The 57,671-nt window shown below is 71.2% G+C and carries 46 protein-coding genes and 1 riboswitch (2 of these 47 only partly in view); of the genes, 27 read left to right on the top strand and 19 right to left on the bottom strand.

Annotation, left to right across the window (positions count from 1 at the left end; translation table 11 throughout):
- From ACGFIS_RS29655 to metH, 9 genes are all read left to right on the top strand, one after another.
- Positions 1 to 1,234, top strand: the 3' portion of a protein-coding gene (locus ACGFIS_RS29655) for a S8 family serine peptidase (protein ID WP_392906496.1). Its footprint begins 227 nt before the window's first position; only the last 1,234 of its 1,461 coding nucleotides appear in the window; the start codon falls outside the window, past its left edge; the stop codon is at positions 1,232 to 1,234.
- A gap of 35 nt (positions 1,235 to 1,269) precedes the next feature.
- On the top strand, positions 1,270 to 1,578 hold the full coding sequence (locus ACGFIS_RS29650) for an MGMT family protein (RefSeq protein ID WP_392906494.1): 309 nt from the start codon (positions 1,270 to 1,272) through the stop codon (positions 1,576 to 1,578).
- 83 nt (positions 1,579 to 1,661) lie between these two features.
- Complete coding sequence (locus ACGFIS_RS29645) at positions 1,662 to 4,937, top strand: ATP-dependent helicase (RefSeq protein WP_392906493.1); 3,276 nt, start codon at positions 1,662 to 1,664, stop codon at positions 4,935 to 4,937.
- A 29-nt stretch (positions 4,938 to 4,966) separates the two neighbouring features.
- The gene (locus ACGFIS_RS29640; RefSeq protein WP_392906491.1) at positions 4,967 to 8,347 is read left to right on the top strand and encodes an ATP-dependent helicase; all 3,381 of its coding nucleotides are present in this window, start codon (positions 4,967 to 4,969) and stop codon (positions 8,345 to 8,347) included.
- Between the two features lie 94 nt (positions 8,348 to 8,441).
- Positions 8,442 to 9,221: a class I SAM-dependent methyltransferase gene (locus ACGFIS_RS29635; protein ID WP_392906490.1), complete on the top strand. Its 780-nt coding sequence runs from the start codon at positions 8,442 to 8,444 to the stop codon at positions 9,219 to 9,221.
- Between the two features lie 54 nt (positions 9,222 to 9,275).
- Positions 9,276 to 9,578, top strand: a complete 303-nt coding sequence (locus ACGFIS_RS29630; RefSeq protein WP_392906488.1) for a hypothetical protein — start codon at positions 9,276 to 9,278, stop codon at positions 9,576 to 9,578.
- 242 nt (positions 9,579 to 9,820) lie between these two features.
- The gene (locus ACGFIS_RS29625; RefSeq protein ID WP_392906486.1) at positions 9,821 to 11,074 is read left to right on the top strand and encodes a lipase family protein; all 1,254 of its coding nucleotides are present in this window, start codon (positions 9,821 to 9,823) and stop codon (positions 11,072 to 11,074) included.
- Positions 11,075 to 11,152: 78 nt separating this feature from the next.
- A complete protein-coding gene (locus tag ACGFIS_RS29620) occupies positions 11,153 to 11,530 on the top strand; it encodes a DUF6221 family protein (protein ID WP_392906485.1) in 378 nt (125 codons plus the stop codon).
- Between the two features lie 36 nt (positions 11,531 to 11,566).
- A riboswitch (S-adenosyl-L-homocysteine riboswitch) is annotated at positions 11,567 to 11,643 on the top strand.
- Between the two features lie 10 nt (positions 11,644 to 11,653).
- The gene (gene metH, locus ACGFIS_RS29615; RefSeq protein ID WP_392906484.1) at positions 11,654 to 15,265 is read left to right on the top strand and encodes a methionine synthase; all 3,612 of its coding nucleotides are present in this window, start codon (positions 11,654 to 11,656) and stop codon (positions 15,263 to 15,265) included.
- Between the two features lie 72 nt (positions 15,266 to 15,337).
- Here the strand turns inward: metH and ACGFIS_RS29610 are convergent, their stop codons facing one another.
- Positions 15,338 to 16,168 (bottom strand): DUF2249 domain-containing protein, encoded by an 831-nt coding sequence (locus ACGFIS_RS29610; protein WP_392906482.1) that lies wholly within the window; start codon positions 16,166 to 16,168, stop codon positions 15,338 to 15,340.
- 59 nt (positions 16,169 to 16,227) lie between these two features.
- Here ACGFIS_RS29610 and ACGFIS_RS29605 point away from each other — a divergent pair, with 59 nt between their 5' ends.
- Both ACGFIS_RS29605 and ACGFIS_RS29600 read left to right on the top strand, forming a co-directional pair.
- Complete coding sequence (locus ACGFIS_RS29605) at positions 16,228 to 17,346, top strand: hypothetical protein (RefSeq protein ID WP_392973279.1); 1,119 nt, start codon at positions 16,228 to 16,230, stop codon at positions 17,344 to 17,346.
- A complete protein-coding gene (locus tag ACGFIS_RS29600; RefSeq protein WP_392973277.1) occupies positions 17,343 to 19,859 on the top strand; it encodes a multicopper oxidase domain-containing protein in 2,517 nt (838 codons plus the stop codon). The genes ACGFIS_RS29605 and ACGFIS_RS29600 overlap by 4 nt, the downstream gene beginning before the upstream one ends.
- A 44-nt stretch (positions 19,860 to 19,903) precedes the next feature.
- Here ACGFIS_RS29600 and ACGFIS_RS29595 read toward each other — a convergent pair whose 3' ends face one another.
- Genes ACGFIS_RS29595 through ACGFIS_RS29585 form a run of 3 tightly spaced genes read right to left on the bottom strand, consistent with a single transcriptional unit; the run spans position 19,904 to position 24,004 of the window.
- The gene (locus tag ACGFIS_RS29595; protein ID WP_392973275.1) at positions 19,904 to 21,199 is read right to left on the bottom strand and encodes an ABC transporter substrate-binding protein; all 1,296 of its coding nucleotides are present in this window, start codon (positions 21,197 to 21,199) and stop codon (positions 19,904 to 19,906) included.
- Positions 21,180 to 21,611, bottom strand: a complete 432-nt coding sequence (locus ACGFIS_RS29590; RefSeq protein WP_392973273.1) for a DUF742 domain-containing protein — start codon at positions 21,609 to 21,611, stop codon at positions 21,180 to 21,182. Before ACGFIS_RS29590 ends, ACGFIS_RS29595 begins: the two co-directional genes overlap by 20 nt.
- Positions 21,611 to 24,004: a nitrate- and nitrite sensing domain-containing protein gene (locus tag ACGFIS_RS29585; RefSeq protein WP_392973271.1), complete on the bottom strand. Its 2,394-nt coding sequence runs from the start codon at positions 24,002 to 24,004 to the stop codon at positions 21,611 to 21,613. Before ACGFIS_RS29585 ends, ACGFIS_RS29590 begins: the two co-directional genes overlap by 1 nt.
- Before the next feature lie 380 nt (positions 24,005 to 24,384).
- Here ACGFIS_RS29585 and ACGFIS_RS29580 point away from each other — a divergent pair, with 380 nt between their 5' ends.
- The 3 genes from ACGFIS_RS29580 to ACGFIS_RS29570 all read left to right on the top strand — a co-directional run bounded on the left by ACGFIS_RS29580 (position 24,385) and on the right by ACGFIS_RS29570 (position 26,995).
- A complete protein-coding gene (locus ACGFIS_RS29580) occupies positions 24,385 to 25,446 on the top strand; it encodes an SRPBCC family protein (RefSeq protein WP_392906471.1) in 1,062 nt (353 codons plus the stop codon).
- 62 nt (positions 25,447 to 25,508) lie between these two features.
- Positions 25,509 to 26,729 carry a hypothetical protein gene (locus ACGFIS_RS29575; protein ID WP_392973269.1) on the top strand — a complete coding sequence of 407 codons (1,221 nt, stop codon included), beginning with the start codon at positions 25,509 to 25,511 and terminating at the stop codon, positions 26,727 to 26,729.
- A gap of 2 nt (positions 26,730 to 26,731) precedes the next feature.
- On the top strand, positions 26,732 to 26,995 hold the full coding sequence (locus ACGFIS_RS29570; protein ID WP_392906469.1) for a hypothetical protein: 264 nt from the start codon (positions 26,732 to 26,734) through the stop codon (positions 26,993 to 26,995).
- A 64-nt stretch (positions 26,996 to 27,059) separates the two neighbouring features.
- Here the strand turns inward: ACGFIS_RS29570 and ACGFIS_RS29565 are convergent, their stop codons facing one another.
- The gene (locus ACGFIS_RS29565; protein WP_392906468.1) at positions 27,060 to 28,142 is read right to left on the bottom strand and encodes a class I SAM-dependent methyltransferase; all 1,083 of its coding nucleotides are present in this window, start codon (positions 28,140 to 28,142) and stop codon (positions 27,060 to 27,062) included.
- A gap of 92 nt (positions 28,143 to 28,234) precedes the next feature.
- On the opposite strand from ACGFIS_RS29565, the gene ACGFIS_RS29560 reads away from it, so the two are divergent.
- From ACGFIS_RS29560 to ACGFIS_RS29545, 4 genes are all read left to right on the top strand, one after another.
- A complete protein-coding gene (locus ACGFIS_RS29560; RefSeq protein ID WP_392906467.1) occupies positions 28,235 to 31,132 on the top strand; it encodes an ATP-binding protein in 2,898 nt (965 codons plus the stop codon).
- Positions 31,133 to 31,261: 129 nt separating this feature from the next.
- Positions 31,262 to 31,609, top strand: coding sequence for a VOC family protein (locus ACGFIS_RS29555; RefSeq protein WP_392906466.1), 348 nt, complete (start codon positions 31,262 to 31,264; stop codon positions 31,607 to 31,609).
- A gap of 151 nt (positions 31,610 to 31,760) precedes the next feature.
- Positions 31,761 to 32,999 (top strand): PHB depolymerase family esterase, encoded by a 1,239-nt coding sequence (locus ACGFIS_RS29550; protein ID WP_392906464.1) that lies wholly within the window; start codon positions 31,761 to 31,763, stop codon positions 32,997 to 32,999.
- Positions 33,000 to 33,050: 51 nt separating this feature from the next.
- Positions 33,051 to 33,497 (top strand): hypothetical protein, encoded by a 447-nt coding sequence (locus ACGFIS_RS29545; RefSeq protein ID WP_392906463.1) that lies wholly within the window; start codon positions 33,051 to 33,053, stop codon positions 33,495 to 33,497.
- Positions 33,498 to 33,528: 31 nt separating this feature from the next.
- On the opposite strand, the gene ACGFIS_RS29540 is transcribed toward ACGFIS_RS29545, so the two are convergent.
- Positions 33,529 to 33,879, bottom strand: a complete 351-nt coding sequence (locus tag ACGFIS_RS29540) for an ATP-binding protein (protein ID WP_392906461.1) — start codon at positions 33,877 to 33,879, stop codon at positions 33,529 to 33,531.
- Between the two features lie 180 nt (positions 33,880 to 34,059).
- Between ACGFIS_RS29540 and ACGFIS_RS29535 the strand changes: the two genes are divergently transcribed.
- The 3 genes from ACGFIS_RS29535 (at position 34,060) to ACGFIS_RS29525 (ending at position 36,348) form a co-directional block, all read left to right on the top strand.
- Positions 34,060 to 34,875: a helix-turn-helix domain-containing protein gene (locus ACGFIS_RS29535; protein WP_392906460.1), complete on the top strand. Its 816-nt coding sequence runs from the start codon at positions 34,060 to 34,062 to the stop codon at positions 34,873 to 34,875.
- Positions 34,872 to 35,066 carry a DUF397 domain-containing protein gene (locus ACGFIS_RS29530; RefSeq protein ID WP_392906458.1) on the top strand — a complete coding sequence of 65 codons (195 nt, stop codon included), beginning with the start codon at positions 34,872 to 34,874 and terminating at the stop codon, positions 35,064 to 35,066. Before ACGFIS_RS29535 ends, ACGFIS_RS29530 begins: the two co-directional genes overlap by 4 nt.
- Before the next feature lie 190 nt (positions 35,067 to 35,256).
- A complete protein-coding gene (locus ACGFIS_RS29525) occupies positions 35,257 to 36,348 on the top strand; it encodes a hypothetical protein (RefSeq protein ID WP_392906456.1) in 1,092 nt (363 codons plus the stop codon).
- Between the two features lie 105 nt (positions 36,349 to 36,453).
- Here the strand turns inward: ACGFIS_RS29525 and ACGFIS_RS29520 are convergent, their stop codons facing one another.
- Positions 36,454 to 36,750 carry a hypothetical protein gene (locus tag ACGFIS_RS29520; protein ID WP_392906455.1) on the bottom strand — a complete coding sequence of 99 codons (297 nt, stop codon included), beginning with the start codon at positions 36,748 to 36,750 and terminating at the stop codon, positions 36,454 to 36,456.
- 193 nt (positions 36,751 to 36,943) lie between these two features.
- Between ACGFIS_RS29520 and ACGFIS_RS29515 the strand changes: the two genes are divergently transcribed.
- The gene (locus ACGFIS_RS29515; protein WP_392973267.1) at positions 36,944 to 38,341 is read left to right on the top strand and encodes an MFS transporter; all 1,398 of its coding nucleotides are present in this window, start codon (positions 36,944 to 36,946) and stop codon (positions 38,339 to 38,341) included.
- A gap of 83 nt (positions 38,342 to 38,424) precedes the next feature.
- Here the strand turns inward: ACGFIS_RS29515 and ACGFIS_RS29510 are convergent, their stop codons facing one another.
- From ACGFIS_RS29510 to ACGFIS_RS29495, 4 genes are all read right to left on the bottom strand, one after another.
- Entirely contained in the window at positions 38,425 to 38,991 is a 567-nt protein-coding gene (locus tag ACGFIS_RS29510; protein ID WP_392973265.1) for a snapalysin family zinc-dependent metalloprotease, read from the bottom strand.
- A 98-nt stretch (positions 38,992 to 39,089) separates the two neighbouring features.
- Positions 39,090 to 39,824 (bottom strand): S1 family peptidase, encoded by a 735-nt coding sequence (locus tag ACGFIS_RS29505; RefSeq protein WP_392973263.1) that lies wholly within the window; start codon positions 39,822 to 39,824, stop codon positions 39,090 to 39,092.
- Between the two features lie 625 nt (positions 39,825 to 40,449).
- On the bottom strand, positions 40,450 to 42,612 hold the full coding sequence (locus ACGFIS_RS29500) for a hypothetical protein (RefSeq protein ID WP_392973261.1): 2,163 nt from the start codon (positions 42,610 to 42,612) through the stop codon (positions 40,450 to 40,452).
- A gap of 83 nt (positions 42,613 to 42,695) precedes the next feature.
- Complete coding sequence (locus tag ACGFIS_RS29495) at positions 42,696 to 43,967, bottom strand: acyltransferase family protein (RefSeq protein ID WP_392906448.1); 1,272 nt, start codon at positions 43,965 to 43,967, stop codon at positions 42,696 to 42,698.
- A 103-nt stretch (positions 43,968 to 44,070) separates the two neighbouring features.
- Between ACGFIS_RS29495 and ACGFIS_RS29490 the strand changes: the two genes are divergently transcribed.
- Positions 44,071 to 44,688: a TetR/AcrR family transcriptional regulator gene (locus tag ACGFIS_RS29490; protein WP_392973259.1), complete on the top strand. Its 618-nt coding sequence runs from the start codon at positions 44,071 to 44,073 to the stop codon at positions 44,686 to 44,688.
- A gap of 167 nt (positions 44,689 to 44,855) precedes the next feature.
- Here ACGFIS_RS29490 and ACGFIS_RS29485 read toward each other — a convergent pair whose 3' ends face one another.
- Complete coding sequence (locus ACGFIS_RS29485) at positions 44,856 to 45,401, bottom strand: NuoB/complex I 20 kDa subunit family protein (RefSeq protein WP_392906445.1); 546 nt, start codon at positions 45,399 to 45,401, stop codon at positions 44,856 to 44,858.
- Between the two features lie 140 nt (positions 45,402 to 45,541).
- Between ACGFIS_RS29485 and ACGFIS_RS29480 the strand changes: the two genes are divergently transcribed.
- Complete coding sequence (locus ACGFIS_RS29480; protein ID WP_392906443.1) at positions 45,542 to 46,192, top strand: nitroreductase family protein; 651 nt, start codon at positions 45,542 to 45,544, stop codon at positions 46,190 to 46,192.
- On the opposite strand, the gene ACGFIS_RS29475 is transcribed toward ACGFIS_RS29480, so the two are convergent.
- The 5 genes from ACGFIS_RS29475 to ACGFIS_RS29455 form a co-directional block, all read right to left on the bottom strand.
- A complete protein-coding gene (locus ACGFIS_RS29475) occupies positions 46,104 to 46,430 on the bottom strand; it encodes a DUF305 domain-containing protein (protein WP_392906442.1) in 327 nt (108 codons plus the stop codon). The genes ACGFIS_RS29480 and ACGFIS_RS29475 overlap by 89 nt on opposite strands.
- A complete protein-coding gene (locus tag ACGFIS_RS29470) occupies positions 46,427 to 46,615 on the bottom strand; it encodes a hypothetical protein (protein WP_392906441.1) in 189 nt (62 codons plus the stop codon). Before ACGFIS_RS29470 ends, ACGFIS_RS29475 begins: the two co-directional genes overlap by 4 nt.
- A 24-nt stretch (positions 46,616 to 46,639) precedes the next feature.
- Complete coding sequence (locus ACGFIS_RS29465) at positions 46,640 to 47,503, bottom strand: lytic polysaccharide monooxygenase (RefSeq protein WP_392973257.1); 864 nt, start codon at positions 47,501 to 47,503, stop codon at positions 46,640 to 46,642.
- Positions 47,504 to 47,600: 97 nt separating this feature from the next.
- Positions 47,601 to 49,430: a chitinase gene (locus tag ACGFIS_RS29460; RefSeq protein ID WP_392906437.1), complete on the bottom strand. Its 1,830-nt coding sequence runs from the start codon at positions 49,428 to 49,430 to the stop codon at positions 47,601 to 47,603.
- A gap of 267 nt (positions 49,431 to 49,697) precedes the next feature.
- Positions 49,698 to 50,588, bottom strand: coding sequence for a phosphorothioated DNA-binding restriction endonuclease (locus ACGFIS_RS29455; RefSeq protein WP_392973255.1), 891 nt, complete (start codon positions 50,586 to 50,588; stop codon positions 49,698 to 49,700).
- A gap of 993 nt (positions 50,589 to 51,581) precedes the next feature.
- Between ACGFIS_RS29455 and ACGFIS_RS29450 the strand changes: the two genes are divergently transcribed.
- Positions 51,582 to 53,057, top strand: a complete 1,476-nt coding sequence (locus ACGFIS_RS29450; RefSeq protein ID WP_392973253.1) for a DUF222 domain-containing protein — start codon at positions 51,582 to 51,584, stop codon at positions 53,055 to 53,057.
- A gap of 7 nt (positions 53,058 to 53,064) precedes the next feature.
- Here the strand turns inward: ACGFIS_RS29450 and ACGFIS_RS29445 are convergent, their stop codons facing one another.
- Entirely contained in the window at positions 53,065 to 53,895 is an 831-nt protein-coding gene (locus ACGFIS_RS29445; protein ID WP_392906433.1) for a TIGR03620 family F420-dependent LLM class oxidoreductase, read from the bottom strand.
- 142 nt (positions 53,896 to 54,037) lie between these two features.
- A complete protein-coding gene (locus tag ACGFIS_RS29440) occupies positions 54,038 to 55,594 on the bottom strand; it encodes a cellulose binding domain-containing protein (protein ID WP_392906432.1) in 1,557 nt (518 codons plus the stop codon).
- A 198-nt stretch (positions 55,595 to 55,792) separates the two neighbouring features.
- On the opposite strand from ACGFIS_RS29440, the gene ACGFIS_RS29435 reads away from it, so the two are divergent.
- Both ACGFIS_RS29435 and ACGFIS_RS29430 read left to right on the top strand, forming a co-directional pair.
- On the top strand, positions 55,793 to 57,067 hold the full coding sequence (locus ACGFIS_RS29435) for an acetyl-CoA carboxylase biotin carboxylase subunit family protein (protein WP_392973251.1): 1,275 nt from the start codon (positions 55,793 to 55,795) through the stop codon (positions 57,065 to 57,067).
- 36 nt (positions 57,068 to 57,103) lie between these two features.
- A protein-coding gene (locus ACGFIS_RS29430) for a CocE/NonD family hydrolase (RefSeq protein ID WP_392973249.1) crosses the window boundary here: on the top strand, positions 57,104 to 57,671 show its start. Its footprint extends 1,451 nt past the window's final position; 568 of the gene's 2,019 nt are visible here — the first part of the coding sequence; its start codon is at positions 57,104 to 57,106; its stop codon lies beyond the right edge, outside the window.

Genomic DNA, 57,671 nt, shown 5'->3' with positions numbered 1-57,671 from the left:
GGCCGGGTCGGTCACCACCGGCCCCAACATGCTCGAAGAGATCGACGGCGGGACGACCCCGACGCGGGAGCACGGCACCGCGATGGCGTCGCTGATCGCCGGGCACGGCCACGGCCCCGGCCGCCGCGACGGGGTCATCGGCATGGCGCCGGAGGCCCGCGTCCTGTCCGTCCGGGTGATCAGCGAGCCGGAGGACCCGAATTTCCTCCGCTACCGGACGTCCGACGGCGCCGACGACTCGGTGGCCCGCGGCATCCGCTACGCCGCCGACCACGGCGCCGACGTGATCAACCTCTCGCTCGGCAAGGACAACGAGGTCGGCGAGGAGCGCGCCGCCATCGGCTACGCCATGGGCAAGGGCATCGTGGTGGTCTCCGCGGTCGGCAACGAGGGCGACGAGGAGCGCGCCCTCGACGGCGACGGGTTCGCGCCGTACTCCTACCCGGCGTCCTACCCGGGAGTCATCGCGGTCGCCGCGACCGAGGGGGACCACTCCCGCGCGCCGTTCTCCAACCGCAACTTCTCGGTGCTGCTGTCCGCGCCGGGGAAGGGCCTGCCGGTCGCCGGGCCCGGCGGCCAGTACTTCCTGAGCAGCGGCACCAGCGACTCCAGCGCGATCGTCTCCGGGATCGTCGCGCTGATCCGTGCGAAGTACCCCAAGCTGACGCCGGCGCTGATCGCCCAGGCGCTGATCCAGAGCACGAAGCACGGCCCGTCGGGCGGCTACAACGCCGAGGTCGGGTTCGGCGAGGTGCACGCGTCCCGTGCCCTGGCGGCGGCGGGGGAGCTGGCCTCCGCCGGTGCCGGCGGGGCGAAGAGCAAGCCCGACGGGCAGCGGTTCGGGAAGGACGCCCCCGGGCCCGTCGAGGTGATCGAGCGGCCCGCCTGGGTCAGCCCGCTGATCATAGGGATCGTGGTGGCCGGGATCGGCGGGACGATCGCCGCGGTCGCGATCTCGGTGACGTTCCGGCGCCGCCACCCCCGGACGGCGGTAGGCCCTCCGGCGGGCCCGCAGCCCGTCCCGGCTGGGGGCCCGTGGCCCATGGGGGGCCCGCCGCGCGGAGGCCCGCGGCCCCTCCCGGCGCGCGGTGACCCGTACGGCCCGCCTTTCGGGCAGCAGCAGCGCCCGCCTTCCGGGCAGCAGCGGCCGCAGGGCCGTCCGCAGTTCAACCCGCCGGGGCCGCCGCCGCCCAGGCCACCCGGCCCGGCGGGCGGTCCTCCACAGCACGCGTGATCGGCCTACCGGAGCGCGAGGGGCAGAATTGGCGGGTGCATGGAGATCCTGACGAGTACGCCGAGGCGGTCCTGGACGCGGTCGAGCTGATCCCGCCGGGCCGCGTCCTGTCCTATGGCGATGTCGCCGAGCTGGTCGGGCGGGGCGGGCCCCGGCAGGTCGGGCGGGTGATGTCCCTGTACGGGGGCGGGGTCCCGTGGTGGCGGGTCATCCGGGCGGACGGGAGTCCGCCGCAATGCCATGAGGGACGCGCCCACGAGCACTACCGCGCAGAGGGAACGCCCCTGCGCCCCGACGGCCGCCGTGTCGACATGACCCAAGCCCGCTGGCCGGGGCCGTCCTGACGCGGCCAGCGGGCCCGGCCAGCTTCGCCACATGCGTGTGTTCTGGCCAGAACAGTCACGGTGATCTGTTCCAATGAACTGTTGTGCCGTCTGCCTCCTACCGTCTCGTGCGCCGCGCGGGCCCCGCGCGGGCCGTCCCGCCCGTGCTCGACGAGCAGCAGCGGCGGGTGGTGGAGCATGCCGGCGGGCCGATGCTGGTGCTGGCCGGTCCCGGCACCGGGAAGACCACGACGATCGTCGAGGCGGTCGTCGACCGCATCGAGAACCGCGGCGCCGACCCGGAGCGCGTGCTCGTCCTGACGTTCAGCCGTAAGGCGGCGGGGGAGCTGCGGGAGCGGATCACGGGGCGGCTGCACCGCACGACGCGGACGCCGCTGGCCCTCACCTTCCACAGCTACGCCTACGCGCTGCTCAGGCGCGACGCCGTGGTGAACGAAGAGCCGGCCCCGCGGCTGCTGTCCGGGCCGGAGCAGCTCCTGGAAGTGCGGCGCCTGCTGGAGGGGGAGCTGGCGGACGGGGCGCGCGACTGGCCGGACCGGCTGCGGGCCGCGCTGGCGACGCGCGGGTTCGCCGAGGAACTGCGCGACTTCACCTTGCGGGCCGTCGAGCGGCAGTACATCGCCGAAGACCTCATCGCGCTCGGACGCATGCGCGGACGCGACGACTGGCCCGCCATCGGCGCGTTCATGGACCGGTACGCCGACCGGTTCGCGCTGGACCCCGTCCCCACCTACGACTACGGCGAGCTGATCCACATGGCCGCCGGCATGCTCGCGGACGAGGAAGTCCGGATCCGGGAGCAGGACGCCTACGACGTCGTGTTCGTCGACGAGTACCAGGACACCGACCCCGCGCAGGAAGCCCTCCTGCACTACCTCGCCGGAGACGGCCGCGACCTCGTCGTCGTCGGCGACCCCGACCAGTCCATCTACGGGTTCCGGGGCGCAGACGTGCGCGGCATCCAGGAGTTCCCCAACCGCTTCCCCACGCTGGACGGCGACCCCGCGCCCGTCGTGGCGCTGCGGACGTGCCGCCGGATGGGCCCCGAGATCCTCACCGCGTCCCGCCGCATCGCACGCCGCCTCCCCGCGGGCACCGCCGGCGCCGCCGAACACCGCGCGCTGCATCCCGTAGAGGAACTGGACGACGGCGAAGTACGCGCTGCGTCGTTCAGGGGGGGCGACCCCCCTGGACCCCCCGATGAAGTACGCGCTGCGTCTTTCAGGGGGGGCGACCCCCCTGGACCCCCCGATGAAGTACGCGCCGTGATCGCCGACTCCGAAAGCCAGGAGTCGGCCCTGGTCGCGGACGAACTGCGCCGCGCCCACCTGCTGGACGGCGTCCCGTGGTCGCGGATGGCGGTCCTGGTGCGCAGCGCCGTGCGGCAGGTCCCGGTGCTGCGGCGTGCGCTCGCCCAGGCCGGTGTGCCGGTGGTCGTCGCGGGCGACGAGGTCCCCCTGATCAGCGAACCCGCCGTCCGGCCGTTCCTGATCCTGCTGCGCGCGGCGCTGAAGAAGGGATATCTGGACGAGGTCGTCGCGGAAGACCTCCTGACGGGCCCGCTGGGCGGAGCCGACGCCCTCGCCATGCGCCGCCTGAAGCGCGCCCTGCGCGACCTGGAGGAGCTGTCGGGCGGTCAGCGTCCGCTCGGTGAGCTGCTGATCGCGGCGGTCGACGACCCGCGTGAGCTGATACTCGTCCACGAGAAGGTCCGCGCCCCGGCCGAACGGATCGCGCACCTCATCGATGTGGCGCGGCGCAGCGTCCACGAAGGCGGCACCGCCGAGGACGTGCTGTGGGCCGTGTGGCAGGAGAGCGGCCAGGCCGACGTGCTGCTCGGGCAGAGCGTCAAGGGCGGGACGCGCGGCGCGGCGGCCGACCGCGACCTCGACGCCGTCGTGGCGCTGTTCGACCATGCCGCACGGTTCGTCGACCGGCTGCCCCAGGCGGGGCCCGAACTGTTCGTCGACAACATCGCGTCCCAGGAGATCGCCGGTGACACGCTCGCCGAGCAGGCGCCCCAGGGCGAGGCCGTCCGGATCCTCACCGCGCACCGCTCGAAGGGCCTGGAATGGGACGTGGTCGTCGTCGCCGGCGTCCAGGAGGGCGTCTGGCCCGACGTGCGGCTGCGCGGGTCGCTGCTGGGCGTCGAGGAGATGGTCGAGCACGCCGCCGGGTCCGAGCCGGACGGCGAGGCCGCGGCCGGTGCGTCCATGGCGGCGAAGATGCTGGACGAGGAACGCCGCCTGTTCTACGTGGCCGTCACCCGCGCCCGGAGACGGCTGGTCGTCACGGCGGTCGGCGGCGACGACACCGAGGAGCGGCCGTCCCGGTTCCTCAACGAACTGCTCCCAGGCGCGATCGAGCAGTCGCAGCTCGACGAGAAGACCCGGTGGCTTTCGCTGTCCGCGCTGGTCGCGGACCTGCGGTCCGCCGTCGCCGACCCGTCCCGCCCGGAGCCGCTGAGACGCGCCGCCGCCGGGCACCTGGCGCGCCTCGCCCGCGCGGGCGTGCGGGGCGCGAAACCGGAGAACTGGTACGCCATCACCGCGTTGTCCGATCCGGGGCCCGCGTTCGACGAGGACGAGCAGATCACCATCTCGCCGTCCCAGGTCGAGGCGTTCACCACGTGCGGGCTGCGCTGGCTGCTCGCCTCCGCGGTCGGCGCGCAGGACGGCGGGCCCAACGAGTACAGCACGATGGGCAAGGTCATCCACGCGGTCGCCGAGATGGCCGGCGCGGACGACGGCATCAGCGAGGTCCACGTCGCCGAGCGGCTCGACGAGATCTGGAACGATCTGGAGTTTCGCAGCTCGTGGTACTCGGAGAAGCAGCGCGAGCAGGCCACGCGGATGGTCGACAAGTTCCTCACCTGGCACCACGACAACCCCAACGAGGTCGTCGCGCTGGAGGAGTCGTTCAAGGTCGACCTGGGCCGCGTCGTCATCAAGGGCCGCATCGACCGCGCCGAACGCGACGAGCAGGGCCGCGCGGTCATCATCGACGTCAAGACGTCCTCCACCGCCGTCCCCAAGGACGACCTGGCCCGCCACCCGCAGCTCGGCGTCTACCAGTACGCGGTGATGCTGGGCGCGTTCGAGCGGCACGGGCTGATCGAGCCCGGCGGTGCGAAGCTCGTCCAGGTCGGCAAGGCGGCGTTCACCGCCAAGGCGCGCGAGCAGGAGCAGCCGCCGCCCGCCGACGACGAGGACCCCGAGTGGCCGAAGAAGCTCATCGAGGTCGTCGCGACCGGCATGGCCAGCGATGTCTTCCAGGCGCGGGCGAACGACAAGTGTCGCACCTGTCCCGTACGCTCTTGCTGCCCTGTTCATGACGAGGGCGGCCAAGTAGCGGATTAGCTGTCGGGGACTGGCTCGGGGGGAGTGGGGTGATCACGCCGGGAGAGCTGGCCCGGCTGCTGGAGATCCCGGAGCCGACCGAGGAGCAGGCCCGGGTGATCGAGGCGCCGATGGCGCCGATGGCGGTGATCGCGGGCGCCGGGTCCGGTAAGAGCGAGACGATGGCCGCACGGGTGGTGTGGCTGGTCGCGAACGGCTTCGTCCGGCCGGAACGCGTCCTCGGCCTCACCTTCACCCGTAAGGCCGCCGCGGAGCTGGGCGTGCGCGTGCGCAAACGGCTCGACAAGCTGCGCGAGGTTTTGCCGGGCGACGAGCTGGAGCGGCTCGGCGGCGAGTCCCTGTTCGACGGCGAGCCGATGGTGTCGACGTACCACGCGTACGCCGCGCGGCTGTTCGGCGACCACGCGCTGCGCGAGGCCCTCGAACCGACGATGCGGCTGATCTCACCGGCGGTGGCCTGGCAGATCTGCTCACGGGTCGTCGACGCCTACAACGGCCCGATGGACCGCATCGAATGGCAGCCCGACACCGTCACCAAGGCCGTCATGGAGCTGGCCGGAGACCTCTCGGAGCATCTGCGGACGGCCGAGGACGTCCGCAGGGTCGGGACATGGCTGGACGAACGCTTCGCCGCGGTGCGGAAACCGCTCAAGGCCCAGCGCGACATCCTCGCCAAGCACGCCGTCCGCGAGCAGATGATGCCGCTCATCGAGGCGTACGGGCGGGCCAAGGCCGGCCGGGAGGTCATCGACCACGGCGACCAGATGGCCCTCGCCGCGCGGATCGCCCACAAGCATCCCGAGGTCGGGATGATCGAACGGTCGCGGTTCTCCGTCGTCCTGCTCGACGAGTACCAGGACACGAGCCAGGCGCAGCTCGTCCTGCTCACGTCGCTGTTCGCCGGCGGGCACCCGGTGACGGCGGTGGGCGACCCGTGCCAGTCGATCTACGGCTGGCGCGGCGCCAGCGCCGGGAACCTGCTGCGGTTCGCGTACGACTTCCCGTCGCAGCCGGGCGTGGCCGGCGGGCGTCCGGTTCCGGCGCCCGTCGTCCAGCTGAGCCGGTCGTTCCGCAACGGCGAGCAGATCCTGGAGGCGGCGGCCAAGGTCCAGGAGGAGCTGCGGGCCGACACGAAGGCAGTGCCCCGGCTCGTCCCCGGCGCGGGGCGCGAGAACCGCGGGCGTGTCGAGTGCGCGCTGTTCCCCACCGTCGAGGACGAGGCCGACCGCATCGCCGCCCGCATCGCGGGGCTCATGGCAGCCGACCCGGAGACGGCACCCGACGGCGGCCCGCAGGCGGAGCCGCTCCGGTACTCCGACGTCGCCGTCCTCGCCCGGAAACGGTCGCAGTTCCCGCTCATCCGGCGGGCCCTGGAGGCGCGCGGCATCCCGGTCGAGGTGGTCGGCCTCGGCGGGCTCCTCACCGTCCCCGAGGTACAGGACGTCGTCGCCACGCTCCGCGCCATGCACGACCCGACGGCGGGCGCGTCCCTGGCCCGGCTCCTCACCGGCCCGCGCTGGCGCCTGGGCCCGCGCGACCTCGTCGCCCTCGGCCGGCGCGCCCGAACCCTCGCCCAGGAGGCGGCACGGGACATCACACCGCCGGAGACACCGGAGACACCGGAGACACAGGAGGACGAGCCGGAGGGACCCGAGCCCGCACCGCCGGAGGACGGCGAAGACCCGCTGCGCCAGCTCGTCAGCGAGCTGAACCAGGAGACCGGCAGCCTCGTCGACGCGCTCGACGACCTCGGCCCGCCGGAGCTCTACTCCCCGGAGGGCCACGGGCGGCTGCGCCGGCTCCGCGACGAGCTGCGCATGCTGCGCGGCCAGGTCGGGCTGCCGCTGCCCGACCTCGTCAACGAGGTGGAACGCGCCCTCGGGCTCGACATCGAGGTCGCCGCGCGTTCCGGGCTCGACCCCGTCACCGCCCGCGCCGACCTGGACGCGTTCATCGACGCCGCCGCCACGTTCGCCGGCGACGCCGAGGACCCGACGCTCGGCGCGTTCCTCGCCTACCTGAAGGCCGCCGAGACGGAGGAGTTCGGGCTGGAGGCGGGCCGGGTCGGGGAGACCGACAGCGTCAAGCTCCTCACCGTCCACGCGTCGAAGGGGCTCGAATGGCCGGTGGTCGTCGTGCCCGGCCTGTCGTACGTCCCGCAGAAGAACGGCGCCCCCGCCAAGGGCTCGATCTTCCCGTCGCCGCCGCAGAACGCCACCCGCTGGACCGCGAACCCGCGCGTCCTGCCGTTCATGCTGCGCGGCGACCGCGCCGACCTGCCCCCGCTGACCGGCCTGGACAAGGACGACCTCGCCGCGTTCGACCAGGCGTGCCTCGAACGCGACCTGCGGGAGGAGAGGCGGCTGGCCTATGTCGCGGTCACCCGCGCGTCCAGCCTCCTGATCACCACCGGCTACCGGTGGGGGTCGTCCGGCCGCCCGCTCGGCCCGTCCCCGTTCCTCGACGAGGTACGGGCGGTCTGCCTGGCCGGCGCCGGATCCGTGGTGACATGGGCCGACCCGCCGGAGGAGGGCGCCGCCAACCCGCTGCTCACCGACCCCGACGAGGCGCAGTGGCCGGTGGCGCCGGGCGGGCGCGGCCACTCCGACATCTCCGCCCGCGAACGGTACGAGGCGGTCGTCGAGGCCGCCCGCATGGTCGAGGACGAGATGGCCGGGCGGACGCGGCACTGGGCCGGCGACTCCGGCCTGGCCGACGCCGACCGCGCCCGCATGTCCGCGTGGGCGCGCGACGTCGAGCTGCTGCTCGCCGAACGCGACCGCGGACGCGGCGGCGACGGCCTGCTCGTCGACCTGCCCGCGCACCTGTCGGTGTCGTCGCTGGTGTCGCTCGCCCGCGACCCGGCGGCCCTCGCCCGGCAGATCCGCCGCCCGATGCCGCGGCAGCCCGCCCCGTACGCGCGGCGCGGCACCGCGTTCCACGCCTGGCTGGAGAGCCGCTGGGGGCAGCAGCGCCTCCTCGACCCCGACGAGCTGCCCGGCGCCGCCGACGAGGGCGCCGCCGACGACACGCATCTGGAGCGGCTGCGCTCCCGCTTCGAGCAGTCGGAGTGGGCGTCGCGCGAGCCGCTCGACATCGAGGTCCCGTTCGAGACCATCATCGGCGACCGCCTGATCCGGGGCCGCATGGACGCCGTGTTCCGCTCCGCGGACGGCGTGTACGAGGTCGTCGACTGGAAGACCGGCTCGCCCCCGTCCGGTGACGAGGCCCGCTTCGTGTCGGTGCAGCTCGCCGCGTACCGGCTGGCATGGGCGGAGCTGGCCGGCGTGGACGTCGGGGAGGTCAGCGCGGCGTTCCACTACGTCAGCGCGAACGTCACCGTCCGTCCGGCCGACCTGCTCGACGCGGACGGCCTCGCCGCGCTCCTGGACGGCGTACCCGCCGCCTGATCTGTCCAAGAATGTGGAGTGATGAGTCTCACCTCCCTCTGTTCACCGTGCGTGCTTTCGGGGATGATCCGGGCATCAATTCGAGGGAGGCGGCGTGACGGTTACTCATGACGAGAAGGTCGTACGGGAGTTCTCCAAGCAGGCGGCCGGGTTCGCCGACCCGGCGCGGAACGCCGCGTTCACCCGTCATTTGGACCGGCTCGTCCACTTCATGGAGCCCGAACTCGACCTTGAGGACGTCGTCCTCGAAGTCGCGGCCGGCACCGCGCTCGTGTCCCGCGCGATCGCCCGCCGCGTCCGCCATGTGACGGCCCTCGACCTCACACCGGCGATGCTCACCGAAGGCAAACGCGACGCCGACCACGCCGGGCTCATGAACGTCACCTTCACGCACGGCGACGCCACCGCCCTGCCCTACCTCGACCGGTCGTTCACGCTCGTCGTCACCCGCTTCTCCCTGCACCAGGTCGCCGACCCGGAGGCCGTCGTGAAGGAGATGGCCCGGGTCAGCCGCCCCGGCGCCGCGCTGATCATCGCCGACCTCGTCCGCCCGGACGGACTCGACGGCGACCCCGACCGCATCGAACGCCTCCGCGACCCCTCACACGGCACCGCGCTCACCGAATCGCAGATCACGGAACTCGTCACGTCCTCCGGCGCGGAGGTGAAGCGCGCCGACCGGTTCGAGTACACCCGCCCGCTCGACCCCTGGCTCGAGTTCTCCGAGACCCCCGACGACGTCGCCGCGCAGATCAGGCGGGAACTGCAGGACGAACTGGACGGCGGCCCCGCGACGGGAATGCGTCCGAGCGAGACCGACGGCGTCCTGCACTTCACGCACACCTACCTCTTCCAGCAGGCGATCGTCGGATAACGGTTTCGACCAGACGTTCGACGCGAGTCGCTCGCATGTTCTAGATTATCGAACATGGGTTCTAGCAGCGCGCGCTCCCTCGATCGCGAGCCGGCCGCGATGGCGATGCGCATCGGCGTCGTCGCGGCCGAGGCCGCACTCGCCACCTTCGCCCGCAACCTCGACCTGGACGACCTTGAGGACGGCGTCGACTTCCAGGGCGCCATCGGCCCCGCCGAATGGCCCGTCTTCTCCCTGGTCATCGACACCCTCGCCGAAGCGGCCCCGGGCGACCGCCGCTCCCTGGACGAGCGCCGCGCCGACGCCCTCAACGACCTGGCCCGGATCTGCATGGCCGCCAAGAACCGCGTCGCCTGAACCGCGTCGCCTGAACCGCGTCGCGCCGGAACCCCCGGCGTCCGGGACCGTGCGGCCTTGGCCCCGGACGCCAGGTCCACGCCGCGTTTCCTTCGCTGCGCTGATGCCCGGATCTTGTCACGCCGGCACACATCCGGCGCCGCCGGTCTCGTCCCCACCTTCATTGGAGTAAGTGTCCAATTGCGTTAACGTCGGCTCACCGTCACCAGGACGGCAAGGGGGACGACGAAGGGTTACGGGCCATGTCCACCAAAGTCCGCCGTGTCCTGCGCACCGTGCTGGTGTCCTGTATCGGGGTGGCCCTGACGGCGACCGCCCTCCAGGGCCCGGCCAGCGCGGCTCCCCAGGACGCCAAGCCTCCCGCCGAGGATCCGTTCTACAAGCCGCCCTCGCCCCTCCCGCAGGGCGAGCCGGGCGACATCATCCGGTCGCGGCCGGCGGTATTCACGGTCGACCCGTTCGGCAAGTCGCCGTACGAGGGCGTCAAGTCATGGCAGGTCCTGTACCGGTCGGAGACGGTGCACGGCACGCCGACCGCCGTGTCGGGCATCGTGCTCGTCCCGACCAAGGCGTGGACGGGCGAGGGCGAGAGGCCCCTCGTGTCCTACGCCGTCGGCACGCGCGGCCTCGGCGACTCGTGCGCCCCGTCCTACACCCTCACCCAGGGCCTGGACTACGAGGCGCTGATGATCACCGACGCGCTCAGCCACGGATGGGCGGTCGCCGTCACCGACATGGAAGGCCTCGGCACCCCCGGCCAGCACACCTACGAGGTCGGCCGCTCGCAGGGCAAGGCCGTCCTGAACATGGTGCGGGCCGCGCAGCAGCTCCCCGAAGCCGGTCTCGGCGGCGCACCGGTCGGGCTCTGGGGCTACTCGCAGGGCGGGACGTCGACGGGCTGGGCGGCGCAGCTGGCACAGTCCTACGCGCCGGAACTCGACCTCAAGGGCGTCTTCGCCGGGGGAGTCCCGTCCGATCTCCGCGCGGTCGCCGCGAACCTGGACGGGTCGCTGTTCGTCGCGCTGATGTTCATGTCGGCGGTCGGCTACGACGCCGCCTACCCGGAGCTGGACCTGGAGAAGTACCTCAACGACAGGGGCCGCGAGCTGCTGCAGAAGGCCCAGGACATGTGCCTCGCCAGCGTCGACGGCGCCTCCACGCTGATCGACACCGCGTTCAAGAAGATCGGCGACTACTCGACCAGCGACCCGCTGAACACGCCGGAGTGGCAGGCGGCGCTGGACGCCAACAAGCTCGGCGGGACGGCCCCGGGCGTCCCGGTGCTCCAGACGCAGGCCGTCTACGACCAGATCATCCCGTTCGAGCAGGCCGACACGCTCCACAAGGCGTGGTGCGCCAAGGGCGCGAACGTGACGTGGAAGACCTACACGCTCGCCGAGCACGCCACCGGCATGATCTGGAGCTGGCCGGACGCGATGGCGTTCCTCACCGACCGCTTCGCCGGCAAGCCCACCGAGGGCAACTGCGCCGCCTGACCACGCACGGTGCCGCGTGACGGGTTCGCTTTGAATCCGCGGGGTCGTCCTGTCCCACGCACGGGGCAGGATGGCCCCATGGATTTGGTGGAGTTCCTCCGAGCGCGGCTGGCGAGGGACGAGCAGATCGCCCGAGCCTGCTCCGGCACCCCCTGGAAGGCCACGCCCTCCGGCACGGTCCACACCGACGCGGAAGGCGAACCGGGGTTCGTCGCGTCGGCGGAGAACGAGGCGTACGCCGAGCACATCGCCCGCCACGACCCGTCGCGTGCGCTCGCCGAGGTAGCGGCCAGGCGCCGGATCGTCGACGACTACGAGAAACAGGCGTGGATCCTGGACCAGGGCCACCGAACGCCCGGACTCGAGGCCGCGCAGGCCGTTCGGGAGACCGTCCTGCGCTGCCTCGCACTCCCGTACGCGTCCCATCCCGCATACCGAGATGATTGGCGCCCCTGACAGGACATGCCGCGCTCGGTTATGTAATCTCGATGAGAGGCCGAGAGGCGCTGCAACGGGCGAGAGCCCGCCACGCTCGGCCCGGGTTCGTGACGACAAGGGCGCCTCCCACTGCAACGGGAGGTGCTCGAAATCAACGACACAAAACTTCGCGAGCTTCTTGACCAGCGGATCGCCGTCCTCGACGGAGCCTGGGGCACGATGCTCCAGGGCGCGGGCCTGTCCCCGGAGGACTACCGCGGCGACCGCATCGCCGCCGACCATCCGAAGGACGTCACCGGCGACCCCGACCTGCTGAACCTGACCCGCCCCGACGTCATCCTGGACGTCCACCGGCAGTACCTTGAGGCCGGCGCCGACATCACGACGACCAACACGTTCACGGCGACCGGCATCGGCCAGGCCGACTACGGCCTTGAGGGCCTGGTCCACGAGATGAACGTCGAGGGCGCCCGCCTCGCCCGCCGGGCCGCCGACGAGTTCGGCGGGCGGTTCGTCGCCGGCTCCGTCGGCCCCCTGAACGTCACGCTCTCCCTGTCGCCGCGGGTAGAGGACCCGGCCTACCGCGCGTTCACGTTCGACCAGGTCAAGGACTCCTACGCCGCGCAGATCGCCGGGCTGGCCGAGGGCGGCGTCGACCTCCTCCTCATCGAGACGATCTTCGACACGCTGAACGCGAAGGCCGCGATCGCCGCCGCCCGCGAGGTCGCCCCCGAACTGCCGCTGTGGATCTCGGTGACGATCGTCGACCTGAGCGGGCGGACGCTGTCCGGCCAGACCGTCGAGGCGTTCTGGCGGTCCATCGAGCACGCCGAGCCCCTGGTCGTCGGCGTGAACTGCTCGCTGGGCGCCGAGCAGATGCGCCCGCACGTGGAGGACCTGGCCCGGGTCGCCGGCACCTACACCGCCTGCCACCCGAACGCCGGCCTGCCGAACGCGTTCGGCGGCTACGACGAGACGCCGGACGAGACGGGCGCCCACCTCGGCGACTTCGCCGCGTCCGGCATGGTCAACGCGGTCGGCGGCTGCTGCGGGACGGGCCCCGCCCACATCGCCCGCATCGCCGGCGCCGTCCGCGACGCGGCTCCCCGCGACGTCGCGAAGCCCGCCAAGGCGTCCCGCTTCAGCGGCCTGGAGCCGTTCGAGATCGGCCCGGACACCGGCTTCGTCATGATCGGCGAGCGGACGAACGTCACCGGCTCCAAGCGGTTCCGCAGGCTCATCGAGGCCGGCGACCACCAGGGCGCGGTGGCCGTGGCGCTGGACCAGGTGCGCGGCGGCGCGAACCTCCTCGACGTCAACATGGACGCCGACCTGCTCGAAAGCGAGCAGGAGATGACGACGTTCCTGAACCTGATCGCGACCGAGCCCGAGGTGGCCCGCATCCCGATCATGGTGGACAGCTCGCGGTGGAGCGTCCTGGAGGCGGGGCTGAAGACCGTCCAGGGCAAGGGCGTCGTCAACTCCATCAGCCTCAAGGAGGGCGAGGAGCAGTTCCTGGAGCAGGCCCGCCGCGTCCGCGACTTCGGCGCCGGCGTCGTCGTGATGGCGTTCGACGAGACGGGCCAGGCCGACACGGCCGACCGCAAGGTGGAGATCTGCGGGCGCGCCTACGACCTGCTCACGCAGAAGGCCGGGTTCCCCGCCGAGGACATCGTGTTCGACCCGAACGTCCTCGCCGTCGCGACCGGCATCTCCGAGCACAACGGGTACGCGAAGGCGTTCATCGACGCCCTGCCGCGCATCAAGGAGCGCTGCCCCGGCGTCCGGACCAGCGGCGGCATCTCCAACCTGTCGTTCTCGTTCCGCGGCAACGAGATCGTCCGCGAGGCGATGCACTCGGCGTTCCTGTTCCACGCCGTCCGCGCCGGGCTCGACATGGGCATCGTCAACGCCGGGCAGCTCGCCGTCTACGAGGACATCCCCGCCGACCTTCTCGAACTGGTCGAGGACGTCCTGTTCGACCGCCGCCCGGACGCCACCGACCGGCTCGTGTCGTTCGCCGAGAACGTCAAGGGCGAGGGCACCAAGCGCGAGGTCGACCTGTCGTGGCGGGACGCGCCCGTCGCCGATCGCCTGTCGCACGCCCTCGTGCACGGCATCGTCGACTTCATCGAGGAGGACACCGAGGAGGCCCGGCAGCAGGCCGAGCGCCCCCTCGACGTCATCGAGGGCCCGCTGATGGACGGCATGAAGATCGTCGGCGACCTGTTCGGGTCCGGCAAGATGTTCCTGCCGCAGGTGGTCAAGAGCGCCCGCGCGATGAAGAAGTCGGTCGCCTACCTCGAACCGTTCATGGAGGAGGAGAAGGCGGAGGCCCTGCGCGCCGGCCGCGTCCACGAGGACCGCGGCCAGGGCAAGATCGTCCTTGCGACCGTGAAGGGCGACGTGCACGACATCGGCAAGAACATCGTCGGCGTCGTCCTCGGCTGCAACAACTACGACGTCGTGGACCTCGGCGTGATGGTCCCGGCCGCGAAGATCCTCGACACCGCGATCGCGGAGAACGCCGACGCCGTCGGCCTGTCCGGGCTGATCACCCCGTCGCTGGACGAGATGGTCTCCGTCGCCGCCGAGATGGAGCGCCGCGGGATGCGGCTGCCGCTGCTGATCGGCGGCGCCACCACGTCCCGGCAGCACACCGCCGTGAAGATCGCGCCCGTGTACGAGTCGACGACCGTGCACGTCCTGGACGCGTCCCGGGTCGTCGGCGTCGTCTCCGACCTCCTGGACGAGGGCCGCGCCGAGACGCTGGACGCCGCGAACCGCGAGGAGCAGGCCAGGCTCCGCAAGCAGCACGAGACCAAGCAGCGCCGCCCGATGCTCACCTATGAGAAGGCGAGGGCGAACCGCGAGCAGGTCGACTTCGGCGACCTGCCGGCCCCGGCGTTCACGGGCGTCCGGGTCGTCCAGCCCGACCTGACCGCGATCCGCGAGATGATCGACTGGCAGTTCTTCTTCCTGGCCTGGGAGCTGAAGGGCAAGTACCCGGCGATCCTGGACCAGCCGGTCGCGCGGGAGCTCTTCGACGAGGGCAACGAGCTGCTCGACCAGATCATCGCGGACGGCTCGTTCGAGGCCCAGGGCGCCTACGGGTTCTGGCCCGCGCACTCCGACGGCGACGACATCGTCCTGCCCGAGGCCCGGTTCCCGATGCTGCGGCAGCAGACGTCCAAGCCGGAGGGACGCCCGAACCGGTGCCTCGCCGACTACATCGCGCCGTCCGGCGACCACCTCGGCGGCTTCGCCGTGACGATCCTCGGCGCCGAGGACCTCGCCGCCAAGTACGAGGAGCAGCAGGACGACTACAAGGCGATCATGGTGAAGGCGCTCGCGGACCGGCTCGCGGAGGCGTTCGCCGAGTACATCCACCTGGAGGCCCGCCGCGCCTGGTTCGAGCCGGACGCCGACCCCCTCCTGGCGGACCTGCACGCCGAGCGGTTCCGCGGCATCCGGCCCGCCCTCGGCTACCCGGCGAGCCCCGACCACAGCCTGAAGCAGACGCTGTTCAACCTGCTGGACGCGGGGCGGCTCGGCATGAAGCTCACCGAGTCGTACGCGATGTTCCCGGGCTCGAGCGTCAGCGGGCTGATCTTCGCGCACCCGTCGTCCCGCTACTTCACGGTCGGACGCGTCGGCAAGGACCAGGTCGAGGACTACGCCCGCCGCTGCGACCTGCCGCTGGCGGAGGTCGAGCGCTGGCTGGCCCCCAACCTGTCGTACGACCCTTCGTAGGGTCGCCGGACGGCGAAACGCCTGACGGCCGCCGCGCCGCGGCCGTCAGGCGTGTTCTTCGGGGACCGGGGGTTACGGGCGCCCGATGCGGACGCGCCACACCTCGGGCCCGGTCTCCTCGTAGTCCCAGGTGAACTCGCCGGGGTGCTGGGCGGCGAACTGGTAGTACAGCGGCTTCGGGTCGTGGTCGTTGACCAGCACGAACGCCGTCCCCGCCGACAGCGCGCCGAACGCGGCGAAGATCTGCTCGTGCCGCTGCGCCGGGACGAGGACGCGCACGTCCAGTTCCCCGCCCGTGAGCTCGGCGGTCGCGCCGGGCGTGCCCGGGTCGTCGTGCCCGCCGCACGTGCAGTGGTGCCCGCCCGCCTCGGCGGCCTCGGCCTCGGCCTCGCCCTCGTGCCCGTGCCCATGCCCGTGCCCGTGCCCGTGCTCGTCCTCGCCGAGGATCTCGTGCATCCCGGCCAGCAGCGCCCCGAGGTCGACGCCGTGGTCGACGAGGGCGGGGAGGATCAGGTCGTTCTCCTTCTCCAGGTGCGACTGGAAGAGGGCGTTGACCGCCGACGCCGCGGCGACCGTCTCGCCGGGCGTCCGCGCCGCCTCCAGTTCGGTGATCGCGTTCCGCAGGACGACGTGCTCCCGCAGCATCGCGCGGAGCAGGAGCCGGGCCTCGGGCACCTCCTCGGCCGCCTTGTAAAGCGTCGTCTCCTCGGCCGCGGCGTGCGGGACGACCTCCTTGACGCAGAACGCGACGAGCCGGTCGCGCCGCTCGTGGGGTGCGGCGAGCTGGTCGGCGGCGCGCGTGATGGTGAGGACGTGGTCGGCCATGGTCCGGCCGAGCCGCTCGTGGTGGTCGAGGATGGCCCGCACGGTCTCCTGCTGCGGGCTCGCGGTCGATGTGGTCATGAGCACTCCTCGTGCCGGACGGATTTTTTACAACCCTACTTGTATTTATAATAGCGGCTATGGAGAAACTGGAGACCAGGGCGAGCCCCGGGCCCCGCCCCCGCCCCCGGATCGCGGCGCGCCGGCTCCCGCTGCTCGCCGGCGCGCTGCTCGCCCTCATCGCGGGGCTCTGGGGCGCCCTGGGCCTCCTCGACCTGGACGTTCCGCTGCCGCGCACGTCGTTCGCGCAGAACCACGGCGCGCTGATGGCGCTGGGCTTCCTCGGCACGCTGATCTCCCTCGAACGCTCCGTCGCCCTCGGCCGCACCTGGGGCTACGCCGCCCCCGCCCTCGCCGGGCTCGGCGGCATCGCCACCGCCATCGGCCTGACCGTCCCCGGGAAGCTCCTCCTGACCGCCGCCGGCGGCTGGCTCATCGCGATTTACATCACAGTTCTCGGCCGCCGCACCGGACGCGACCTCACCATCCAGATAGCCGGCGCCGTCGCCTGGTACGCCGGCGCGCTGCTGTGGTTGGCCGGCCGGTCCGTCTCCGAGATCGTCCCCTGGCTCGCCGCGTTCCTGATCCTCACGATCGCCGGCGAACGCCTCGAACTCGCCCGCGTCGCGTTCCTGGGCCGTCGCGCGTCCGACGGCCTCCTGGTCGCGGTGGCCGTCCTCGGCGCGGGCGTCGCCGTCTCCGCCGTATGGCCGGACCCGGGCTGGCGCCTCACCGGCCTCGGCATGGTCGCCCTCGCCGGATGCCTCGCCTTCCTCGACGTCGCGCGCCGCACCATCCGCGGGACGGGCCTGCCCCGCTTCGCCGCCGCCTGCCTGCTCACCGGCTACGCCTGGCTGACCGTCGCCGGGACGATCTGGCTCATCGCCGGACGCCCCGCCGACGGCGGGCTCAACGACGCAGCCCTGCACGCGGTGTTCCTCGGCTTCGTCATGTCGATGGTGTTCGGGCACGCCCCGGTGATCCTGCCGGCCGTCCTGCGCGTCCGGCTGCCGTACCACCCGATCCTGTACGCGCCGCTCGCCCTGCTGCACGTCTCCCTCCTCGTCCGCGTCACCGGCGACCTCGGCGGAATCACCGACGCCCGCACGGCCGGCGGCATCCTCGGCGAGGTGTCCCTCCTGCTCTTCGGCGGCTGCGCCGTCGCCGCGTCGCGCCTGCTGCGAAGGGAACCGACATGACCTCCATCGGGCTCAGGACGAAGGCCGCCGGCTCCGGCTCCGACCCCGGCTCCGCTCCGCGCCGGCCGCAGCGCTCCGCCTGGCACGCCATCGCCAACGGCGTCGTGCTCGCCTGGCTGGCGCTGACCGCGGTCGCCGCCCTCGTCCACCACGAGCTGCCCGCGCCGCGCTGGCTGCTCATCCACCTGTTCCTCCTCGGCGCGGTCACCAACGCGATCGTCACCTGGACGGAACACTTCGCCGCCGCGCTGCTGCGCATCCAGCAGCCCCCGCGCTGGTGGCCGATGACGCGGCTGGGGGTCCTGAACGCAGGGATCGCCGCCGTGCTGTGCGGCGTCGCCGAAGGTTTCCCTCTCCTGGCCGTCGGCGGCGCCGCGACCGTCGTGACCGTCGTCGCCGCGCACGTCACCGTCCTCGCCGTGCGCGGCCGCACGGCCCTCGGCGGACGGTTCGCGCACGTCGTCGGCTGGTACGTGTGGTCCGGTGCCGCCCTCGTCGCGGGCGGGACGCTCGGCGGGCTGATGGCGTCGGGCCGCACACCGTCCGGCTGGCATGAGCCGATGGAGGCCGCGCACGCCCACGTCAACATCCTCGGCTGGGTCGGCCTGGCCGTCCTCGGCACGCTGTTCACCCTGTGGCCGACCGTCCTGCGCACCCGGATGGTGGACGGCACCGGCAGGATCGCCCGCTGGTCGCTGCGCGCCGCCGTGCCCGGCCTGGCCGCCACCGTCGGCGGCCTCCTCGCGGACCTGCGCTGGCTCGCCGCCGCCGGGCTGCTCCTCTACGCGGCCGCCGCCGCGCTCGCCCTCGTCCCGTTCGTCCGGACGCTCAAGCAGCGGCGCCCGCACACCCCGGCGTCCTGGATGCTCGCCGCCGGGACGACCTGGTTCGCCGTGACGCTCGTCGCGGACGCGGCCCGCCAGAGCGTCGACGGCCTCCTCCCGCTCGTCCTCGTGGGCTTCGTGGGGCAGACGCTCCTCGGCGCCCTGACGTTCCTGCTCCCCGTCGTGCTGGGCGGCGGACCCGCCGCGCTCAAGGCCAACGCCGCCGTGATCGAACGCGTGTGGACACCCCGCGTGGTCGCCGTGAACGCCGCGGTGCCGCTGCTCGTCCTGCCCGTCCCCGAATGGCTGACCCGCGCCGCCTGGATCGTCACCATCGCCGCCCTGGGCGCGTTCGTCCTGCTGGCCGTGGCGACCGTCACCCGCACCCACCGCCCGTCCCCGGTCGTCGCGGGCATCACCGCCGGCGTCCTGCTCACCGCGCTGGCCGCCGGTGTCGCGGTCGGCGGCGAGACGTCACCGTCCACCGTCGCCGCCTCGGGCACCCGCACCGTGGACGTCACCCTCGCCGACATGCGCATCCGCCCGGGGACGATCGAAGCCGAGCCCGGGACCCGCCTCGTCCTGCGCGTCACCAACAAGGACGCCATGCGCCACGACCTGCGCCTCGCCACCGGTGAGGCCACCCCGATGCTCGACCAGGGCGAGTCCGCCACGCTGACCCTCCCGCCCCTGGAGAAGCCGATCGACGGCTGGTGCACCGTGCCCGGCCACCGCGCCGCCGGCATGACCATGAAGATCGAGACGACCGGGTCCGGGACGCCGCCCCCGGCGAACCACCACCACGCCACCGAGCCGGGGCAGCTCGACCTGGCGGCCCCGATGTCGCCGCAGTGGCGCCCCTACGACGCGGCCCTCGAACCCGCCCCCGGCGCCAAGGAGCACCGCGTCGAGATCCGCGCCACCGAGCAGGAACTAGAGGTCGCCCCAGGCGTCCGCCAGCAGATGTGGACGTTCAACGGAACCGTTCCAGGGCCCGTCCTGCGCGGCAAGGTCGGCGACGTCTTCACGATCACCCTCGTCAATGACGGAACCATGGGGCACGGCATCGACTTCCACGCCGGGTCCCTCGCACCGGACGTCCCGATGCGCACCATCCAGCCCGGTGAGAGCCTCACCTACACCTTCAAGGCCGAGCACGCCGGCGCCTGGCTGTACCACTGCTCGACGATGCCGATGCTCCAGCACATGGGCAACGGCATGTACGGCGCCGTCATCATCGACCCGCCCGACCTGCCCCGCGTGGACCGCGAGTACGTCCTCGTCCAGGGCGAGCTGTACCTGGGGCAGCCGGGATCCACCGGCCAGGTGGCGAAGATGCGTGACGGCCGCCCCGACGCCTGGGCGTTCAACGGCACGGCCGCCGGCTACGACCACGCGCCGCTGACGGCCCGCACGGGCGACCGCGTCCGCGTCTGGGTGGTCGACGCCGGCCCCACCTCCGACACGGCGTTCCATATCGTCGGAGCCCAGTTCGACACCGTCTACAAGGAAGGCGCCTACCTCCTCCGGAAGGGCGACGACGGCGGCGCCCAGATCCTCGACCTGTCGCCCGGCCAGGGCGGTTTCGCGGAGGCGGTCGTCCCCGAAGCCGGTCACTATCCGTTCGTCGACCACGACATGCGGCACGGCGAATCCGGCGCCCACGGAATCCTGCACGTCACCGATTGAACCCGCGGACGGCCGGACTGCTGCGGGCCCGCCCCCGCCGCGCGTCAGCGCGGGTTGTAGCAGGGCGCGCCGAGGCGGTGGGCGGTGGCGGTCGAGCCCGCGGTGAAGTCCGTGACCACCTTGGCGCCGGTGAACTCCGTCTCGTCGGGACGGGCGATCACCGACTCGCGGTACGCCGCCGCGTTCGGTGTGCCCGAGAAGTCGCCCGCCTTCCTGGGCAGAATCCCCTCGTAGTCCACGGTGGTGACCTGCCCGAGCGCCTTGTACACGCCCTCGCGGGTCATGCTCCCGTTCGCCGCGGCCTTCTCCAGCACCGCCTTCAGCGGATACGACAGGACCCAGCCCGAGGTGTACGCGTCGTCCGGCTGCACCCGGCCCAGCGCCAGCCGCATCGCGGTGTGGCCGGGCGAGTCGGAGGCGAACGGCTTCCACGGCGCCACCACCATGTAGCGGGCCTTCATCGGGGCGCCCGCCGGGGTCTCCAGGAGAGCCCGCACCCAGGTCGGGTTGTTGCCCATGAAGCGGCCCTCGAAGCCCGCCGCCACGGTCCCGCCGACGATGGCCGCGGCCTCGGCCGGGCCGACCGTGAGCATGACCATGTCGGGCCTGCGGTCGAGGATGGCCCGGACGGCCTCGTCCTGCTCGCCGGCGCCCTGCGGGGTCTCCAGTTCCGAGAACTCCATGCCGCGCGCCGACGCGGCGATCCGGGCGCCCGCCGCTCCGTCGCCGCCGTAGTCGCCCGCGAAGTGGACGGCCATCACGCTCTCGGCCTCGAACGCGCCGGCGGCGTGGTCGACCGCGTTCATCGCCTCGAAGCAGTACGAGGCGCCCGACTCCAGGATGACGTCCTCGAACTCCCATTTGGACGGGTAGGAGCCGGGCACCGCGATCATCCGGGACGTGCGCAGGTCGTCCAGGATCGCCTCGGTGGTCGGCGACCCCAGGCTCTGCGCCAGCGCCAGCACCTTGTCTTTGATCTCCAGGTACGCGCGGCGGTGCGTCGCCGGGTCGTACTTGTTGTCCCGGACGTAGGTGTGGACGTCGATGTCGTAGTCGCCGATGCCGCCCTGCTGGTTGACCCGGTCCCAGAACGCCTTCTGCGCCGCCACCATCGGCACGCCCAGGCCCTTGAACGGCCCCGTGGTCAGGTCGGAGATGACGCCCAGGTAGATGCAGCCGTGTTCGGGGTTCACGGCCTTGGGGCAGGGCTCGCCGGTGACTCCCGGTCCGGACGCGTCGCCGCCGTCCGGACCGGAGGCGCAGCCCGCCAGCGCCGCCAGCAGCGCGGCCCCGGCGACCAGGGACCTGACCTTGGGACTGTCAAAGCGCACGGAGACCATCGATCACTTCCTTGAGAATGCGCCTATCGGGGCGTCCGGCCGGCGCGGCACGGCTATGCACGTCCATCAGCCCGCGGTTCAGCAGATCGCTCACCAGCACCCGGACCACGCCCACCGGCAGCCGCAGATGGGAGGCCAGCTCGGCCACCGACACCGGGTTGAGGCAGAACTCCAGGATCCGCTCGTCCTCGGGGCCGAGCGTGAACGGATCGGGCATCGGCACCTCGGCGGTCACCACGACCGCGATCAGGTCGAGGTCGCCGCCGCGCCGCCGGGACCGGGTGCGGCCCCGGGTCAGCGCGAAGGGACGGACGACGGGACCGGCCTCCTCGTCCACCCACAGATCGTCGTCCCGCCGCGGCCGGCCGTGCCGGCCGGGATCGGGTCGCCCGCCCGGCAGATCGCGGGACATCACACACCGCCGGCCCCGGGCGCGCGGCCCGTCCCGGACGGGCCGTCCGAGGCGCGCCCGCCGTCCGCCTCGCCGGCCTCCGGGTCCCTGGCCGCGTCCGCACGGGGCGGGACGACCGGCATCCCGAACCAGTCGGGGCTGCGGGACGAAGCCGACTCGGCGGCCCCGTCCTCGGCCGCGGCGGCGCGGCCCCGCTCCCAGCCGCGCTGCATCATCGACACGAGGTCGCGGGCCGCCTCCGGCGACCGCTCCTCCGGGCCCGGCCCGGCCGGTTCCTCCGCGGCTCCGGCCGCGCGTTTCAGCTGCGGCGCGAGATGGGCCTGGCGGCGCCGCACGGGCAGCCGCGCCCACTCGTCGGAGTCCGCCGTCCCGCCGCCGTTTCCGGAACGTTCCGACTCGCCCCGACCCCGGTCGGCCAGCTCGTCGAACGCCGGCGGCCCGGGGGGAGCGACCAGCGCGAGACGCTCCTGCGGCGAGTCGGCGGACGCGGGCAGGGCCCAGTCGCCGCTGTCCGTGACCGCGTACCCGGAGGGCCGTTCCACCACCAGTTCCTTCGGGATCAGCGCGATGGCGACGATCCCCCCGTACGGGGACGGACGCAGCGTCACCGTGATGCCGTGCCGCGCCGCAAGGCGGGCGACGACGAACAGCCCGAGCCGGGCGCTGTCGTCCAGGTCGAGTTCGGGGTCGGTGGCCAGCAGCCGGTTGAGCTCCGCCAGCGCTTCGGGGGTCAGTCCGAGCCCGCGGTCCTCCACCTCCATCGCGAACCCGTGTGCGACCTCCTGCCCGGTCACCCGGATCGGGGTGCTGGGCGGGGAGAACGCGGCCGCGTTCTCGATCAGCTCGGCCATCAGGTGGATGGTGTCGGCGACCGCGGGCCCGAGCAGCGCCGTCCGGCCCATCGGCACCACCTCGACGCGGGCGTAGTCCTCGACCTCCGCCGCCGCCGCGCGCGCCACGTCCACCATCCGGACGGGGTCGCGCCAGGTCCGCCCGGAGGGACGGCCCGAAAGGATCACCAGGCCCTCGGCGTGCCGCCGCATCCGGGTCGCGAGCGCGTCCAGTTCGAACAACCGCTCCAGCTCGTCGGGGTCCTCGGTGCCGCGTTCCATGGTCTCCAGCATCCGCAGCAGCCGCTGCAGAAGGGACTGGTTGCGGCGGGCCAGCGTCACGAACACCTCGTTCAGCCGCCGGTGCGCGCGGGCCTCGCCCTCGGCGGCGCGCACGACCGCCCGCCGGGTCTGCGCGAACGCCCGGTCGATCTGCTCGACCTCCGTCACCCTGAACCGTCCCGCGGGCCCGCCGCCCGGACCGTCGTCGGCCGGCGGTTCCTGGCCGCGCCGCGCCCGCTCGGTGATCTGCGGCAGCCGCCGCTGGGCGAACTCGTTGACGGTCGCGGCCATCTCACGGCTCTCCACGATCAGCCGGCGGCCCGCCCGGACCGCGATCAGGATGGACGCGATCACCGCGAGGAGCCCGAGCCCGCCGGTCAGCCCGAGCCGCAGCAGCACGCCGCCCGCCTCGTCACCGGCCCGCCGCGTGTTCTCCGTGCGGATGCCGGACGACAAGGCGGCCAGCTCCGCGTCCACCGCCTCGGTGGCGGTGTGCCACGCGCCGATGTCCACGGCGGGCCGCCCGTCGGCCGGGCCGCCGCGCATCAGCCGGTTCTGCAGCTCCTCGAACCGGCGGAACTCCGTCCCCGACACGATCCGCGCGTACCGGATCCGGTGCTCCTCCGGCAGGTTGCGCGCCGCGTCGGCGTACAGGAACCGGTGCGTCCCGGCGAACTGCACCAGCTGCAGGTGCTCGTCCTCGCTCAGCCGTCCCGCCGCCAGCGCGCCGGTGACCAGCGCGTCCTCCCGGGACAGGTTCTCCCGGGCGCGTTCGAGCGTGCGCAGGATCCGGCTCCGCCGCACGAGTTCCGGGTCCATCGAATGGACCTCGTCGTAGATCTCGGCGGCCTGCTCGATGTACTCGGTGTAGCGCGCCATCGCCTCGGCGCGTCCCAGGCTGCGGTCGTCGACCGTGGCGCGCAGCGGCTCCAGCCCACCGAGCATGCTCGCGAGCCGCACCATCCGCCGCCGCGTCTCGGGACGGGTCGCGCCCGCGATGTCGCCGTCGGCGGCCGAGGCGCGGAACCGCGCCCGGGCCTGGTCGGTGACGGCCCGCTGCGCCTCGAACCCGGCGCGGCCGATGGTCGCGTCGTCACCCAGCGCCGACAGCGACATCCGCCGCTCGTCCTGCAACGCGGCGACGACCCGGTCGGTGGGCTCCAGCACCTTCTGGGTGAACGTGCGCGCCCTGGCCTGCCGCAGGCCGTCCTGCAGCGACGTGGTCGCGGCGACGCCCCACAGCACCACCAGCGCCGTGATCGGCGGAACCAGCAGCAGCACGATCCGGGACCTGACGGACCTGGCCCTGCCCCTGAGCACCCCGCGCCGCCCCCGCCCGGCCGGCACCGTCCGCCGGGCCATTACGCCTCCGCGCACATCGGGCGGCCAACGCTCATGACGACCTCCGCGCTACTGTGATCCAGCTCACCAGGCAGGCCGGAACGCTACTCCATCCTCGTGAGACACCTCGCCCATTTGACTCACCCGCCCGGATCGTTACCCATGTGTGACTCATCCCTCTGACCTTGATCAACGTCCCCTCGGGGGCAATGGGTCGTAGATCTTTAATTTCTGCCGGTTAGTGGCCTTATAGGTCGTTTTGTATCGCTTTGTGTGGCTATGGCCAGAACGACATCGTCGATGAAGCGAAAGTGATGACCATGACGGATAAGGACACCGAGGGCCCCGGCCAGGGCGGCCCCGCCGAGCTGCCCGTCGAACAGCTCAAGGAGGCAGGACGGGAATTCGTCCAGGCGCTCATGGTGCAGGCGCTCACCGGGGCCAGCGGAAGGCTCCAAAGCATGACGCAGCGGCTGACCGACGCCACGGACAACGGTGGAGGCGTCGGCACGAAGGCCGTCGCGGCCGGCGCCAAGAAGCTCGCCGAAGGTGAGTCCCCGCTCAAGGCGGGCCTCAGTGCGGGCACCACCGGCGCGAAGGAGAAGGTGAAGGAGGCCGTGAAATCCATTGGCGGCGGCGGCAAGGACGGCGGCGGTGGCGGCGGCAAGATGAAGGTCATCAACATCGTCGAACAGTTCGATGTGGGCATTCCACGCCGCGTCGCCTACGACCAGTGGACGCAGTTCGCCGACTACCCGAGCTTCACCAAGAAGGTGGAGAGCGTCGAGCAGGAGTCCGACGAGAAGCTCAACTGGCGGGCCCAGATCTTCCTGTCCCACCGGACCTGGGAGTCCACGATCATCGAGCAGGTGCCCGACGAGCGGATCGTCTGGAAGTCCAAGGGCTCCAAGGGGTTCGTCGACGGCGCCGTGACCTTCCACGAACTGGCGCCCACCATGACGCGGATCATGCTGGTGGCCGAGTACCACCCGGACGGCTTCTTCGAGAAGACCGCGAACCTCTGGCGGGCGCAGGGACGCCGCCTCCGCCTGGACTTCAAGCACATCAAACGCCACATGATGATGCACACGCTCCTGGAGCAGGACGAGGTCGAGGGCTGGCGCGGCGAGATCCGCGACGGCGAGGTGGTCAAGTCCCACGAGGACGCGCTCAAGGAGGAGCAGGAGGCCGCCGAGTCCAAGGACGACGCCGAGTCCAAGGACGACCAGGAGCGCGAGCCCAAGGACCAGGAAGCCGAGCCCAAGGACCAGGAGGACCAGGAGGGCGAGGAAACCGGGGAGCGCGCCGAGGAGCGTGAGGAAGGCGGGGAGAAGGCGGAGTCCGGGGAACGCCCCAAGGAGAAGGCCGGAAGCTCCGCCTGACACTCACTGCGCCCGCATGTTTTCGCTGGTCGAGCCGGGGTAGCGGGCCGCGAGGGGGAGCGATGAGCAACACCGCGTCTGACAGACCAGAGCCCGGCCGACCAGAGCCCGGCCGGGGCCGAAACGGTTCCGGCGGTGAGCCTGAGGGCGCCGGCGACGAGGCCATCACGCCGGACAGGCGGCTGCGCTCGGGCGAGGGCCCGGACGTGTATCTCGACGTACCGCTGCTCAAGGTGGACGAGATATCCCTTGAGGTGGAGAACCTGGAGGCGCATGTCTCGCTCGTCGCCCAGGTCCTCGATCTGCTCCGGCTGAACGTCGGCGCGGACGTCTTCCTCGGCAGGGTCAAGTTGGAGATCAAGGGCGTCGAGGCCCAGGCGCAACTGGACGTCCGGCTCGACAACGTGGCCATCATCGTCGACCGCGTGCTGACCACGCTCGACCGCAACCCGGAGATCCTCCAGCACATCGGACGCGGCGTGGAGGCGGCGGCCCGCGACATCGGCGCCGGAACCGGTACCGCGGTGGGCGAGGTCGGCAAGGGCGCCAGGGGAGCCGTGGAAGACGTGGGCCGGGGGGCCGGAGGCGCGGTACAGGACGTGGGCCGGGGCGCCGGTGGCGCGGTCGAGAGCGTCGGCGAGGGCGCCGGTGGTGCCGTCCAGGACGTGGGCCGGGGGGCCGGAGGCGCGGTACAGGACGTGGGCCGGGGCGCCGGTGCCGCGGTCGAGGATGTGGGCGAAGGCGCCGGTGGAGCCGTTAAGGACGTTGGCCGGGGTGCCGGTGCCGTGGTCGAGGATGTGGGCGAAGGCGCCGGAGGAGCCGTCAAGGGCGTGGGCGAGGGCGTCCGTGACGTCGGCAAGGGCGCGGGTGGCGCGGTGGAGGGCGTCGGCGAGGGCGCCGGCCGGGCCGCCGAGGGCGTTGCGGGCGTCACCGAAGAAGCCGGTAAGGCCACCGAAGGCGCCATCGGCACGGAGCCGAAGGAGCCCGACGACTCCGCCGAGAACGGGAACGGGAACGGCCGGAAGGACGAGCCCGAGACCAAGCCGGAGACCGACCGGAAACCCGATCACGAGACCGACGACGGCGCAGAGCCGACCAGCGACGCAGAGCCCACCAACGACGCAGAGCCCACCAACGGTGCGGAGTCGACCAACGGCGAACAGGAGATCACCGCGCTCCAGTCCGCGCTTCACGAGACAGAGCAGTCCGTGCGCGAACTGGGCCGGGCGCTGTTCCGTATGGTGTCCGCCCAGCCGCGTTCGCCCGACCGTGGAGACGAGTGACCGTGAGTCGCGATGACCAGCGCCCAGGAACCGAAGCCCGGCGGACGGCGGACATTCTCTTCACGGCCACGGTGAAGGCCGACGAACTGCGCTTCGAGGTCGCACCCGAAAGTTCGGTGAAGTTCACCGGTGACGCTGCGGACGAGTCCGCGTCCGGCAGCGACCGGACCAATCTCCCGGACGAGGTGCGCGAGAACGTCACCTACCGCGACGTCCACATCGATTACGCGATCGCCGCCAAGCTCAACCCGACCAGGCACTACTAGAGGCCACACAGGACGTGCGGCACACGTCGGGGCCCGGCCGCCGCCCGGCCGGACCCCTCTGATGTCACTCTCCGGGTTTGGCCTCCAGCACCATGTTGAACATGTTCTCCGCCGCGCGCCGGACGGACCCGTAGCCGGCCTCGTGGAGGACCTGCCGCAGCCGCGCCTCGCCGGCGAGCGCGCCCAGGGCCAACCCGACCGGCTGCGACAGCGAGTTGGCCGTGCACAGGAACGTCGAGGCGGCGTAGTTGAGGCCGGCGGTCGGCACCCGGGCCAGGGTCGAGGCCAGGTCGTCGCCCGCAACGGGCTCCACCAGCATCAGCGTCCCGCCCGGAGCCAGCGCGGCGCGGGCGTAGGCGGCAGCGCCGACGGGGTCGCCGAGGTCGTGGAAGGAGTCGAAGAAGGTCACCAGGTCGTACCCGTCCTGCGGGTAGCCGTGGCAGTGGTGCACCTCGAAGGTGACCCGGTCGGACACCCCGGCCTCGGCGGCGCGGGCCCGCGCGGTCTCGATGGACGGCTCGTGGGCGTCGAACCCGACGAACCGGGAGTTCGGGAAGGCGTCCGCCAGCAGCAGGAGCGGCGCCCCGTGCCCGCACCCGATGTCGGCGACGCGCGCGCCGGCCTCCAGCCGTTCGCGGACGCCGTCCAGCGCGGTGATCCACTCGCCGACCAGGCTGTTGCGGTAGCCGACCCGGAAGAACCGCTCGGTCGACTCGAAGATCATCGGGTCCTGGGCGGCCCAGGCGATGCCCTGCCCGGTGCGGAACGCGTCCGCCATCTCGTCGACGCGCCGGTGCAGCCCGGTGATCATCGGTGCGGCTCCGATCATGGACGCCGGTGAGTCGTCGGTGGCGATGACGGCGGCGTGCTCGGCGGGCAGGGTGAACGTGCCGTCCGCCGCATCGTGCGTCACGATGCCGACGGCGGCCTGCTGGGCCAGCCATTCCCGGATGTACCGGTCGGACGTGCCGGTCAGGTGGGCGAGCCGGGCCGGGGTCACCGGGCCCGCTTCCGCGAGCGTCCGGTAGAGGCCGAGCCGGTCGCCAACCACCATCAGGGCCGCGGTGGCGCCGCCGGTCAGCAACCCGGCGATCTTCTCGGCGAACGCGCCGACCGTGTTCATGTCGAGTTCGGTGCCGATGGTCATCTTGACCCTCCTTCTCGTGGGTTCGTGTCTCCGACCGTCACAGCCGCCCGTTTCACGGGACATTCACGACCGCTTCAACGAAGATGGATCACATGGTCGACCTGCGCTTCGGCGTCCTCGGGCCGCTGGAGGTCCGGCGGGACGGCACGCCGGTGGACGTGCCGTCCGGGCGCCGCCGTGCGGTCCTGGCCCGCCTCCTGGTCCAGGTGGGACGGCCGGTCGCCGCCGACGCGCTGGTGGAGGCCGCCTGGGCGGACGAGCTGCCCGCCGACCCCAGGTCCGCGCTGCGCACCGTCCTGTCGCGGCTGCGCACCGTCCTCGGGGAGGGCGTGATCCGCGCCGGCGCGGCCGGGTACACCCTCGCCGTCCCGCCGGCGGCGGTCGACGCCCACCGGTTCGAGTCCCTGTCGCGCCACGCCGAGCAGACCCCGCAGGACGCGGCCCGCCTCTTGGACGATGCGCTCGCGCTCTGGCGCGGCCCCGCCTACGCGGAGTTCGCGGACCGCGGTTTCGCCGAGTTCGAGGCGCAGTCCCTCGACCGGATGCGCTGGGACGCGATGGAGGCGAGGGCGTCCGCCGCCCTGGCCGGTGGCGATCCGCGCGCCGCCGCCACCCGCCTCGAAAGCCTCCTCGCCGAGCAGCCGTTCCGGGAGCAGGCCGTGGAGCTGCTGCTCACCGCGCTCTACGACATGGGCGACCACACCGGCGCGCTCGCCCGGTTCCGCGAGTACCGGGCCCGGCTGACCGGTGAGCTGGGCCTCGACCCGTCCCCGGCGTTGCGCGAGCTGGAGTCGCGGATCCTCGCCCACGACCTCGCCCGCCCGTCCCGGCGGCACGCGGCGGCCCCGGACACGCCCGCGTGGGTGGACACCTCGACGGCGTTCGTGGGCAGGGACGCCACGATGGCGGAGCTGGTGGACGCCGTCGCGGCCTGCCGCCTGGTCACCGTCACGGGCGCCGGCGGGGTCGGCAAGACCAGGACGGTCGCCGAGGCCCTACCGGCCCTCGCCGAGCGCCTCGGGACACCGGTCACCGTCGTCCAGCTCGCCCCCCTGCCCGGTGACAGGGTCGATGCCGCGGCGGCGGAGGCGCTGGGGCTGGACCGTCCCGCCGGATCGGCCCGCGCGGCCATCGTCGAGCATCTGCGCGTCTCGCCCGGCGTGCTCGTCCTCGACAACTGCGAGCACGTTCTGGCCGAGGCGGCGGCGCTGGCGGGGGCCGTGGTGACGCGGTGCCCGTCCGCGCGGGTGCTGGCGACGAGCCGGCACCGGCTGGGCACGCCGTCCGAACGGCTGCTGGCCCTCGAACCGCTGCCGACCCCCGACGCCCGCACCGGCCCGGACCGCATGGACCTGGCGGCGAGCGTCCGCGTCCTCACCGACCGGATCAGGCGGCTGCGGTCGTCCTTCGGCGTGACGGGCGACAACGTGGCCGTGGTCGCCGAGATCTGCCGCCGCCTGGACGGGTTGCCGCTCGCGCTGGAACTCGCCGCGTCCCGCATCGCCGTCCTCGGTCTCGAACCGGTCCGGGACCGCCTCGCCGAGGACCTCACCCTCCTCGACGACCACGGTCCCGGAAACCTGCACGCCGTGATCGACTGGTCCTACCGCCTGCTCCCGCCGGCCCAGCGCGAACTGCTCGCGCTCCTGGCGGTCTTCCCCGCCGACTTCGACCCCGAGGCGGTCGAGGGCCTCACCGCCGCCTGCCCGAGGTGGCCCCGGGACCGGCCGGTGGCCGGGCCCCTTAGCGCGCTCGTCGAGTCCTCCCTGCTCGCCACCCACCCGGCGGGGCAGGCCGTGCACTACCGGATGCTCGCCGTCGTCCGCGCGTTCGCCGCCGCCCGGCTCCGCGACACCGGCGAGGAGGCGGCCGCCAGGCGCGCCTACCTGCGCTGGGTGTGCCGGTGGACGGAACAGGCGGCCGCCGACTGCGCCGGGCCGGGCAGCGTCGAGGCGTTCGCCCGGCTCCGGCGCCGCCGCGCCGACATCGAGCAGGCACTGCGCTGGGCCGTCGAGTCGGGGGAGACGCCCGACGCGGCGCGGCTCGCCGCGGCCGTCCAACTGTGCCAGCACTGGCAGCCCGGCACGGAGACCGTCGACCTGACGGCCGAGCTGGCGGAGCGGTGCGCAGCGGACCCGGGCCCGGATTCGGCACTGGGCGTCGCGGCGGGCGCCTGCGCAGTGACCAACGCGGGCGATACCGTCCGCGGACGGGAACTGGCGACGACGGCGCTCACATGGGCGACGACCCCCCGCGAGCGCTATCTCGCCCACCTCGCACTGGGCATCGCCGCCATGTACCGCGGGGACCACGACGAGTCCGCCCGCTGGTGGCGGACGATCACGGACATGGTCGACATCGCCCCCGCATACAGGGCGTCGGCGCACGCCTCGCTGTCCCTCACGGCCTGCTACCGCGGTGACCTCCCGGAGGCGCGCCGGGAGGCGGAACTAGGGGTGCTGGGTGCCGAGACCGCCGGGTCCACGGCCGTCCACGCGTTCGCGCTGTACGCACTCGGCGAGGCCGAGACGGGCGACCGCAAGACCGAGTTGCTCGCCGCCGCGGCCGGGAAGGCCGACCTGGTCGGCGCGGCCCACGTCGGCCAGGTGGCCCGGGTCGCGCGGCTGGCCGCCCTGGTGCGAAGGGGCCGCCACGGCGAGGCGCTCGAACTCGTCGCCCCGCTGCTGGACGGCACACGCCGCGCCGGCGCATGGCCCCAGCTGTGGACGACCATGCGCATCTTCGCCGAGCTCCTCGCGGCCCGCGACCGCCCGCACGAGGCGGCCCTGCTCCTGACCGGTGCCGACGCGGCGGACACCGCCCCACCGGCCGCGGGAACCGACGTCGCCCGGTACGCCGCCCTGGAGAAGATCCTCCACGCCCGCCTGGGCGAAGAGACCGTCGCCGGAATCGCCGCCCTGTCCCGCGACATCCCGAACTCCCAACTGGCCGAGCGAGCCCGGGCGATAGCCGACCACCTGGCCCTCTGAGTGACCTCGCCGCGACGCAACGCCGCGCGGAGTTCCCATCCGTACAAGACGTGGACGCGGCCCTGGACGATGCTGGGCCGCTGAGGTGAGCGAGGCTCACCGACACGTCTATTTCCATTGGAGTCGTCGATGACCGTTCGTCGTGTCGTGCCCAACGTCCAGTCGAAGGCCGTGCAGGAGAGCCGGGAATTCTATGAGCTGCTGGGCTTCGAGGAGGTCATGAACCTCGGCTGGGTCATGACGCTCGCTTCCCCGTCCAACCCGACGGCGCAGGTCAGCTTCTTCACCGACGACATGACCGCACCGGTCGTCCCCGACATGAGCGTCGAGGTGGACGATGTGGACGCGGCCCATGCGGCCATCCGGGACAGCGGTGCGGAGATCGTGCATCCCCTGCAGGACGAGGAGTGGGGAGTGCGCCGGTTCTTCGTCCGCGACCCCAACGGCCGGGTGGTCAACGTGCTGGGCCACCGCTGACCTCGGCCCCCGCCCGGCCCGGCCGCCCACGGGTGTGTGAAACGGGTGAAAGGCTCCTTGTCCGGCGTGCGCGATCCACCGCAGAGTGATCTTCACAGCTGCGGCGACTCGCACGGGTGAGCGCGGCTCGCAACGAGGAGGGTGTGATCTCGTGAGGACGCTGGGTGCACTGGTGGCCGCCGCCGTCACAATGCTCGCCGTGCTGGTCGGCCCCGGGGCGTCCGCGGCGGCGCTGACCGAGGTCACCGATTTCGGTGACAACCCGAGCGGTCTCCGGATGCACCTGTACGTCCCCGACCAGGTCCAGGAGACGCCGCCGGTTCTGCTGGCGGTGCACTGGTGCACGGGATCGGGGCCGGCGATGTACTCGGGGACGGAGTTCGCGCGGCTCGCCGACCGGCACGGGTTCATCGTGATCTACCCGTCCGCCACCCGCAGCGGCAACTGCTTCGACGTCTCCTCCCCGCAGGCGCTCAGGCGCGGGGGCGGCAGCGATCCGGTCGGTCTGAAGTCGATGGTCGACCACGTCCTCCAGCGGTACGGCGGCGACACGTCCAAGGTGTTCGTCACCGGTGTCTCGTCCGGCGCGATGATGACCAACGTGATGCTCGCCGACTACCCCGACGTGTTCGCCGCCGGCGCCGCGTTCGCGGGTGTTCCCGACGGTTGCTTCGCCACCACCGACGGCTCCGGATGGAACAGCGCCTGCGCCAACGGCACCGTCCTGAAGACGCCGCAGGAGTGGGGCGACATCGCCCGCTCCGCCTACCCCGGTTACACCGGCCCCCGGCCACGGGTGCAGTTGTGGCACGGCACCGCGGACGACACCCTGCGCTACCCGAACTTCGGGGAAGAGATCGACCAGTGGACCAACGTCCACGGCCTGTCCACGACACCGACCTCCACCGACCAGCCGCAGCAGGGCTGGACCCGCACCCGCTACGGCGACAAGGTCGAGGCGTATTCCCTCCAGGGCGTCGGCCACAACCTCATGACGACGGGCATGGCGCAGCACACCATCGAGTTCTTCGGACTCGATGAAGGCGGCACGACCCCGACGCCCGGCGATTCGCCCTGCCGCGTCGCCTACACGGTCAACGCCTGGAACACGGGCCTGGTCGCGAGCATCACCATCACCAACGCGGGCACCACCCCGGTCAACGGCTGGACGCTCGCCTTCACCCTGCCCGCCGGCCAGACGATCACCTCGGGCTGGGGCGCGACCTACCGGCCCACCAGCGGGACGGTCGAGGCGACCAACGTGTCCTACAACGCCTCCATCCCGGCCGGCGGCTCCGTCGGGATCGGCCTGCAAGCCACCCACACCGGCAATACCGGCGAACCGACCGCCTTCACCCTGAACGGCACCGACTGCACGGCCGCCTCATGAACATGCGTGCCCCGAGAGGTGGTGACCCCGAATCGGGGTAGCGGTGGCCACATGGGCACTCTCATCAAGGGACTGATCGCCGGAGCCGCGGGGACCACCGCGCTCAACGCGACCACCTATCTCGACATGGCCGTCCGGGCGCGCGGGGGCAGCAGCACACCGGAGGACACCATCCAGAAGCTGGCGGACGAAGCGCACATCAGCCTTGGCGAGGAAGAGCAGGCGGAGAACCGCAGGCAGGGCCTGGGCGCCCTGATGGGCTACGGGACGGGCATCGCGGCGGCCCTCTGCTACGGGGCGGCGACCCGCCGCCGCACCTCCTGGCCGGTCGGCGTCCTCGCCCTCGGGACGCTCGCCCTGCTCGGGTCGAACGTCCCGATGACCGCGTTGGGCATCACGGATCCACGCGAGTGGTCCGCCTCAAGCTGGGTCTCCGACATCGTCCCGCACCTGGTCTACGGCGCCGCCGCCTACGCCGCCTACGAGCAACTCCGCTGACCTCGGCTCGTGGCAGCGGGCGCGAAGGCCGCTACGGGTGTATTCGCGCCCAGATCCACTTGCCGCCGGCCGGGTCAGCGGTGACTCCGCACTTGGCGGACAGGGCTTGGACGATATGGAGACCCCAGCCGCCGTTGTCGTCGAACGCCTCCTCGGAGAGGTCGAGGTCTTCGAGGGTGAGTTCGGTCAGCGGCTTGGCCTTGGGCAACTCGTGGTCCTTGTCCCAGACGGCGATGATGATCCCGTAGGCGTCCCGGCTGAGCTGGAGCCGGATCTCCTCGCGCGGCGTCTGGCGGGCCGCGTTGGTCACGAGTTCTGAGACGACGAGAAGCGCGCTGTCGAGAATGTGGAAATAGTCCCATTTGCGGATTCGCGTATCCACATAAGTGCGTGCGAGTCCTACTGCGGCAGGCGTGCCCATAAGGGACATGGTCGACTCTTCGGTCGCCGTCATCGTCATCGTCCTGTCCTTGCCCGAGATTCCGATTTCCTGCGGCAAGGATCACCTGAACGTTCTATGTTTTGCCTGTAGCCGCCGAAGATGAATACAGGGAGGACGCGAATGCCGATCGTCCGGGATCCACTCGACCCCAAGATCTCTATGTGGTACTTCTTGGCCTTCTACCTGCGGTTTTGGCGGGAGAAGATGGGTCTATCGCTGACCCAGTGCGGGGAGATCATGGGAGTAACACGGGGGACTGTATCCAACTTCGAAGCGGGACGGCGGCGCCTGCAGGACGACCATGTTCGGGCGCTCGACCGACACTTCGAGACGGGTCTGCTATTTCAGCTCTTGCTCTGGTTTGCCCGGATGGCGCACGACCCCAACTGGGGAAAGCAGCTCGTCAAGTACGAGCGGGAGGCAACCCTGATCAAGACCTACCACGGTCAGGTCATCCCGCTCGCCCTCCAGACCGACGAATACACCTGGTCCTACGTCCAGTCCGGTACCCCAAAGGATTTCGAGGCTGCGATGGAGAGGCGTGTTGCTCGGAAGAAGTCCTTCTTCGAGCGGGGAACTGAGGTCGAGATGTGGGCAACGCTCGATGAGAGCGTGCTGGCGCGTGAGGTCGGCCGCCCGGAGGTGCACAAGGAGCAGTTGGAGCACCTGCTCGCCATGGCTGACCTCCCGCAGGTCAGCCTACGTATCGTCCCGTTCAAATCGGGCGCTCACTTGGGCGTTGACGGGTCGCTCCAGATCCTCAGCCTGGAGAGCCGCGACATCGCCTATTCGGGTGCCCAGAACGGTGGCCGCTTGATCGAAACGCCTGGCGAGGTACGCGAATTGTCGGTTAAGTTCGATCGTATCGGCGCGAAGGCGGCCTCCTTGGAGGCTTCTCGCGAGATCATCAAGCGGTACTTGGAGAGCTACGAATGATCGTGCAATGGCGCAAGAGCACGCACAGCGGCGGAGCGGACGACGAGCACTGCGTTGAGCTGGGACGACTTGCGCCAGGGGCCGGGATTGGGGTGCGGGACAGCAAGGACCCGGACGGGGGGCACCTCACCTTGTCCGTTGCGCAGTTCGCGGGTTTGATCGAGCAGGTCAGGCGGCACTCGACCCGCTGACCGTCCCGTCCGGCCTCACCCTCACCCTCGGTCCGGCGTCCTGCCGCATCACTGCGGAGCGGTCGGCCGGTGCGTTGGTCGTGCCAGATAGCGGTGGGCCAGGGCCAGGACACGGCAACCTGGATAACGGCATCCGCGATGGTGCAGCCACAGAAGGCTCGTGTTGGTGTGGACCGGTTCATCTGTGACGATGTCGATCATGTTGAATAATGTGCTGGTGGCCGTGGTCGCCTTCGTCGCGGGCTGCGGTGTCGCCGCGTTCGGGCTCGTCAGGCGTCGAAGGCCCCCGGCTGCCACCGCTCGCGCGGTGCTCCCCGCTCCGCTGCAGGAATCGGTCACGGCGTTCGGGGAAGAGCTGCAGACCCTGACCGTCACCCCGGAGGAGATTGAGGCTGATCCTGGGGCAACGGAGGACTACAGCACCGCCTTGCTCGCCTATGACCGCGCTGCGGCCGCGGAGCACGAGCAGGTCGCGCTGGTGGCGCTGCGCGACGGTCGCGCGGCACTGATCAGGTTGGCCGCCCGGCGGGCCGAACGTCCGGTGCCGATCGATGCGCTCCCGCCGCTGGAGGCCGACCGTAGTCGCTCGGAGCCTCCCGGTGTGCCGGAGAACGCGACCGGAGAGCGGTTCCTGACTCTCGGCGCCGGCGGGGGCACCGTCGAAGTACTCATCGACCGCCCGGAACCCGGCCGCCCGGCCATCGTCGAGGTGACCTGCGGGGGTGACCTGTGTGTCAGTCCCGTCGTCCGTACCGAGGACGAGACCGACACCGGGTCCGAACTGGTGATCAACTATGAGGGCGCCTACCACGGCCGTGTCATTCTGGGGCCCAAACCGACCCATTTGCGGATCGAATGCGTCGAAGAGGCGCAGCGCTGGTCGGTGCGCATCAGGCCGATGTCCGCTGCGCCGCTTCTCGGCTCGGAGTGGCGCGGCGGGGGCGGTGACGAGGTGCTGTTCTACGACGGCGGCCCGGCGTTGTTGACCGTGCAGGCCAGATCGGAAGGGGCCTGGAGCGTGGAGTTCGAGTGCGGGTGCCTTCGGGGCGGGGACTGCCGCTGCCGCACGCCTCGCTGGCCTGCCGGCATGCCGGAGGGATCCGGGGATGGTTGGGGCACACATGACGGACGGCGCGCGATGCGGCTGCCACGGCCGGGATACCTGATCCTTGAGGCGTCCGAGAAGGACCATGAGTGGTTCTTGTCGGTCGAGCCCTTCTCCGAAGACCCGCCACCGCAGAGCAACGCGGCGCAGAGGTTCGGTCGCCGGTCATCCATGTGATTTGGCGGGGCTCTCCGTCTGCGGGCGGCGGATGCGGGCGGTTTTCGCCGGTGCGCCGGGTCGGCGGTGTCTATGAGGTCGCCGTGGTCGAGCCCGGAGGGCGGATCAGGTGCTCGCGTGCTTCTCCAGGGCGGCTTCGTAGGCGCGCATCGTCGCGGCGATTCTGCGTCGCCGGTCGGCGTCGTCCTCCTCCGTGCCCCGACGGCAAGAGATCGCGGCACGGCTCGTAGCGCCGGCCGCGAGGGTGACCGGCGCCAGCGCGAACACGCCGATGAATCCCAGCAGTACAGAAAGCAGGACCAGCCCGACGAGCCGTCCTCCAGGGTTCGCCAGCAAAGCCCACTCTGCGAGCACGACCAGCAGAATGCCCAGGGGGACAGCCCACAGCAGGGTGTGCTTCATGGCCCTTCCTCCTGCGGTCCGCATGCTCGGGCGAGGCTGGTGACCACCCGAAGCCAGGTGCTCACGGTAAACCATCACCACACGGTTCAGGACCGGGTGCCCGAATGACCGATGGTCCTAGGTCGATCGGACCTGGGGCATCGGGACCGGGGGCCGACGTGGGGGAGCGGGTGTGCGGGCCAGTATGGAGATCATGACAGCGACCTATGAGCCCAAAGCCGCCGGGAAGGCGCCGGCGCGTTCGTCCACCCCCGGCTGGGCCGCGCTGCTGGCGGCGTCCGTGGGGCAGTTCCTTGTCGTCCTGGACATTTCGGTTGTCAACGTCGCAATGCCCGAACTGCGGACCGGTCTCGGGTTCGGCGCCACCGGCCTGCAATGGGTCGTCAACGCCTATTCGCTGACGTTCGCCGGCTTTCTGCTGCTGGGCGGACGAGCCGCCGATCTGTTCGGACGCAAGCGCGTCTTCCTTGTAGGGCTCGGCCTGTTCACCGTGGCCAGCCTCGCCGGTGGGTTCGCGCAGGGCGGGAGCATGCTGATCGGTGCGCGGGCCGTGCAGGGCTTGGGGGCGGCGATCCTCGCGCCCGTCACGCTTTCGCTGGTCACCGCCACCTTCCCCGCCGGGCCGGCGTGGACGAAGGCGATCGCCATGTGGACGGCCGTCGGTACCGCCGGGGGCGCCACGGGCGGGCTGGTCGGCGGGCTGCTGACCGACTATCTGAGCTGGCGCTGGGTCTTCCTGATCAACGTGCCGGTCGGCGCGGTCGTGGCGGTGATCGCGGCGCGGTGGCTGCGGGACGAGCGCGACGGCGGCCGCCGAGCCCGCCTCGACCTGCCGGGGGCCGTGCTCGTCACCGGCGGGGTGGGGCTGCTGGCGTTCGGCATCGGGCGGATCGAGGCCGACGGGTGGACGTCGTTGGTTCCGCTGGCCGGCGGGCTCGCGCTGCTGGCGGCGTTCGTCGCCGTCGAGGCGCGGGCGCCGCATCCGCTCGTCCGGCTGCGGCTGTTCCAGCTGCGCAGCGTCGCGGTCGGCAACCTCACCACCCTGGTCATCATGATGGGCGGGTTCGCGCTCTGGTACTTCCTGTCGCTTTACATGCAGAACGTCCTGCAGTACAGCGCGGTGCGCACCGGGTTGTCGTTCCTGCCGCACACGCTGGGCATCATCCTCGGGTCGAGGCTCGCCCCGATGCTCATGGAACGCATGGACGCGCGGCTCCTGGCGGGCGCCGGCGGGCTGCTGGCGGCGGCCGGGTTCGCGTGGCAGAGCGTCGTGCTGGACGCGGGCGGCACGTTCCTCGGCTCCGTTCTCGGGCCGGGCGTGACCATGGCGCTCGGCTTCGGGCTGCTGATGACGCCCCTGGTGGAGGCGTCCACCGCGGGTGCGTCCAAAGACGAGGCGGGTGCGGTGGCGGGCGTCGTCAACACGTCCCGCACGATCGGCGGCGCGATCGGGCTGACCGTCCTCGGCGCGGCGGCGGCCGCGTCCGGGCCGGAACCGGTGGACGGCTACGCGACGGCCTTCCTCGTCGCCGCGCTCATCACCGCCGCAGCGACGGCGCTCGTCCCGTTCCTGCCGCGACGCCGCGCCTGAGGAACCGGGCGCCCACCCGGCGGCACCGGCGAAACGCCGACCGGGCGCCCGCCGGAGAGAGCGGGCGCCCGGGGCGTGGCGGGTCAGCGAGCGGCGGGGGCGGGGGCCTCGGTGAGGGTGATTCCGGGTGCGACGCGCGTGCGGCCGTACCGGAAGTTGTCCTCGACCTCGGCGATCTCGGCCGCGTTCGGGTTGGGGTTGCGGCAGGACGTCCCGGCGCTGGCCCCGGACATCAGGTCCGTGCAGCGGCCGGTGCGCCGGTCGGGCAGGCCGAGGATGTGGCCCAGTTCGTGGGACGCGATCCGGACCGTGTAGTGGCCGTCCCAGACGGCCTGGCGGCCCATCCAGATGGTGCCGCGGCCAAGGCCCGTGACCCGGGCGCGGGGCCAGCCGTCGTCGGCGAGGACGATCACGTCGGCCGGGGATCCGGGGACGAGCTGGACATTGCTGACGCGCTCGTTCCAGATCCGCGCGCCTTCGTCGACCGCCGCCCGGAACTCCGCGGCGCGGCTGGCGTCGTACCGGACGGTGCGGACGGCGCTGGACGTGTCGGAGGCGGGCGTGGCCGAGGCGGGCGCGCCCGTCCCGGCCAGGAAGGCCAGGCCGAGCAGCAGAGCGGCGCAGACCCTCAGCAGGTTTCTGATGACCATGGGATTCCTCGTGGTGGTGGGAGCGGGGTGGGGGCACCCTCCGCCGGGCACCGCGCTCCGGCGGAGGGCACGTTCAACGGGGCCGGTCCACAGGCCGGTCAGGCGCGCACGCCGCCGCCGATGATCTGCAGGATGCGGGAGCGGTAGGCGGTGACGTCGCCGTAGATGGCGGGGGAGACGGCGCACTGCGACGCGGTGCCGCGGCTGGTCGCGCCGACCAGCTGCCACCTGCCCGAAGAGCCGACGATCGCGGGGCCGCCGGAGTCGCCGTAGCAGGCGCCGCGGCCGCCGCCGCCCTCGATGCACAGCTCCGCGTTCTCGATGCCCCAGCACTGCGAGTCCGAGAGGATCCGGGTGTCGAGCTGGCGCAGGCCGACGGGCGCGGGGCCGCAACCCCGCTGCGGGCAGGTCTGCCCCCAGCCGAGCAGCCGGGTCGACGAGCCGACCGGCGCGCTGGTGGCGATGGGCACCGGCGCGGACGACGCGGGGGAGGCCAGCCGGAGCAGGGCGACGTCGCCGCCGATCACCTGCCGGCCCGCGACCCGGCGGACCTCACCACCGGAGTTGTACCGGGTGGTGCCGATCCTGACCTGGTAGGGCGTGCCGCAGTGCGAGGCGGTCACGACCCAGCTCGCGCCGACGAGCGAACCGCCGCAGCTGTGCCGTCCGGACGAGCTCTGCAGCGACGCCATGAACGAGTAGACCTGCGACGCGGGCACGCCGCCCACGATCTTCGGGGTGGGCGGCGGGGTGGGATCGGCGTAGGCGATCGACGTACCGGACAGCGCCACGAAGGCGGCCGGTATCGCGACCAGCAGTCTGCGTTTCTTCATGAGCGGGGGGTCCTTTCACGAGGCTCCACCGACTATTGACCAGAACTGCCAAAATCGCCATTGCCGGACACCGGGTGCGCCGCCGCAATAGAAGACTTTCCATGCGGAGAGCGGGCGCCACCTGCGAACCTTCTACCGCTCTCCCGCCCGCACTGAAAGGACGGCAGTTTTTCAACCCGCCCGTTCACATCCGCTCGTGACCCGTATTGGGGTGGGTGTGCGGCGGCGCCGCGGGCTAGGGCGGCGGGCGTGGCGACCCGCGACCGTCCGGAGACCGGCCGGAGAGCGTCCGGAGAGCGTCCGGAGAGCGTCCGGAGAGCGTCCGGAGAACGTCCAGACGTCCATGGCGGACCCGGCGCTCGGCGACGACGCGAGCGCCTTCCCCGAGGCGATGAACGGATGCAGAGAGGCATGATCGCCTCGATTCAGGCCCGGGAACCGCGGCTGCCGAACGAGGTCGCGGGATACCGGGTCCTGTCCGAGGAATAAGTGGAGCAACAGCAGAACGGGCGCCACCCGGATGGGCGCGCCCGTCAAGCGAAGTGCGAGGAGAGCGAAAGGGCTGGATATCTGAAAATGATGAGAAGGAAGCCCCCTCATGGCCTCGCGGGAACAACGGTAGCAGCTAGGCCGGGATCAGGTCACCGAGATTTTCCAGGGTGAAGACCCGCGAGTCCTCGTGGAGGCCCTCGGGACGCTCCAGGCCGATGTAGGTGACGGGACCGTCCGGGGCGTTCCCGTCCCAGAGGCTCGTCTTCTCGGCGTCGATGAGGTCCGTCAGATGGCCGACGGTGATGAACCGGCGCTCCACGATGCCGCGGACCAGGTTCGAGGTCGTCACATGGTTGGCCTCCACCTGGTTGAACTCCAGCACGCCCTTGAGGTGCAGGTGCAGCCACTTGGCGCGCCACCGGCCGTCGTCCCCGCGCATGAACACCATCGGCAGCGCGACCCGGCCGGGCCCGCGCAGCTCGGACTTCATGCGGACGGTGCGTGCCTCGAACGGTTGGCCCTTCTGCTCGCCGTCGCGCAGCATGAACCCGAAGAACGACTCCTCGACCTCGTCGAACCCCTCACCGGAATAGATGTCCACCTGCGGAACGACGAACCGCGAGGTGATGCGCCCCAGGGAGAGGTTGATGAATTCCGATGCGCCCTCCGGGGCATCGGTGATGTCGCCGGAATGCTCTCCGCCGTCGGTCTTGAGGTTCGTGAACGCCAGCCATTCCGGGTCGCCATAGTCTTCGTCGAGCAGGAGCACCGAAAGGTCGAAGTCGGTCCTGCGCTTACGCTGCCGCCAATACACGAAGAACCGCAGCAGCTCACCGCTGATGGGCGACACCGAACCGCGGGGAAGGACACCGAGGCCGTTTCCGGCCCCCTTCCCGCTGAGCGGCAGCGCGACGTCGAGCGCGTCGGGGTCGACGACCAGATGCCCGGCGGACGGGAGTCGCCCGCGGATCTCCTCGTCCAGGAACGCCGAGAGCCGCGCCACGGTCTCCGGGTCGAGGGGCGCCCGCGTGTCGGGTGCCGTCGCGCCGCGGCCGAGACGGTTGGCGAACAGGCGCACCCGCGTCCGCTCGGTCGTGGCGGCGCGGTTGAGCAGATGCTCCCGCACCGACAGCAGAACCCGGCCGGACACTCGTCCCGCAACCGATTCCGCCGCATCCAGGACGGCGTCCTGCGAGTCCGGCGCCATGCGCAGCAGCCGGTCCAGCGACCGGAACAGCATCCCGGGCGCGCCCTTCGCCACGTTCGCGGCGCCGGCCACGTCCCCGGACGCGAGCCGCGCCTCGATCCGCGCCGCGAACGACGGCGCGTTCTTCTCGCCGCGCGCGACCGCGAACACGTCCGCCGCCCGCGCCCACCTCGGGTACTCGTGCGGGTGGAGCCGCTCACCGAGCCGCTTCCACGCCTCGCGCCGGGCGGCGACGTCCCCGAGCTTGCCGGGCTCGGCGCCCACCACGGCGTCGAGGGCGGCGAGCAGCGACCGCCGCATCGGACGCGGCATCGACACGAACCGCGTCGGCTCCTGAAGGGTCACGTCGCCGTCCGACAGCGCGCACGCCAGGCGCAGGACGTCGGTGATCGTGTCGACGAGGAGATCCGCGCCGACCGCCAGGCGCACCTGGTTGATGACCGCCCGGTTCTCCCGCACCGGGATCCGCTCCGGGTGCGGGCCGTCCGCGTAGTGCCCGGCCAGCCTGCCCAGTGCACCGAGGTCGTCCTCGTCGAGCGGCGTGACGCTGCCGGCGAGCCGCAGATACAGCCGCTCGCCCTCCTCGGCGAGGCCGCGTCCCAGGTGCAGCACCGTCACCCGGTCGCCGGCGCCGGCGATCAGCTCGTCGTGCGCTTCGAGCATCTCCTCGTAGTCGTGCCGGTAGGTGCCGTAGCCGACGAGCGTGAGCAGGTTCAGGGTGCCGCCCTGCAGCGACGCCATCGCCGCGGGCGCGGCCGCCGGGTCGAGGAGCGTCTCACGCAGGAGGCCCACCCAGAAGTCCATGGTGTCGGGCACGTTGCGCGGGAAGTCCCGGAAGTACACGTTGTGCCGGACGTGGTCGCCCGCCATCTCCCGGACGACCGGCAGCGTCCGTCCCGCGACCTTGAGAACGGTCTCCTCCGACAGGCCCGACAGCGCCGCCATGACGTCCCGCGACAGCTTGAACCCGGCCGACATCAGCGCCGCGTCGAAACGCCGCGCCGCCGCCGCCCCGTCCCCGAGGGGTCCCTCGGGCGCGGGGATGCGGTGCGTGTGCCGGACGATCAGTTCCGCAAGCCAGATGTTCACTGCGCCATGGTGGCAGCGCACCCCGAACCCACGCACACGGTTAATTCGGCATGATCACGAGCAGATCGAGCAAACCCGCATGGTTACGGGGTGAGCACTTGTGGCTGCGCTCGCGTGGCCGGCCGGGCGGGACGCGTGAATCGGCGTCCCAGACGTTGCGCGGGCTCCTCGATCCAGCGGTGCGACGCCCAGCTCACCGCCAGCAGCACCAGGAGGAAGAACGCCAGGCCCACCACGTCCTCGCGCCCGGAGATGTCGAGGAACTGCGCCGCCACCATCAGCAGCAGCGGATGCAGCAGGTACACCGAGAAGCTGATCGTCCCGAGGCCGGTCGCCCAGCGGGGGAACCGCCGGTCCCGGAGCCGCCACGCCGCCGCGAACGTGGCCGCCGCCAGCACCACCGCCCCGCACCAGACGAGCTGCGCGGGCCGTCCGTGGGGCGCGGCATGCCAGGTCCCGGCGGCGACCGCCCCCACCAGGACGACGACCGCGGTCACGGCGCACGCGCGCCGGGTGATCTGGCCGTGCTCGGCGCGGTGGACGGCCGTGCCCATGAACATGATCGCCAGCATGATCGCGCCCTCCCACGCGCCGACGCGGCCGTTCACCGTCACCAGCACGAGGGCGAGCAGCCCGCCGAGGAGCCCGCCGGCCAGGCGCGGCGCTTGACGCTTCGACATGGCCGCAGCGATCGCGACGATCAGGGCCGCCGCGGTCACCGCGACCACGGCGCCGGTCCCCGCCGTCCGCGACAGCAGGGCGGACGGCGCGTACACGCCCGTCAGCAGCCCGCTCGCCGTCAGTGCGACCGCGACCAGCGCGACCACCGTGAGGACGGTGGCGACCGGTGCCGACCGGCGGTGCCCGCCCACCACGAACAGCGCGACGATCAGCAGGTAGAACGCCATCTCGTACGACAGCGTCCACAGCACGTTCATCGCGTTGGGGACGTTCAGGAGGTCCTGCAGCATCGTCATGTGCGCCAGGACGGCGGTCGCGGGGGAGTAGCGCTCCAGGCCGGCCCGCAGCCCGAGCACGCCCAGCAGGAACGGGAGCACCGCCAGGAAGCAGGCGACGGCCAGCAGCGGGTAGATGCGGAAGAACCGCCCGATCCAGAAACCTCGCACGCTTCCCCGACGCTCCAGCGACGCCGGCACGATATACCCGCTGACCAGGAAGAACACGAGTACCCCGTACGTGCCGGGGTCGAACCAGTCGGCGAGTCGGGTCCGCAGTGAGGGCAGGTACACATAGCTCGCGTGGTGCAGCGCCACCGCCAGGGCCGCCCCTCCGCGAAGTGCATCAAGCCACCCAAGTCGGGACACAGAGGTGGAAACACCCGAAGCAGCACCCATCCCGACAGACTAGGTGGGTCGGCACGATGGTGCGGCGGAACTAGCAAGATCACCCACACCCGTCGCCGCGTGATGTTCCGTCACCCGGGCTATGCTCCTCTGCGTGGGATCCAAAGCCGTGCTGCCGCCCGAACGGCGCCGTGAACTGCTCGGTTTCGCAATGGAGGAGTTCGTGCGCCACGGGTTCGGCCACGCGTCGCTGAACCGCATCATTCGATCCTGCGGAATGAGCAAAAGCTCCTTCTACCACTACTACGAGTCGAAAGAAGCGCTGTTCGACGCGGTCGTGAACGGCCTCACGGGCGAACTGCGCGACGCCGTGAAGGTGCCCGATCCGGACTCGCTCGCCGTCCCCGGCTTCTGGGCCGAGGTCACGCGGATGTCGGACGACCTGATGGGCGCCGCCGCGGTGGACTGCCGGCTCATCGACTTCTGGCGGCTGTTCTACGTCCCGGACGCGCCGGCCGGCGACGACGGCTCCCTCGCCCGGGTCAAGCGCGGGATCGACGACTGGCTAGGCCGGGCGCTCGCCGCCGGGCGCGCGGCCGGCGCCGTCCGCGACGACCTGCCCCCGTCCCTGCAGGGCGAACTGACCCTCGCGACGCTGTGGACGATCAACGCGTGGGCGCTCCGGCATCTCGAGGAGACCGATATCGCGGAGGGGCAGCGGCTCGCGCACCTGCAGATCGACCTGCTCCGCGGACTCCTCGCCTCTCGCTGAGCCGCACTACGGGCCGGGCGCAGGACGGCCCCCGCGATGGGCGGCCGCTGGACGATCCCGGCTACGGGACGATCCCGGTTCCGGCCGATCCTTGGCTACGGGACGATCCTTGGCTACGGGACGATCCTTGGCTACGGGACGATCCTTGGCTACAGGTCGATCCTCGGCTACGGGACGATCCTCGACGGGCGCCGGTGCGAGGCGGCCCGGTTCTCCAGTTCGGTGATCTCGGCCTTCCGGTGGGCGCCGAGAGTGTCGTTCTGAATCCGGTCGTGCAGCTTGAGGACCGCGTCCAGCAGCATTTCGGGCCGGGGCGGGCAGCCGGGAACATAGAAGTCCACCGGCACGATGTGGTCGACGCCCTGCACGATCGCGTAGTTGTTGAACATGCCGCCGGACGAGGCGCACACGCCCATCGCGATGACCCATTTCGGCTCGGTCATCTGGTCATAGAGACGCCGCAGCACGGGCGCCATCTTCTGGCTCACCCGGCCCGCGACGATCATCAGGTCGGCCTGCCGGGGCGTGGCCGACGCGCGTTCCATTCCCCAGCGGGCGAAATCGTGGCGCGGCATGCCGACGTCCATCAGCTCCATCGAGCAGCAGGCCAGCCCGAAGGTCATGGGCCACATCGAACTGGACCGCGCCCAGCCCGCGAACTTCTCCACGGTGGTCAGCAGGAATCCGCTGGGAAGCTGTTCCTCAAGTCCCATGGCGGTGACGATACCGAAGAATGGACCACCTGGTCCAAAGGTCTATGTGTGTGAAATGGACCACATGGTCCAAACGGCGCCGGCGGTACGGCGGGGGGTGGTCGGGCGGGCGGGACGGCGGCTGCGGCACCATGGGGATCATGACGACACTGCCGCTCGGCCCGGACGAACTGCTGACCACGACCCGCACGGTGCGCAAACGCCTCGACCTGGAGCGGCCCGTGCCTCTGGAACTCGTCCGCGAATGCCTGGAGATCGCGCTGCAGGCCCCGAGCGGGAGCAACCGGCAGGGCTGGCAGTGGATCGTCGTCACCGACCCGGAGGTCCGCGCGGCGATCGGCGAGTACTACCGGCGGGCGTTCGCCTCCTACGCCCAGTCCGGCGGCACGGCCGTCTCGCTCTACCAGAACGACCCCGAACGCGCCGAGGTGCAGCGCCGCGTCGGCGACAGCGCCGCCTACCTGGCCGAACACATGGGAGATGTGCCCGTCCTGGTGATCCCGTGCCTGCGGCTGCACGGCGGGCACCTCCCCGCCGGCAACCAGGCCGGCCTGTGGGGCTCGCTGCTGCCCGCCGCGTGGAACTACGCTCTCGCCGCGCGGGCACGCGGGCTCGGCACCGCATGGACCTCGCTGCATCTCACGTACGAGAACGAAGTGGCGGAACTGCTCGGCCTGCCCGGGAACGTGAGGCAGGGCGCGCTCATCCCGACCGCCTACTACACGGGCGACACCTTCCGTCCCGCCCCGCGCGTTCCACTCGACGAGGTCCTGCACCTCGACCGCTGGTGACCGGCAGCACGTGCGGCGACGGCGGCCGCTTCAGCGCCGCCAGTTCGGCATCGGTGGTCTCCGGCATGCCGCCGTGCGCCGCGTGCTCGTGCGCCCGCCCCCGCGGCGGCCGGCGCCATGCACGCAGCCGCTCCTGCATCCGCTTCGCCTCGGCGACCTGGGTGGCCTCGATCGCCGAGGCCAGCGTCCTGACCTCGGGACGGACGGGATGCCGCCGCGCCAGCCGGGCCAGCTTCACGCCCTGCTCCTGGTGGGGAGCATCATCTGCAGGAACATCACGTCGGTGGCGTTGAACCCGCGTCCACCCCGCGCCGCGGAGCCGCCGCCCGGTGAACCGCCGGCGGCTCCGCACTGCACGGACACGAGCAGGACGCACACGGCGAGAATGGCCAGTGCCGCGCCCTTCACGACCCGCCGCTTCATGGCGTGGACGTCATCGCGGACGGGTCACAGCTGTCGCCAGAGGGCGGGGGTGGCGGAGGGTTCCCAGCCGGCGAGTGCGGTGTGCGACTGCAGGCACTCGTAGGTCTCGCCGTTGTAGGTCACCTGGTCGCCCGCGGTGTAGGCCGTCCCTGCGGCCCAGGTACCGCTCGGCGGATCGGTCGGCGGGTCTGTTGGTGGGTCGGTCGGCGGGTCCGTGGGCGGGTCCGTTGGTGGGTCGGTGGGGGGAGTCGATCCTCCGAAGTCGACGTCCGAGCAGGTGTAGAACGCCTCCTCGCTGCCCACGACCCGCTGCCAGATCGAGTACAGGACGTGCCTGCCCGTCCGCGGCGGGATGTTGATCGTCCAGTTGGTGAACGTGGTGGGGTTCTGATGGGTGAACGTCCGGACGTGGACCAGGTCCGACCAGCGCAGTGGCTGCGACGGGTCCCAACCCTCGCGGGTGATGTAGAACTCGAAGTTGCTGTTCCCGTGCGGGGCGGTCGCGTGGTACGTGATCGTCTGCGGGCCGGACGACATCGGGGTCGCGGGCCAGTCGGTGCGCCGCAGGTCCAGGCCGCGGTACTTCGCCCGTCCGGCGCTGCACAACTGGCCGTCCGGGATGATCTCCTGGTGGCGGCCGCCGGCGTTCAGCAGCGACACCTCGTTCCAGTCGTAGAACGCCTGGGTGCCGCCGGCGGCGACGGCGGCCTTGCACGCGTCGGAGTCGGGGCTCTCCGGGCCCTCGTCCTTGCAGACGTAGACGCGGCTCGGCGGGTCGGACATGGTGCCGTGCGCGCTGGCGGCGGTCGCGGTGCCGAGCACGACCAGCACCGACGCGGCCGGCACGGTGACCGCCACGGCGGCGGCCTTCGAGCGGGCGGATCTCATTGACTTCCTTCCGGTGGGGGTGGGTTCGCCGAAATCGCTGAGTTCGCCAGGTTCACCGGGCCCCGGGTCGGGTTGCCGGGGTCGCCTCGGGGAGTTCTCAGGGGAGGGCGTTGAGGAAGGGGTCGTGGCTGTTCATGAACTCCCAGCCGTAGTAGCGGTCCCAGTTGATCGACCAGGTCATCAGCCCGCGCAGCCCCGGGGAGGCGCCGCCGCGGAGCGTGTACGAACCGCATTCCTGGCCTTTGACCAGGCAGGTCAGCGCCTGATGCACCTGGGCCGGCGGGGTGTGCCCGTTACCCGCGCTGACGGCGGCGGGCAGGCCGACGCCGATCTGGTCGGGACGCAGGCCGGGGAACGCATGACCGGTGTTCGCGACCGGGAACCCGGCCTTCACCATGTCGGTCATCGCGATGTGGAAATCGGCGCCGCCCATGGTGTGGTACTGGCCGTCCAGTCCCATCACGGGTCCGGAGTTGTAGTCCTGGACGTGCAGGACGGTCAGGTCGTCGCGCATCGCGTGGATCACGGGCAGGTAGGCGCCCGTCCGGTTGTCGCCGGCGCTGGAACCGCCGTAGAACTGGTGGCCGACCTGCACGAAGAACGTCTCGGGCGCCATCGTCAGGACGAAGTCGTCCCCGTACCTGGCTTTGAGCGTCTTCAGCGCGGAGATCAGGTTCACGATCACCGGCGTGGTGGGGTTGCGGAAGTCGGTGTCACCCGCGCTGAGGTAAAGGGAGTGGCCTTCGAAGTCGATGTCGAGGCCGTCGAGGCCGTAGCGGTCGATGATCTCCGACACGGACCGGACGAACGCGTCCCGTGCGGCGGTGGTGGTGAGCTGCACCTGCCCGTTCGCGCCGCCGATCGAGATCAGCACCTTCTTGCCCTGTGCCTGCTTGGCGCGGATGGCCGCGGTGAACTCGGCTTCGCTCTCCGCGTTCGGGCATTCGCTCACCGGGCAGCGGGTGAAGCGGATGTCGCCGGACGTGGGTGACGTCGGCTCACCGAAGGCGAGGTCGATGATGTCCCACGCATCCGGGACGTCGGCCATCCGCACGTACCCGGAGCCGTTGGCGAAGCTCGCGTGCAGATAGCCGATGAGGGCGTGCTTGGGAAGCCCGGCGTCGGTGCAGCCGGTCGTCCGGGCGTTGACCGGCTCGGACTTGGGCGACTCGCCGACGTCGTTGTAGGCGGCGACGGTGTAACTGTGTGAACTGCATTCGGTCAGGTTCGAGATGGTGGTGCTCGTCCCGGTCACGGTGGCTCGTACGGCGGAGCCTTCGTAGACGCGGTAACCGGTGACGGTTCCGGTGGCGGGGGTCCACGACAGGGTGACGGAGCTGTCGGTGACGGTCCCTGCCCCGGGTGTTCCGGGCGTTCCCGGCACTCCCGGCCGGGGTCCGCCGCCGGGACCGTCCAGGACGACGTCGTCCGCGTAGTACTTTCCGGTTCCGTACCAACCGTGCAGGTAGATCTGCGCGGACGTCTGGTCCGCGCCGGTCGTGAACGAGACCGACAACTCGGTGAAGTCCGAGGCGGACGGCGTCCAGGTGGACGTCCCGCCGATCACTCCCAGGTAAACGTAACTACCGCGCACCCAGGCGGACAGGTCATAGGCGGTGCCGGGCTGGACGTTCACCGTTTGTGTGCACTGCCCCGGGTCACCCGCGGTCACATCGCCCGCGAGCGCGTACGAACCCGTCCGCACCGGGCTGGTCACCGCTGACCCGCCGCCCGAGCAGGACCAGCCTGAGAGCGACCCGCTCTCGAAACCGGCGTTGACCAGTACGTTCTCCGCGTGCGCCGGGCTCGTGATCGCAACCAGAAGCCCGGCGACGACGACCGCCAAGATCGAGAGCCTCTTCGTGTCGTCTCGTCTGCGGCGGTGTGTCCGGGTGTGGGCGTCCGCCAGGCCCCAGAGTCTCTTCATGACGGGTTCCTCCAACGGAAGGTTGTCCAGGTGCGGGCGGACGGTCTCGGCGAAGCCGTCGAGGTGCGAAGGAGTAATAGTTAGGAAGGTTTCCTGTCAGTTTGAATGCACCGTAACCAGTGGCTGTGACCTGGGCAACCCTTCGTCCCGTGAGGGGATGGCGGCGCCGGGCAACCACTCCAGGTTGAACGCCGAACCAGCGGGAACGGTCTTGAAAATCGGCACCTATGGCCGAATAAACGGTCCTCGAATGGCAATACTCGCCAATTATGCTGCGCGGGCGGGGCTGCGGAAGACCTGCCTGGTATGCCATTCGATGTGCTGGTGCTCCACCGGGGCCAACCCCGCCTGTGGTTCCCGTGCAGCCCGTCCCACCAGGTCAAGGACCAGACTCCGGGACGCCGTGGCGCGTCCAATGTACTTGCGCGACACGTTGATGGTGCGGTCATCGGCCAGGCCGACGACACCCCGATCGAAAAGCCGATGATGGAGCGCGCAGAGGCAGATCCCGTTGCTCAGATCGTCGGGACCGCCATACGTCCGCCACCGCACATGCGCGGCATCCAGGCCGACCGCGACACCACTCAGCCAGCCGTCGTAACCGCAGAAGGCACAGCAGTACTCGTAAGCCTCCAGCACCTCAGGCCGAAAAGCCGGGTCACGATGGCCGAACTCGTCGCGCACCCCGGACGGAAGTTCGGCGTCCTCCAGATCCAAACCGACCATGTGGCAGATGTCGGCATGCAGCGACGGCGCGAAGTTGGCATCGAGCAGAGCCCGCACCAATTGGGGCAGCAGCGCCGAATCCTCGGCGAGCGCGGCAGTGAGGGCGGGATGCAGCCGTCCGCTGGCACGCAGATTCCTCAACGTGCCCACATTGGGACCCGGGCTGCCCGCGCCACCAGCGGTCGTGACCTCCCAAAGGCGGTCGTCATTGGTCAGATGGTGAAACGGGTAGCCCGGACTGGTCGCCCGGGGCGGCCCGAACTCCTGAAGCAGCCGACCCAGATCCTGCTCCGCCGCAGAGAACTCGATCGCTCGCGGCCCCTCACTCCGGAACCGGCCGAGGGCGTACAGCAGCAATAGAGGCTTGTGCGGGGCACGCTCCCCATTGCGCGAGTATCGGCGGACGCGTGTTACCCGCTCAACCCAGCTCATGCCCGCTCAACCCAGCTCATGCCCGCTCAACCCAGCTCATGCCCGCTCAACCCAGTCCACGGCCAAACCTTAATCCGGACGGACGTCGTATGCAGGGTTGTCGAGGCGTCATAGGAGGGTTGCCTCGGCGACTCGTCGAAGACTGGTCTTGATCGCGGCGGGGACGTTCACCGTCCACCGTCCACTGGTCACCGCCCACCGGTCACCGTTCACAGGGTCACCCTTTGCGGGAGAAATCGCGATGGAGAGGGTGCTCTCACCTCAGCGGGTGGTCGGCGGCCACGGTTGAGGTCCCGCCTCGCGCGCCGGAGCCGCTGACGCCCGCCGCCGGCGCTCAAGATTCCCCGCCTCAGTGCGGTCGACCTGCTTAAGCCGTCGCTCTCACCGGAGATGGCACCCCGGACGGACGTAGACGATGATCGGCTTCACGGTGCCGATGGCCGAAAAACTAACTACCGGAACCCCGGCCCTTGATGGGATCCGGGCTTTCCCTCTGATGTGCGCGTGCCTGGGGTTCTTCTTTTCCCGGTTTCAGTGTGGTTGCGGTGGGTGGGGGCTGGGGTGGCCTTCCGAAGGTGGGTGCGCTCGTTTGTCTTTGTCGCCGGTTGCTGTCACGTTGGTTGCGGTAGCGGTCGGGGAAGGGTGTTCTTCTGCGGGTTGGCGCAGGGCTGCCAGGACGCCGCGCTCCGCGCGGCACAAGCGATCGGCGACGCCGAGCGGGCGACCGGGGCGGCCGAGCCGCCGGGGCCACCTCAACCACCCACCCGCAGCAACCACCCTGCCCCGATAAAACCGTGCTCAGCCACCACCGGCCGTTGGACGACCACCGCCCACAAAAAAACGTCCTCCCTTTCCCGGGTTGGCCTGGCCGGGGGCGGAAGAAATGCGGTGACAGTAATGTGGCGTGTCCGGATTGCCCACCGGCATTGCCGCGATCTTCCCATAGAATGACGGGTAACGGATTTTGGTGTTGGGAGGTGAACCCCCGTGTCCATGCCCCTCGAAATCATCGAAGGCCCCAACATTGTCGCCGGCGCCCGTGAATGGGAAGACCGGGAATGGTTCCCGCCCGGCCCGCAACTGGCCATCTGCCTATCCGGCGGGAAACAACACCTGGCCGACCTGACCGATGACGAACTACTACAGGTCGCAGCCGCCGCCCGCCGCCAAACCTCCTGGGCCCAAGCCCGCGAACTCGCCGCCATCGCCGAACTCACCCAACGCCGCACCACCACCGAAACCACCACCACCGGACCCGACGGCGGCGGCGACTACCGGACCCTGCCCGCGCGTGAAGCGGTCACCGAAGAAATCGCCGCCGCGCTGACCGTCACCGGCAACACCGCCGCGACCCTGGTCCACCTCGCCCAACAACTGACCGGCCCACTCGCCGACACCGGCGCGGCCCTGGAAACCGGCCGGATCGACATGGCCAAAGCCCGCGTCATCTGCGACACCACCGACTCCCTACCCGACCAGATCACCCAACACGTCCAAACCGCCGCGCTGGACAAGGCGCCCACCCAGACCACCGGGCAACTCCGCCGCCGCATCAAGCGGATCGTGCACCGCCTGGCCCCCGAGGCGGCCGAGGAACGCAAACAACAAGCCGTCCGGCAACGCCGCCTGGAGTTGTGGGACACCGCAACCGGCACCACCGACCTGGCACTCTGCGACCTGGCACCCGAAGACGCCCACGGCATCTTCAACAAAATCACCGCCGCCGCACACGGCCTCAAAAAAGACGGCGACACCCGACCCCTGCACCTCATCCGCGCCGACCTGGCCACCCAACTCCTGCACGGCACCGACCTCCCCGCCGCCACCCGCACCCTCCTCACCCAAACCACCCACCGCCAAACCAGGCACCGCGCAGCGGGCAACCACCAAGGACCCAAGACCAGCCGAGCACCCCAACACAGGACGGCGAACGAGCCTGCAACGGCGGACACCGGTCTCCGGACGGGCACGGCAGCCGGTGACGCCACCCCGACCACCACCCCCGACCACGACCCGGGCCTGCCGGAAGTACTGGCGATGGTTCACCGGCGCCTCACCCACCTACGCGACCGCACCCGCCCGGCGGACATGCCCGCCGCCGTCAACCGGGCGATACACCAGCTCAACGACCGGCTCGCCCCACAACGCGACACCCTCTGCCAAGCAGACGCCGCACGACACGGAAGACCCGGCCACCGGCCACCCGACAACCTCCGGCGAGAAATCCAAGAGCGCCACGCCACCTGCGTCTACCCCACCTGCAACCAGCCATCACACCGCTGCGACCTCGACCACACGGTGCCCTGGCGACCCGGAATCACCTGCCGCTGCAACCTGGCGCCACTCTGCCGACGACATCACCGGCTCAAACAAACCCCGGGCTGGACACTCCACCACATCTGGCCCGGCTTGCTGATCTGGACCACCCCGTCCGGCGCCTGGTACATCATCCGCCCCGACCGGCAGTAGGCGCGGGTCAGTCGATGAGGGCGTTCGCCAGGGTGCGCCACTCTGCGTGGGGGACGGCGTTCGGGTCCGTTGGAGATACCGCGAGCACGACCTGGTCGGCGCCCGCGTCGAGGTGGCGGGTCACGCGGGCGGCGACGGTGTCGATGTCGCCCCAGGCGACCAGGCCGTCGAGCAGGCGGTCGCTCGTCCCGGTGATGTCCTCGTCGGCGAAGCCCATCCGCCGCAGGTTCTGCGGGTAGCCGCCGACCCGGGTCAGGAAACCGACGGGCTCCCGGACCGTGTCCCTGGCCAGCTGCGGGTCGCTTTCCAGGACGACGTACTCCATGACGGCCAGGGTCGCCTCGGCGCCGAGGATGTGCCGGGCTTGTGCGGTGTACTCCGGGGTGACCAGGAGCGGTATCGCGCCGGACGCGCGGTCGCGGGACAGCTCCAGCATGCGCGGGCCCAGCGCCGACAGCATCCGGGCGCCGGCGGGGACGGGCGGGTCGGCGGCGTCCAGGCTGTCGAGGTAGGCGTTCATGGTGTGCAGCGGGCGGTCGCCGTGCGCCCCGCCCAGCCCGGTGATCAGGCGTCCCGGATCGGTGGCGTCGAGGTCGCGGTGCAATGCCGCCACGTCTTCGGGCGTGTACCCCCAGGCGGGGATGATCGCGCTGCCGACGGGAATCTTCTCGGTCGCCCGGATGACGTCCCGCAGCGGGTCCAGGGTCGCCAGCTGTCCGCCGGCGATCCAGAGCGTCGAGTAGCCGAGGCTCTCCAGCATGGCGGCGTCCTTGAGGTGGCCGCCGTCGGCGCGCACGTCCAGGGTCACACCGATGGGTCCAAGGTCGAGCCGTGTCATCTGTCGTCGCCCCCAAGGTCGGGTTCTTCGTCGAACGAATGCGACGGTAGGTTCTCAACTTAACTTGAGGTCAACCCGCATCTCGGCCGTGGTGCGGCCCGCGTCCCGGCGGAGGGGGGACGCGGGCCGCTGGGGCGGAGGGTCAGAAGCCTGCGGTGATTCTGGTGAACTCCCATTCCTGCTGGTCGATGCCACTGCAGTTGGACGTGACGCCGCCGCCGGGGCAGGGACGGTCACGGTTGACCGACCAGTACGCCAGGCGGGACAGGCCGTGCGAGGCGGCCCAGTCGCGGATCTGGGTCCAGGCGGCCGCGGACGTGACCTCCTGCTGGTCCGACAGGCCGTTCATGCCGGAGATCCCCATGTGCGAGTAGGCGGTCGCGTCCGACCATCCGAACGCCGACTTCAGTGCGTTCCTCAGGCCCTCGGACGCGCTGACGGTGCTGCCGTACATGTCGGAGCCGCCGCCGAAGTTGAACGGCATGATGGTGAATATGTCCACGTCGGCCTGGAGTTCGGCGGCGCGGTCGATGAGGCGGGTGCCCCAGTAGTTCGGCCCGGCGGTTCCGGTGCCGAACGTCAGGATCGTCTGGATGCCTGGGTTGTTCCGCTTGACGATCTTGAGGGCGTTCAGGATGCGGTCCTGGACGGTGGCGTTCTCGAACTCGTCGCTGTTCTCGATGTCGATGTCGATGGCCTTGAGGTCGTAGGCGTCGATGACCTGCTGGTACGCACCGGCGAGAGCCTCGGGTGTGGCGCAGTTCGGGCCCAGCTTGTTGCCGGACCAGCCGCCGATGGACGGCAGGACGTCACCGCCGGCCGCGCGGATCTGCGCGATGCTCTGCGCGTCCACACCGCCCTGGAGGGGACGGGTGCCGTCCCATGCCGGGCTGCAGCCGCCACCGGACAGGATGAACGCCATCGTGAACCACTTGATCCCCGTCGCGTTCATGACCGTGGACGGGCTCGGCGGGTTGCCCCAGCCCATGTAGAGGTAGGGCGCGGCGTGCTTGGTGACGTCCGGTGTGGTGCAGCCTGTCGTGGTGGCGGTGGCCGGGCCGCTCGCGGCGGATTCGCCGGCGGAGTTGTACGCCTTGACCGTGTAGGTGTGGTCGGAGCAGGCGGCCAGCCCGGTGATGGTGGCGCTCGTACCGGACACGGTGGCGCGGACGGCGGAGCCCTCGTAGACGCGGTAACCGTCGACCGTGCCGGACGACGCGGACCATGAGAGCGTCAGTGCGTCGTCCGTCCGGGCGGTCACGGTCGGGGCGCCGGGGGTGGAGGGAGCACCGGGTTCGCCGTCGTCTCCGCCGGTGCAGGACGTGCCGTTGATGGTGCAGTTCTGGGGTGAACCGGAACCGGTGACGATGAACCCGAACGAGACCGTCGCGCCTGCCGCGACGGTTCCGTTGTAGGAGCGGTTGGTGAATGCGGCGTGCTGCCCTGACTCGGTGAGCAGGGCGTCCCAGTAGGTTCCGACGGACGAACCGGATGGGAGGTCGAACTCCACGGTCCACGAGGAGATCGCGGAGCCGGTGTCGTTCTTGATCGTGTACTTGGCCTCGTAGCCCGACCCCCAGTCGGCGGACTTGGCGAACGTCGCCGTCACCGACGCGGCGTTCGCCGGGATCGGGGAGAGCAGGGCGAGGACGAGTGAGCAGAGGGCCGTGAGCAGGAGGGCGGGGAGTGGTCTTCTCAATGTCGCTCCCGGGACGGAGATGTGGACGGCGGGAATCCCCCGAACCCCGAGTGGTGCGCCTCTATTTGATAGGAAACCTTCCTGTTAATTGGTGAACCTTAACCGGCCTCTGCGCCGTCCGGCAAGCCCCGCGGAGGCGGCCCGTTTAGGGACGCCGTATGGGGTACGCAGCCCTGAATCGGCAGGACTGGAGGATGCATGCCGCAGAACGTGTTCGTGCTCGGCCTGGACGACCTGAACCTCCGGATGCTCCGAGAACTCCCTCACCTCGCGCAATACCGTTTCCACCCGCTGATGTCGCTTGAGGAGATGCAGCACGGCGAGATCGACTTCGACCGGCTGCTGGCGAAGGCGGAGTCGGAGCTGGACGCCTTCGACGGGCGGATCGACGCGATCATCGGGTTCTGGGACTTCCCGATCACGACGATGGTCCCCGTCCTGTGCGCCCGGTACGGGCTGCGCAGCCCGACCCTCGAATCCATCGTGAAGTGCGAGCACAAGTACTGGAGCCGCATCGAGCAGCGCACGGTGATCGACGAGCATCCCCCGTTCGGGCTGGTCGATCTGGAAGCCGACGAGGCGCGGCCGCCGCCGGGGCTGCGCTACCCGATGTGGCTCAAACCGGTGAAGTCGACGTCGGCGGCGCTGGCGTTCCTGGTCAGGGACCCGGACGAGTTCGGCCGGGCCGTCGCCGAGATCCGCGAGGGCATCGACCAGCTCGGCAGGCCGTTCGAGGCCGTCCTGGCCCGGCTCGACCTGCCGCCGGAGATCGGCGAGGTCGGCGGTACGGCCTGCATGGCCGAAGAGGCGATCTCGGGCGCCCAAGTGACGGTCGAGGGCTGCAGCTTCGGCGGCGAGGTGCGCGTCTACGGCGTCGTCGACTCCATCGACTACCCCGGCAAGCCGAGCTTCCTGCGCTACCAGTACCCGTCCTCGCTGCCCGGCGAGGTCCTCGAACGCATGACCGGCATCACCGAGCGCGTGATCAGGCGCATCGGGCTCGACTCCACGACGTTCAACATCGAGTACTTCTGGGATCGCGAGAACGACGCGATCAACCTCCTGGAGATCAACCCCCGGCACTCCCAGTCGCACGCCCCGCTGTTCGAGTACGTGGACGGCGTCCCCAACCACCAGTACATGGTGCGGCTCGCGCTGGGACTCGACCCCGAACTCCGGCCCTCGGGCGGAGGCGAGTACAACGTGGCCGCCAAATGGTTCATCCGGCGGTTCACCGACGGCGTCGTCCGGCGCGTCCCCTCCGCGGACGAGATCGCGGCGGTCGAGCGGGACCTTCCGGGCACGATCGTGAAGATCGCCGCGGAGCCCGGTGACCGGTTGTCCGAACTGCCCCTGCAGGACAGCTACAGCTACGAGCTGGGCCGCGTCTTCATGGGCGCCGCGAACCAGGCCGAACTGGAAGCCCGTTACGAGCAGTGTCTGGCAGCCCTGAAGTTCGAGGTCGACGAGTAGACGATCCGGCGTCGCCGAGCCTCACGGAGGAACGAAATGCGTACGGTGACCGCGCTTCCCTACGCGGTGCGGGAGGACGAGCACGTCTGGATTCCCATGTCGGACGGTGTACGCCTCTCCGCACGCATCTGGCGGCCGGTGGCCTCGGACGAGGAACCGGTCCCGGTCATCCTGGAGTTCATCCCCTACCGGAAACGGGACCTGACGGCGCGGCGCGATTCGATCCATCACCCCTACATGGCCGGACACGGGTATGCGGGCGTGCGGGTCGACCTGCGCGGCACGGGCGACTCGGAGGGCGTCCTCACCGACGAGTACCTGGAACGCGAACTGCTCGACGCCGAAGAGATTCTCGCCTGGCTCGCCGACCAGCCGTGGTCGAACGGGCGTGCGGGGATGATGGGCATCTCCTGGGGCGGGTTCAACGCGCTGCAGGTCGCGGCGCGCCGTCCGCCGAGCCTCGCCGCGATCGCGCCCCTGTGCTTCAGCGACGACCGGTACGCCGACGACGTCCACTACATGGGCGGCTGCCTGCTGAGCGACAACCTGTCCTGGGCGTCCACGATGTTCGCCTACACCTCGTGCCCGCCCGACCCGGCGGTCG

It is taken from the genome of Spirillospora sp. NPDC048824, from assembly GCF_043198455.1.
Lineage (GTDB): Bacteria > Actinomycetota > Actinomycetes > Streptosporangiales > Streptosporangiaceae > Spirillospora.
The sequence above is the reverse complement of the archived record's forward strand: the minus strand, read 5'-3'. Positions and strand labels throughout refer to the sequence as shown.

What these genes read in the sequence shown, in the direction of transcription:
- ACGFIS_RS29515 (WP_392973267.1), top strand. Translation starts at nt 36,944, where the DNA reads ATGACAGCGACCTATGAGCCCAAAGCCGCCGGGAAGGCGCCGGCGCGT.
- ACGFIS_RS29610 (WP_392906482.1), bottom strand. Translation starts at nt 16,168, where the DNA reads ATGACCACATCGACCGCGAGCCCGCAGCAGGAGACCGTGCGGGCCATC.
- ACGFIS_RS29565 (WP_392906468.1), bottom strand. Translation starts at nt 28,142, where the DNA reads ATGACCATCGGCACCGAACTCGACATGAACACGGTCGGCGCGTTCGCC.
- ACGFIS_RS29470 (WP_392906441.1), bottom strand. Translation starts at nt 46,615, where the DNA reads ATGAAGCGGCGGGTCGTGAAGGGCGCGGCACTGGCCATTCTCGCCGTG.
- ACGFIS_RS29520 (WP_392906455.1), bottom strand. Translation starts at nt 36,750, where the DNA reads ATGAAGCACACCCTGCTGTGGGCTGTCCCCCTGGGCATTCTGCTGGTC.
- ACGFIS_RS29460 (WP_392906437.1), bottom strand. Translation starts at nt 49,430, where the DNA reads ATGAAGAGACTCTGGGGCCTGGCGGACGCCCACACCCGGACACACCGC.
- ACGFIS_RS29525 (WP_392906456.1), top strand. Translation starts at nt 35,257, where the DNA reads ATGTCGATCATGTTGAATAATGTGCTGGTGGCCGTGGTCGCCTTCGTC.
- ACGFIS_RS29465 (WP_392973257.1), bottom strand. Translation starts at nt 47,503, where the DNA reads ATGAGATCCGCCCGCTCGAAGGCCGCCGCCGTGGCGGTCACCGTGCCG.
- ACGFIS_RS29590 (WP_392973273.1), bottom strand. Translation starts at nt 21,611, where the DNA reads ATGTCCCGCGATCTGCCGGGCGGGCGACCCGATCCCGGCCGGCACGGC.
- ACGFIS_RS29580 (WP_392906471.1), top strand. Translation starts at nt 24,385, where the DNA reads ATGACGGATAAGGACACCGAGGGCCCCGGCCAGGGCGGCCCCGCCGAG.
- ACGFIS_RS29605 (WP_392973279.1), top strand. Translation starts at nt 16,228, where the DNA reads ATGGAGAAACTGGAGACCAGGGCGAGCCCCGGGCCCCGCCCCCGCCCC.
- ACGFIS_RS29545 (WP_392906463.1), top strand. Translation starts at nt 33,051, where the DNA reads ATGGGCACTCTCATCAAGGGACTGATCGCCGGAGCCGCGGGGACCACC.
- ACGFIS_RS29480 (WP_392906443.1), top strand. Translation starts at nt 45,542, where the DNA reads ATGACGACACTGCCGCTCGGCCCGGACGAACTGCTGACCACGACCCGC.
- ACGFIS_RS29625 (WP_392906486.1), top strand. Translation starts at nt 9,821, where the DNA reads ATGTCCACCAAAGTCCGCCGTGTCCTGCGCACCGTGCTGGTGTCCTGT.
- ACGFIS_RS29505 (WP_392973263.1), bottom strand. Translation starts at nt 39,824, where the DNA reads ATGAAGAAACGCAGACTGCTGGTCGCGATACCGGCCGCCTTCGTGGCG.
- ACGFIS_RS29530 (WP_392906458.1), top strand. Translation starts at nt 34,872, where the DNA reads ATGATCGTGCAATGGCGCAAGAGCACGCACAGCGGCGGAGCGGACGAC.
- ACGFIS_RS29560 (WP_392906467.1), top strand. Translation starts at nt 28,235, where the DNA reads ATGGTCGACCTGCGCTTCGGCGTCCTCGGGCCGCTGGAGGTCCGGCGG.
- ACGFIS_RS29630 (WP_392906488.1), top strand. Translation starts at nt 9,276, where the DNA reads ATGGGTTCTAGCAGCGCGCGCTCCCTCGATCGCGAGCCGGCCGCGATG.
- ACGFIS_RS29600 (WP_392973277.1), top strand. Translation starts at nt 17,343, where the DNA reads ATGACCTCCATCGGGCTCAGGACGAAGGCCGCCGGCTCCGGCTCCGAC.
- ACGFIS_RS29445 (WP_392906433.1), bottom strand. Translation starts at nt 53,895, where the DNA reads ATGACACGGCTCGACCTTGGACCCATCGGTGTGACCCTGGACGTGCGC.
- ACGFIS_RS29535 (WP_392906460.1), top strand. Translation starts at nt 34,060, where the DNA reads ATGCCGATCGTCCGGGATCCACTCGACCCCAAGATCTCTATGTGGTAC.
- ACGFIS_RS29485 (WP_392906445.1), bottom strand. Translation starts at nt 45,401, where the DNA reads ATGGGACTTGAGGAACAGCTTCCCAGCGGATTCCTGCTGACCACCGTG.
- ACGFIS_RS29620 (WP_392906485.1), top strand. Translation starts at nt 11,153, where the DNA reads ATGGATTTGGTGGAGTTCCTCCGAGCGCGGCTGGCGAGGGACGAGCAG.
- ACGFIS_RS29455 (WP_392973255.1), bottom strand. Translation starts at nt 50,588, where the DNA reads ATGAGCTGGGTTGAGCGGGTAACACGCGTCCGCCGATACTCGCGCAAT.
- ACGFIS_RS29510 (WP_392973265.1), bottom strand. Translation starts at nt 38,991, where the DNA reads ATGGTCATCAGAAACCTGCTGAGGGTCTGCGCCGCTCTGCTGCTCGGC.
- ACGFIS_RS29595 (WP_392973275.1), bottom strand. Translation starts at nt 21,199, where the DNA reads ATGGTCTCCGTGCGCTTTGACAGTCCCAAGGTCAGGTCCCTGGTCGCC.
- ACGFIS_RS29575 (WP_392973269.1), top strand. Translation starts at nt 25,509, where the DNA reads ATGAGCAACACCGCGTCTGACAGACCAGAGCCCGGCCGACCAGAGCCC.
- ACGFIS_RS29555 (WP_392906466.1), top strand. Translation starts at nt 31,262, where the DNA reads ATGACCGTTCGTCGTGTCGTGCCCAACGTCCAGTCGAAGGCCGTGCAG.
- ACGFIS_RS29450 (WP_392973253.1), top strand. Translation starts at nt 51,582, where the DNA reads ATGCCCCTCGAAATCATCGAAGGCCCCAACATTGTCGCCGGCGCCCGT.
- ACGFIS_RS29435 (WP_392973251.1), top strand. Translation starts at nt 55,793, where the DNA reads ATGCCGCAGAACGTGTTCGTGCTCGGCCTGGACGACCTGAACCTCCGG.
- ACGFIS_RS29495 (WP_392906448.1), bottom strand. Translation starts at nt 43,967, where the DNA reads ATGGGTGCTGCTTCGGGTGTTTCCACCTCTGTGTCCCGACTTGGGTGG.